Annotated in this window: 43 protein-coding genes, 1 pseudogene, 1 riboswitch and 1 other annotated feature; of the genes and pseudogenes, 16 read left to right on the top strand and 28 right to left on the bottom strand. The window is 32.4% G+C overall.

Going from position 1 to position 46,796, the window contains the following annotated elements; translation table 11 throughout:
- Positions 1–220 precede the first annotated feature (220 nt).
- From HMPREF3046_RS09450 to HMPREF3046_RS09425, 6 genes are all read right to left on the bottom strand, one after another.
- Positions 221–1,210, bottom strand: coding sequence for a LysM peptidoglycan-binding domain-containing protein (locus HMPREF3046_RS09450; protein ID WP_064207167.1), 990 nt, complete (start codon positions 1,208–1,210; stop codon positions 221–223).
- A gap of 478 nt (positions 1,211–1,688) precedes the next feature.
- Positions 1,689–2,531: a dipeptide ABC transporter glycylmethionine-binding lipoprotein gene (gmpC, locus tag HMPREF3046_RS09445; RefSeq protein ID WP_070719036.1), complete on the bottom strand. Its 843-nt coding sequence runs from the start codon at positions 2,529–2,531 to the stop codon at positions 1,689–1,691.
- 41 nt (positions 2,532–2,572) lie between these two features.
- Positions 2,573–3,232 carry a methionine ABC transporter permease gene (locus HMPREF3046_RS09440; protein ID WP_070719033.1) on the bottom strand — a complete coding sequence of 220 codons (660 nt, stop codon included), beginning with the start codon at positions 3,230–3,232 and terminating at the stop codon, positions 2,573–2,575.
- Positions 3,233–4,255, bottom strand: coding sequence for a methionine ABC transporter ATP-binding protein (locus HMPREF3046_RS09435; RefSeq protein ID WP_070719030.1), 1,023 nt, complete (start codon positions 4,253–4,255; stop codon positions 3,233–3,235).
- A 219-nt stretch (positions 4,256–4,474) separates the two neighbouring features.
- Entirely contained in the window at positions 4,475–5,623 is a 1,149-nt protein-coding gene (locus tag HMPREF3046_RS09430; protein WP_064207164.1) for a bifunctional cystathionine gamma-lyase/homocysteine desulfhydrase, read from the bottom strand.
- A 2-nt stretch (positions 5,624–5,625) separates the two neighbouring features.
- Positions 5,626–6,522, bottom strand: coding sequence for a PLP-dependent cysteine synthase family protein (locus HMPREF3046_RS09425; RefSeq protein ID WP_070719027.1), 897 nt, complete (start codon positions 6,520–6,522; stop codon positions 5,626–5,628).
- Between the two features lie 255 nt (positions 6,523–6,777).
- Here HMPREF3046_RS09425 and HMPREF3046_RS09420 point away from each other — a divergent pair, with 255 nt between their 5' ends.
- Positions 6,778–7,308, top strand: coding sequence for a pentapeptide repeat-containing protein (locus tag HMPREF3046_RS09420; RefSeq protein ID WP_002454518.1), 531 nt, complete (start codon positions 6,778–6,780; stop codon positions 7,306–7,308).
- A gap of 73 nt (positions 7,309–7,381) precedes the next feature.
- Here the strand turns inward: HMPREF3046_RS09420 and HMPREF3046_RS09415 are convergent, their stop codons facing one another.
- From HMPREF3046_RS09415 to HMPREF3046_RS09385, 7 genes are all read right to left on the bottom strand, one after another.
- Positions 7,382–8,710, bottom strand: a complete 1,329-nt coding sequence (locus HMPREF3046_RS09415) for a sodium-dependent transporter (RefSeq protein ID WP_070719026.1) — start codon at positions 8,708–8,710, stop codon at positions 7,382–7,384.
- 164 nt (positions 8,711–8,874) lie between these two features.
- A complete protein-coding gene (locus HMPREF3046_RS09410; protein WP_070719020.1) occupies positions 8,875–9,123 on the bottom strand; it encodes a hypothetical protein in 249 nt (82 codons plus the stop codon).
- Positions 9,124–9,135: 12 nt separating this feature from the next.
- Positions 9,136–9,867, bottom strand: a complete 732-nt coding sequence (locus tag HMPREF3046_RS09405) for an alpha/beta hydrolase (RefSeq protein ID WP_070719017.1) — start codon at positions 9,865–9,867, stop codon at positions 9,136–9,138.
- 45 nt (positions 9,868–9,912) lie between these two features.
- On the bottom strand, positions 9,913–10,584 hold the full coding sequence (locus HMPREF3046_RS09400) for a phosphatase PAP2 family protein (protein WP_070719014.1): 672 nt from the start codon (positions 10,582–10,584) through the stop codon (positions 9,913–9,915).
- 454 nt (positions 10,585–11,038) lie between these two features.
- Complete coding sequence (locus HMPREF3046_RS09395) at positions 11,039–11,401, bottom strand: Na-translocating system protein MpsC family protein (RefSeq protein ID WP_002447992.1); 363 nt, start codon at positions 11,399–11,401, stop codon at positions 11,039–11,041.
- 68 nt (positions 11,402–11,469) lie between these two features.
- Positions 11,470–14,031, bottom strand: coding sequence for a DUF2309 domain-containing protein (locus HMPREF3046_RS09390; RefSeq protein ID WP_070719011.1), 2,562 nt, complete (start codon positions 14,029–14,031; stop codon positions 11,470–11,472).
- 15 nt (positions 14,032–14,046) lie between these two features.
- A complete protein-coding gene (locus HMPREF3046_RS09385) occupies positions 14,047–15,546 on the bottom strand; it encodes an NADH dehydrogenase subunit 5 (protein ID WP_064207301.1) in 1,500 nt (499 codons plus the stop codon).
- A gap of 891 nt (positions 15,547–16,437) precedes the next feature.
- On the opposite strand from HMPREF3046_RS09385, the gene HMPREF3046_RS09380 reads away from it, so the two are divergent.
- Positions 16,438–16,989, top strand: a complete 552-nt coding sequence (locus HMPREF3046_RS09380; RefSeq protein WP_256278229.1) for a phosphatase PAP2 family protein — start codon at positions 16,438–16,440, stop codon at positions 16,987–16,989.
- Positions 16,990–17,065: 76 nt separating this feature from the next.
- Here HMPREF3046_RS09380 and guaA read toward each other — a convergent pair whose 3' ends face one another.
- The 4 genes from guaA to xpt form a co-directional block, all read right to left on the bottom strand.
- Positions 17,066–18,607: a glutamine-hydrolyzing GMP synthase gene (gene guaA / locus HMPREF3046_RS09375; RefSeq protein ID WP_002447954.1), complete on the bottom strand. Its 1,542-nt coding sequence runs from the start codon at positions 18,605–18,607 to the stop codon at positions 17,066–17,068.
- A gap of 147 nt (positions 18,608–18,754) precedes the next feature.
- A complete protein-coding gene (guaB, locus tag HMPREF3046_RS09370; protein ID WP_070719007.1) occupies positions 18,755–20,221 on the bottom strand; it encodes an IMP dehydrogenase in 1,467 nt (488 codons plus the stop codon).
- 38 nt (positions 20,222–20,259) lie between these two features.
- A complete protein-coding gene (pbuX, locus tag HMPREF3046_RS09365; protein WP_070719004.1) occupies positions 20,260–21,528 on the bottom strand; it encodes a xanthine permease PbuX in 1,269 nt (422 codons plus the stop codon).
- Complete coding sequence (gene xpt, locus HMPREF3046_RS09360; RefSeq protein ID WP_064207305.1) at positions 21,525–22,106, bottom strand: xanthine phosphoribosyltransferase; 582 nt, start codon at positions 22,104–22,106, stop codon at positions 21,525–21,527. The genes pbuX and xpt overlap by 4 nt, the downstream gene beginning before the upstream one ends.
- A 207-nt stretch (positions 22,107–22,313) precedes the next feature.
- Positions 22,314–22,416: riboswitch (purine riboswitch) on the bottom strand.
- Positions 22,417–22,628: 212 nt separating this feature from the next.
- On the opposite strand from xpt, the gene HMPREF3046_RS09355 reads away from it, so the two are divergent.
- The 4 genes and pseudogenes from HMPREF3046_RS09355 (at position 22,629) to HMPREF3046_RS09340 (ending at position 26,283) form a co-directional block, all read left to right on the top strand.
- Positions 22,629–23,036, top strand: coding sequence for a YflT domain-containing protein (locus HMPREF3046_RS09355; protein WP_064206923.1), 408 nt, complete (start codon positions 22,629–22,631; stop codon positions 23,034–23,036).
- 215 nt (positions 23,037–23,251) lie between these two features.
- A complete protein-coding gene (locus HMPREF3046_RS09350; RefSeq protein ID WP_070719000.1) occupies positions 23,252–23,914 on the top strand; it encodes a hypothetical protein in 663 nt (220 codons plus the stop codon).
- Positions 23,915–24,036: 122 nt separating this feature from the next.
- Positions 24,037–24,535: pseudogene (locus HMPREF3046_RS09345) on the top strand (DNA-binding protein); the annotation flags it as partial.
- Between the two features lie 356 nt (positions 24,536–24,891).
- Complete coding sequence (locus HMPREF3046_RS09340; RefSeq protein ID WP_064206920.1) at positions 24,892–26,283, top strand: L-cystine transporter; 1,392 nt, start codon at positions 24,892–24,894, stop codon at positions 26,281–26,283.
- A gap of 57 nt (positions 26,284–26,340) precedes the next feature.
- On the opposite strand, the gene HMPREF3046_RS09335 is transcribed toward HMPREF3046_RS09340, so the two are convergent.
- Entirely contained in the window at positions 26,341–27,096 is a 756-nt protein-coding gene (locus HMPREF3046_RS09335) for an NADPH-dependent oxidoreductase (RefSeq protein WP_070718998.1), read from the bottom strand.
- Between the two features lie 155 nt (positions 27,097–27,251).
- Between HMPREF3046_RS09335 and HMPREF3046_RS09330 the strand changes: the two genes are divergently transcribed.
- The 4 genes from HMPREF3046_RS09330 (at position 27,252) to HMPREF3046_RS09315 (ending at position 31,418) form a co-directional block, all read left to right on the top strand.
- Complete coding sequence (locus HMPREF3046_RS09330; RefSeq protein WP_064206918.1) at positions 27,252–28,031, top strand: 2-keto-4-pentenoate hydratase; 780 nt, start codon at positions 27,252–27,254, stop codon at positions 28,029–28,031.
- 401 nt (positions 28,032–28,432) lie between these two features.
- Complete coding sequence (gene ahpC / locus HMPREF3046_RS09325) at positions 28,433–29,002, top strand: alkyl hydroperoxide reductase subunit C (protein ID WP_064206917.1); 570 nt, start codon at positions 28,433–28,435, stop codon at positions 29,000–29,002.
- 14 nt (positions 29,003–29,016) lie between these two features.
- Positions 29,017–30,540, top strand: a complete 1,524-nt coding sequence (gene ahpF / locus HMPREF3046_RS09320; protein ID WP_070718995.1) for an alkyl hydroperoxide reductase subunit F — start codon at positions 29,017–29,019, stop codon at positions 30,538–30,540.
- A 248-nt stretch (positions 30,541–30,788) separates the two neighbouring features.
- Positions 30,789–31,418 carry an NDxxF motif lipoprotein gene (locus tag HMPREF3046_RS09315; protein WP_064206915.1) on the top strand — a complete coding sequence of 210 codons (630 nt, stop codon included), beginning with the start codon at positions 30,789–30,791 and terminating at the stop codon, positions 31,416–31,418.
- A 97-nt stretch (positions 31,419–31,515) separates the two neighbouring features.
- Here the strand turns inward: HMPREF3046_RS09315 and HMPREF3046_RS09310 are convergent, their stop codons facing one another.
- From HMPREF3046_RS09310 to rpsF, 6 genes are all read right to left on the bottom strand, one after another.
- Positions 31,516–32,094 (bottom strand): histidine phosphatase family protein, encoded by a 579-nt coding sequence (locus HMPREF3046_RS09310; RefSeq protein WP_070718992.1) that lies wholly within the window; start codon positions 32,092–32,094, stop codon positions 31,516–31,518.
- 277 nt (positions 32,095–32,371) lie between these two features.
- Positions 32,372–32,620 (bottom strand): GlsB/YeaQ/YmgE family stress response membrane protein, encoded by a 249-nt coding sequence (locus tag HMPREF3046_RS09305; protein ID WP_002447983.1) that lies wholly within the window; start codon positions 32,618–32,620, stop codon positions 32,372–32,374.
- Positions 32,621–32,902: 282 nt separating this feature from the next.
- Positions 32,903–33,850: a hypothetical protein gene (locus HMPREF3046_RS09300; protein ID WP_070718989.1), complete on the bottom strand. Its 948-nt coding sequence runs from the start codon at positions 33,848–33,850 to the stop codon at positions 32,903–32,905.
- Positions 33,851–34,033: 183 nt separating this feature from the next.
- A complete protein-coding gene (gene rpsR / locus HMPREF3046_RS09295; protein WP_002447994.1) occupies positions 34,034–34,276 on the bottom strand; it encodes a 30S ribosomal protein S18 in 243 nt (80 codons plus the stop codon).
- A gap of 42 nt (positions 34,277–34,318) precedes the next feature.
- Positions 34,319–34,831, bottom strand: a complete 513-nt coding sequence (ssb, locus tag HMPREF3046_RS09290; protein ID WP_064206912.1) for a single-stranded DNA-binding protein — start codon at positions 34,829–34,831, stop codon at positions 34,319–34,321.
- Positions 34,832–34,852: 21 nt separating this feature from the next.
- Positions 34,853–35,149, bottom strand: coding sequence for a 30S ribosomal protein S6 (gene rpsF / locus HMPREF3046_RS09285; RefSeq protein WP_002447961.1), 297 nt, complete (start codon positions 35,147–35,149; stop codon positions 34,853–34,855).
- A 248-nt stretch (positions 35,150–35,397) separates the two neighbouring features.
- Between rpsF and HMPREF3046_RS09280 the strand changes: the two genes are divergently transcribed.
- Complete coding sequence (locus tag HMPREF3046_RS09280; protein WP_002447995.1) at positions 35,398–35,589, top strand: hypothetical protein; 192 nt, start codon at positions 35,398–35,400, stop codon at positions 35,587–35,589.
- Between the two features lie 68 nt (positions 35,590–35,657).
- Here HMPREF3046_RS09280 and ychF read toward each other — a convergent pair whose 3' ends face one another.
- The 4 genes from ychF to HMPREF3046_RS09260 form a co-directional block, all read right to left on the bottom strand.
- A complete protein-coding gene (gene ychF, locus HMPREF3046_RS09275) occupies positions 35,658–36,755 on the bottom strand; it encodes a redox-regulated ATPase YchF (protein ID WP_002447976.1) in 1,098 nt (365 codons plus the stop codon).
- 11 nt (positions 36,756–36,766) lie between these two features.
- Positions 36,767–36,970, bottom strand: a complete 204-nt coding sequence (locus tag HMPREF3046_RS09270; protein WP_002448008.1) for a DUF951 domain-containing protein — start codon at positions 36,968–36,970, stop codon at positions 36,767–36,769.
- Between the two features lie 20 nt (positions 36,971–36,990).
- Complete coding sequence (locus tag HMPREF3046_RS09265) at positions 36,991–37,869, bottom strand: mechanosensitive ion channel family protein (protein ID WP_049432912.1); 879 nt, start codon at positions 37,867–37,869, stop codon at positions 36,991–36,993.
- Positions 37,870–37,998: 129 nt separating this feature from the next.
- Positions 37,999–38,823, bottom strand: coding sequence for a ParB/RepB/Spo0J family partition protein (locus HMPREF3046_RS09260; protein WP_064206910.1), 825 nt, complete (start codon positions 38,821–38,823; stop codon positions 37,999–38,001).
- Positions 38,824–39,049: 226 nt separating this feature from the next.
- Positions 39,050–39,439, top strand: a binding site (T-box leader).
- 67 nt (positions 39,440–39,506) lie between these two features.
- On the opposite strand from HMPREF3046_RS09260, the gene HMPREF3046_RS09255 reads away from it, so the two are divergent.
- The 5 genes from HMPREF3046_RS09255 (at position 39,507) to HMPREF3046_RS09235 (ending at position 46,641) form a co-directional block, all read left to right on the top strand.
- Positions 39,507–40,610, top strand: a complete 1,104-nt coding sequence (locus HMPREF3046_RS09255) for a PLP-dependent transferase (RefSeq protein ID WP_070718982.1) — start codon at positions 39,507–39,509, stop codon at positions 40,608–40,610.
- Positions 40,607–41,782: a cystathionine beta-lyase MetC gene (gene metC, locus HMPREF3046_RS09250; RefSeq protein ID WP_070718979.1), complete on the top strand. Its 1,176-nt coding sequence runs from the start codon at positions 40,607–40,609 to the stop codon at positions 41,780–41,782. The genes HMPREF3046_RS09255 and metC overlap by 4 nt, the downstream gene beginning before the upstream one ends.
- A complete protein-coding gene (locus HMPREF3046_RS09245; RefSeq protein WP_070718975.1) occupies positions 41,736–43,574 on the top strand; it encodes a bifunctional homocysteine S-methyltransferase/methylenetetrahydrofolate reductase in 1,839 nt (612 codons plus the stop codon). The genes metC and HMPREF3046_RS09245 overlap by 47 nt, the downstream gene beginning before the upstream one ends.
- Positions 43,571–45,817 (top strand): 5-methyltetrahydropteroyltriglutamate--homocysteine S-methyltransferase, encoded by a 2,247-nt coding sequence (gene metE / locus HMPREF3046_RS09240; protein WP_070718972.1) that lies wholly within the window; start codon positions 43,571–43,573, stop codon positions 45,815–45,817. The genes HMPREF3046_RS09245 and metE overlap by 4 nt, the downstream gene beginning before the upstream one ends.
- A 77-nt stretch (positions 45,818–45,894) precedes the next feature.
- On the top strand, positions 45,895–46,641 hold the full coding sequence (locus tag HMPREF3046_RS09235; RefSeq protein ID WP_064206905.1) for a cyclase family protein: 747 nt from the start codon (positions 45,895–45,897) through the stop codon (positions 46,639–46,641).
- The last annotated feature ends 155 nt before the right edge of the window (positions 46,642–46,796 follow it).

The following is a 46,796-nucleotide window of genomic DNA, read 5'->3' as shown; positions in this document are numbered from 1 at the left end:
AATTTGTTAGAAATTATGTCCCAGCCTCATTTTTAATATATTGATAGTCGATGACTGAAGTGAAAATACACTTGTATCAAGCTTTTTCAATTTTAGTCACGGACCCACACCATAAAAACTTTCAATAAGAAAGTCGATGTCCAACGCAAATTGGGTATGCGTTGCCAAGGTAGGACGATGGATTCAAAATGAATTCTGTCCGACTTCTTTCATTTTTTTACTAATGAATAAATTTATATTGTCTAACTTGATAAGCTGGAATTGTACGATATGTTAAAATCCCTGGACCTGCACTAAAGTTCATTTCAGATACTAAAATACTCCCATTACTATTTACGCGTTCTACAAATGCAACATGACCATAGTAGCCAGCATCTGATTGAGCAATTGATCCGACAGTAGGATTATAATCAATTCTATAGCCATCTCTTGCAGATGCATTGTCCCAGTTATTTGCATTCCACCAATATGTACTAATACCTTTGCCGATTTGAGCACGACGATTAAAGACATGCCATGTACACTGACCCCAATCATATAAATTTCTATGATTAAAAATCGGTGTATGATAATAATAATTTGATGAGGAACTTGTACGATTTGTATTACTACTTGATGATGCTGTGCCACTTACGCGTAATTTTTGACCTGGATAAATAAAGAAATTATTTAATCCATTTAAACGCATAATATTTTGATATGTCGTATTATATTTCCAAGCAATGCCCGATAATGAATCACCGTAACGAACAGTATAGTAGCTTGAAGAACTAGATGAATTTGAGCTACTTTGTGTGTGGCTACTTGAACGTGCTGTTCCTGAAACTTTTAATGTTTGACCTGGAAAAATTAAGAAACTATGAAGTCCATTTAAATCCATAATGTGGCGGTACGTTGTACCATATCGACTAGCAATTGATGATAAACTGTCTCCACTTTTTACTGTATATGTACTGCTTGAGTTATTACTATAAGAATGAGATGAACTAGAGCCTGAAACTGTTAATACTTGATTTGGAAAAATAAGATTTGATGTCAAACCATTTAATGATTTTAATTTAGCTATTGTCATACCATAGCGATTTGAAATAGACCATAATGATTCTCCACTTTTTACTGTGTGAGTTGTTGCTGCTTCTGCTTGATGTGCAAATATTGTACTAAATGCCCCAGTTCCAATAATTGCTGTTGCAAGAACTTTTTTATTCATAAATAAGCGCCTCCTTAATCTTATGCTTATCTTTGGTATGTCCCCATGACAATTGTTGTACTAACGCTTAGTTTTATTACGTTAATTCTAGTGCTTTAACTTTAATTTTTTCTACTCAAGTAGTCTACTTATATAAATTAATATATTTCATTATAATATTCCATTTCAATTTGATTACATAATGATGAAATTTTAGTACGATACTTATAAAATTAAAACTTTATAAAAATCGATTTCTTTAGTCTAATTATTGCATAGCGCAAATAAGAATTTTTTTTAATGTGATTATATTTAATCAAAAATTTATTATACTATTGAAAATGATATAAAAAAAGAGCGGGACAGAATTCATTTTTGAATTAGCTGTCCTACTCCAAGAGTCGAAAAAAGCTTGATATATGTGTAATTTTAATTTATTAATCTACGATACATGCTAAACGACTAAACTACGATTGAAATTCTACAATTTTTTAACTTACTATTTTAAGCTATCTTCAATGTCTTTAATTTCTTTTCGAGATAAATCAACTGCTTTTTCACCATCTTTAGTGTCTTTTTTCAATGCCTCTTGTGCTTCTTTACTATGATATAGATCTACAATTTTTTTGTATGTTTTATTATCTTTATCTTTTGAGTTAACGGCAATTAAATTAATGTATGGTTTAACTGCCTCTGAAGTAGAACTTTCTAAATAAATAGGATCTTTCTTAGCATCTAAACCTGCTTTCGTTGCTACACCATTGTTGATAACTGAAATATCAACATCATCTAATGCACGTGCAGTTTGTTGAGCATCTACTTCTTTAATTTTTAAATGTTTAGGGTTATCTTTAATATCTTTTGTTGTACCACTTAAGTCAAAGTTATCTTTTAACTTAATAAGTCCTGCTGATTCTAATAATTTTAAAGCACGCGCTTGGTTAGAAACGTCATTTGGAATCATCACTTGTGCGCCATCTTTAACGTTTTTAATATCTTTTACTTTTTTAGAATAGATGCCTAAAGGCGCTAATACTGTTGTACTCATTGCTTCAATTTTTGCATCTTTATGTGCTTTTTTATATTCATTTAAGAAAGCAAAGTGTTGGAATGCATTCATATCAATATCTCCATCACTTAATGCTTTATTAGGTACATTATAATCTGAAAAGTGCTTAATTTCTAAATCAATATCATCTTTTTTTGCTAATTCTTTCACTTTTTCCCAAGCAGCAGTATCATTTGATGCTACACCAACTGTTACTTTCTTACTACTTCCTCCGCCTGAACATGCCGAAAGGACAATAATAGATGCTAATAATAAACCGATTATTCTCTTCATTAAAAACTGCCTCCCAATATTAAAATAATTTATTTAAATAACTAATTTCTACGAATTATTCTAGAAATAAAGTTACCTAATGACTGAATAATTTGTACGATAATAACTAGAACTACAACTGTAATAATAATGACCAATGTATCAAAGCGTTGGTAACCATACACAAGCGCTAAATCTCCAATACCGCCGCCACCTACAGCGCCGGCCATAGCTGTACTACCAATTAAACCAATAATCGCTGTAGTAATAGCTAGTACAAGTGAACCTAATGCTTCAGGTAATAAAAAGTGACGAATAATTTGAAGTGGTGAGGCTCCCATAGCTTTTGCTGCTTCAGTAATGCCATCATCTACTTCTAAGAGTGAGTTTTCTACTAAACGTGCAATATATGGTGCTACATATACTGTAAGTGGAACAATTGCAGCTGTTGTACCGATTGACGTACCTGCAACTAATTTAGTAAAAGGAACTATTGCAATTAATAAAATGATGAATGGAATAGATCTTAAAATATTAATAATTGGATTAAGCATTTGATGAATAACGACATTAGGCCAGATTCCATGTTTTCGAGTGACTACAAGCAAAATACCTAATGGGATACCAATCAATGCACCAATAATTAATGATACTATTACCATATAAAGTGTTTCATACAATGCTTGCATTAATTGAGATGAATCTATGGTTGAACCAAACATTTAACGCACCTCCTCATATTGAATATGTCGCTCATTAAAATATGATTCTACCGTGTCACGACTAAATTGTGCATCGTGTTCAAAGCGTAACCATAAATAACAAATCGTTTCGTCTTGAATATCTGACATAGACGAGAATAGAATATTTACATTAAAACCATATTGGTTTATTAACTCGTTCATTAATGGATAATCAATTTGCGTTTTATCTAAGAAAAGTCTGTAATCTGTATAATGATTATCTGCTCTTTCAAATGAGGCACGTAATGCTTTAGAAGGCTCTGTACTAATAACTGTTGATACAAAATTTTGTGCTGTTTTCGTTTGTGGATGACTAAACACATCTTTTACTGTACCAATTTCTACAACTTCCCCGTGTTCCATTACAGCTACACGATTACAGATTTTTTGAATCACGCTCATTTCATGAGTAATCATCATAATCGTAACCCCAAATGTTTCATTCACATTTTTAAGTAATTGAAGAATAGAACTTGTTGTCGCAGGGTCTAATGCACTTGTCGCTTCATCGCACAATAATATTTTAGGATTTGTTACAAGTGCTCTTGCAATTGCAACACGCTGTTTTTGTCCTCCGGAAAGCTCATCTGGAAATTGATTTTTCTTATCCGCAAGTCCCACAAACTCTAGCATTTCTTCAACTTTCTCTTTAATCTCAGAATTACTTTTGTGACTGAGTATCAATGGCATTGCTACATTTTTAAAAACTGTTTTAGAATTTAAAAGATTAAAGTGTTGGAAAATCATTCCTATATCTTTTTTTACGTTGCGAAGTTCTTTTTCACTATATGTATTAATATCATGTCCATCTACAATAACATGGCCCTCTGTAGCTTGTTCTAATTGGTTAACTAAACGTACTAGTGTACTTTTACCAGCACCACTATAACCAATCACGCCAAATACATCACGCGTATCAATTTTAAAAGAAACATCTTTTAAGGCATGGATAGTTTCTCGTTTCTTTCGAAATACTTTATTTACACCCTGAAATTCAATCACTATGTTCACCCTTATCTAATTCTGATTAAATTCGTATGATATGAAGTATAGGCAAAAGTTGAGGATGCGTCAATATAGTTTTTTTAAAAATTGGAAATTTCAGATATTTTTTAGTATTGAATTACTCTTTTAGCTCCAATATCACAATAAAAATACAAGAGTACAATAAATATCGTTTCAAATTTTATTGCACTCTTGCATTAATACTTTCACTATATTCTATTTATTTAGCGTATCTATCGCTTGTTTTAAATCTTGTACTAAATCTTCAGTATCTTCAATACCAATCGATAAGCGAACTAAACCATCTGTAATTCCTTCTTTAGCACGAACATCTGCTGGAATAGATGCATGTGTCATCAAAGCAGGTACAGAAATCAAGCTTTCTACCGCACCTAAGCTTTCAGCAAGTGTGAAATATTGTGTTTCACGAATTAATTGTTTAGCTGCTTCTGTATCTTTGACTTCAAATGCAACAACGCCAGTATGACCACTTGCTTGAGCGATATGAATATCATGATTGAGATGACTTTCAATACTAGGATGGAACACTTGTTGTACTGATGGATGCTCTTGTAACATCTTCACAATACCTTCTACGTTACGATTAATTTGTTCCATACGTAACCCTAGTGTTTTAATTCCTCGAATTAATAAATAACTATCTTGTGGTCCTAGTACACCACCTGTAGAGTTAGAAATAAATGCTAAGCGTTCGGCTAATTCATCATTAGATGTAGCGACTAAACCTGCAACAACATCACTGTGTCCACCAATATATTTTGTTGCTGAATGTAATACAATATCGATTCCAAAATCTAACGGGTTTTGATAGTACGGTGTCATAAATGTGTTATCGACTACAGAAATGAGATGATTTTCTTTCGCAATTTCTGCTGCACGTCGAATATCTGTCACACGTAATAAAGGATTAGACGGCGTTTCGATATATAACATTTTTGTTTCTGGTTTAATATAATCTTTTACGTTTTCAATATTTGTAGTATCAACGAAATCAACCTCAATACCAAATCGTGTAAAGACTTTTGTTAAAGCACGATAAGTTCCACCATACACATCAGAATTTAAAATTAAATGATCACCTTTATCTAATAACATTATAATAGCGCTAATCGCAGCCATACCTGAACCAAATGCAAATCCATGTTTACCATTTTCTAAATTCGCAATGACGCTTTCAATAGAAGTACGTGTTGGGTTTGCAGTACGTGAATATTCATAACCCTGTCTTAAATCACCAATCTCATCTTGCAAATAAGTACTTGTTTGATAAATTGGTGTTGTTACTGCTCCAGTAAAGTCATCCGTCGTATGTCCACCATGAATCATTTGTGTTTTTTTCTTCATTATTATTCTCCTTTGTATTCAAATATTTTTTTTGACATATAACGATCACTGCCATCTGGAAAAATTGTTACAATAATACCTTTATCAATGCGATTTTTAATATCTAAAGCACCTTGTAATGCTGCACCAGATGAGCTACCAACAAGTAGTCCTTCTTGTTTAGCTAATCGTTTTACATTTTCAAATCCTTGAGTATCACTGACTGTAATAATATCATCAACGATAGATTTTTCTAAAAATACTGGCCATTTTTCAGAGCCAATACCTTCAATATCATGAGCATGTGCTTGGCCACCATTCAAGACTGAGCCTTCCGGTTCAACAATAATATTTTTAACATTAAATTGTTGTAAATGTTTAGCTACACCGGTAAACGTTCCTCCGGATCCAGCACCAGCTACAAAATAATCAATGTGTGGTAATGCCTCTGTAATTTCTTTTCCAAGCGTATGAGTATAGGCTTCTGGATTATGTTCAGTTTCAAACTGGTTCATATATACTGCATCATATTTGTCAGCATAATGACGCGCTTCTTTTTGTGCACCCATCATCCCCTTGTTTTTAGGTGTTCGTTTTATTTCAGCGCCTAATACTCGCATAATTGAAATTTTTTCTTCTGAAAATCCTTCTGGAGCAAAAATCACACACTTTAAATGATAACGATTAGCGGCCATTGCTAATCCAATTCCTGTATTACCAGCTGTAGCTTCAACGATTGTATCTCCTTTTACAATACGTTTTTCCTTTAACGCAGTTTCTACAAGATATTTCCCTAGTCGATCTTTAATACTTCCACCAGGATTAAATTGTTCTAACTTCGCATAGATTTGCACATGTTCATCGCTAAAACTTTCTAATAATACTAGTGGCGTTTGTCCTATTAAATCATAAGTAATCATATCTTTCGTTCAATACACTCATGTAATGTCTGAACATACCTACTTTCTATAATCATATTCATTTCCAATATTAAATTTTAATTCTTACCCAACCGCTATGAATTATACGCTAACTTATATCTTATTGCAAAAAGCTAGATTCTTTATGTAAAATGTAATTAGTTATTGCTTTTAAGTACTCATATTATGATAAAAGTGAACGACTGGAAATGAATTAAATTTTACGATGAATCAACGTACAAAGGAGACTCGATGATGACATCTAAAGCAGACTTATCTTTATCCGTCTTTACTAAGGATGACTATAAAAATTTAAATTATAAAAATAGTACATTTAGAAACTCAATGTACGACGAAATTGAAGTAAATAAAAGTCACTTTAAACACTGTGATTTTAGTGAAGGTATTTTTAAGAATGTAAGCACTATTTCAAATTCAAAAATTATCAATTGTAATTTTGATAAAAGTATCTTTGAAAATGTAAATTTTTTCAAAACACTTATTAGTAAATCAAATTTAACTGTTACCTCATTTGATGAAAATCATTTTAATACATTAACGATTGAACATTCTATTTTTAAAAATAGCAATATACGTAATGTAAAATTTGATAACGTCACGTTTAAAAAAGTGATTTTTGAAAATGTCACTATGGATTTGTGTCATTTTGAAAATGTAAAAATAAAAGATTGTATATTTAAACATGTCACTATTAATAATTCTTCAATTCCTGAAAAATTATTAAAAGAATTACATAAACAAGATGTTACGTTTGAGAATATGTAATTCAATTATCATTATGCTAAACAGAGTCTAGAACAACAATTTGTATCCTAGACTCTGTTTATTCTTGTTAATGTTAAAATAATTGAACAATAAACACTAATATAATAATAACTGGCATAATATATTTAATTAAAACATACCATGGAACAAAAAGTTTAAATTTATCTTTCCCAAAACTCTCTTTTAATGCTTGTTTATCTAGTAATTGACCTACAACTAATGTCGTTCCTAATGCTCCTAATGGCATCAAGATATTCGATACGATAAAATCCATATTATCAAAAATTGTACCCGCTCCAAACTTAATTCCACTTAAACTGCTAAATGATAGTGTTGCTGGGATACTAATAACAAATACTAATATACTTGCAATAACTGATATAGCTTTTCGTTTAGTATTATCATTTTTAGTGAAATTTGAGACATTTAATTCCAATAAAGAAATAGAAGACGTTAATGCCGCAAATAAAAATAGAATTAAGAAAATTAAATAAAATACAATACCAAAGCCCATTTGATTAAATACTAACGGTAACACTTTAAATAAGAGTCCTGGTCCTTCTTGAGGTGCATAACCAAATGTTTTTAAGGCTGGAAATATTGCAAGTCCTGCTAATACAGAAACTAAAATATTCATAATAACAATTGAAATAGCAGAAGATTTAATTGTCATTTCCTTAGGCGCATAACTCGCATACGTAATCATACCTGTTGTTCCTAATGATAGTGTAAAGAACGATTGACCTAACGCAAATAAGACACCTTTAACTGAAATATCTTCTATTCTCGGTTGTAGTATATAGCGAACGCCCTCTAATGCTCCGTCTAACGTCAATGATTTAGCAACAACAATAATTAGAAATACAAATAATAAAGGCATCATCATTTTAGAAGCTTTCTCTAAACCTTTTTCTACGCCTAGCATAACGATGACCATGGTTAAAAGAATAAAAATGCCCTGTCCCAACACAGTTAACCACGGGTTACTAATTATTTTTTCAAATTTAATTTGAGTTAATGACGTATGTTCAACAGATAATAATTGTAAAAATACATTCCCAATATATATCACAATCCAGCCACCGATAACACTATAAAAGCCGAATAAAATAAAAACAGCTAAATTTCCATTCCATCCAATAACATTTAACCATTTTTTTCCTGTTAATTTACTATAGATTCGAGTCGTATAAGTGCGCCCCATTGTTCCTACCGTAAATTCCATAATCAGTAACGGTAATCCTACAAAAATAGTAAAGATTAAAAATAAAAATAAAAATGCGCCGCCACCATAAATGCCAGCCATATATGGAAACTTCCACATTGCGCCTAATCCTATAGCAGAACCAGCACTTGCTAGAATAAATCCAGTTGAGGTTTTCCATTGTGATTGATTACTCATTTTCTATCTCCCTTTAACGCGTTAAAGCGTGTGTGCGATTAAGTTCTACTCTAACACGTCTGACCAAATAGTGCAATATACATATAAATGAGTATTAAAAAAGATAAGAATAGATGTAAATGACATATCTCAACTATTCTTATCGTTTAAACTTACTGTTATATTTATTTTTCAAAATCATATATTATGGATTGACCTTCATTTACTTCTTGAATATTTAAACTTTCGATATGATCAACATTAATGTAATGAACTTGTGAGTCATCTTTTAAAAATAAATAGGCCAATTCATCAAACTCATCAATCATACGCTGTACGCATGTGTCATAGTCTGGACCATCTTGGAACGTTTTAAATTCTTTATAAGTAGTTCCAGAAACCGTTGTATATATAAGTAAGAATGTACGTTTCATCTTATTACTCCTTTATTCAGATTTAAAAAAAGTTACGACTTGAGTGATAACGTCTTCATGTCCATCTCCATAAGTCATTAAATGACGACTTAACGGATGACATGTTAAATTTTTGTTATGACTATCAATATGATTAAAAATATAGTGTGCACTATTTTGATAAAAGGCATCATCTTTACCTCCATACAAAATACGAGCGGGAACTTGTATACGTTCTAATTCATTAGAAATTATCTCAATAAATGCTTTAAATTCTGCGATATGTGGTTGATAATCTTGAATTGTCCTAAGTTGTTGTTTTGAAGTAGTTTCATCAAATTTCAATAATTGATTCATGCGCTGACCATAACGTTCCATACGCCACGCAATACTTTTTTCTTCTTTTTCACTTGGTGCAGACATCACTGCTATTTTAGAAACATCAAATAACTCAGCCAACTTTAATGTAAATAGTCCTCCTAGTGAGATACCCGTTACAAAAATAGTGTCAAACCCTTTATTTTTTAAAAATTGATACCCTTCTAATACATCATTCCACCAATCCTGAATCGTAAATTGAGTGAATTGGTCTAAAGGTAAGCCATGTCCCTGATAATTTGGTGCAAAACATGTGAAGTTTTCTTCATTAAGCGCTTTAGCTAATGGTTTTACATCACGAACAGTTCCTGTAAATGAGTGAAGTAATAATATCGCTTCTTTTCTTGAACCTTCTAAATAAATTGGATGTGGTGATTTGATTTTCATAGTATTCTCCCCTTCTTAAAATACTTATGTTATGAAACTTAAGCTTTACTTCTTTTTTAATTTAATATTAAAGAGTGGTAACGTCATTGAAAATAAAGCAATCCAAATCATTCCTAACGAAAAACCACCAATGACATCAGTTAGATAGTGAGCGTGGAAATATAACCGACAACTTAATACACCTATCCAAAATATAACAACAACTATAGCAATACTATATCGTATCGCTTTCTTTTTAATAAGTGGAATAACAACTAAGAGTATAGCTAAAGCAAATAATGTACTGGCATTTGAATGACCACTTGGAAATGAATATCCATGGTCTACTAAAAGATGGTTATACGGACGAGGACGCGCTATTATTTGTTTAATTAAAAAGTTAACATAAGTTCCTGTGTAAATCGTAACTAATAACCACAATGAAAGTTTATAATTTTTAAAGATTAAGATAAATGCTAAAAATAACGTTATGTAGAGGATGGATTTTACTTCTCCAAAATTAGCACAAAACGTCATCATTTTATGCCACATTGTACCGTCATAGTGTCTTCTAGGTTTACCAAAATAATTGGTCAACTTTTGTAACGAATTTAAATCTAATTTTTGCACTAGTGTGGTATGATAAATGACATTCATTGCCGTTATTATAAAAATAATTAATCCAACAACAAACATAGAAATAGTTTTAGTTGGCGATACTTCTAATTTATTTTTCATACTTGTTTTTCCTTTACTACATTTGATCCTAATATTTTATAAAAAAGCTTTCAAATGATGTATCTCTTCTTCATAGTTATTAAATTTTGAAGAGGATAACCACTGATTAACCCTTTCTTTATTATCAATAAGCTGTTTCACATACGTCATAAAGATACGTCCAGTTAGCCTCTGAAGATATATCACACCATTCATTATATCAATTATCCATATGTTGACTACTTAACTCACTGATTGTATTACCCTTTTATACCTCTAGAATCAGGATTGTCGGGCAAATGATAATGAGTAATAGATGCTCCAATTAGCTGATTGAATTGATCGCATCTCTACCCCTCTTTTAATGTTAGTTAGATTTTACAATAAATGATGAAAATTTGCTTGTAAAAAAAGAGATTAGGAAGTATTTTATATAACGTTTCCTAATCTCTTCTCGTATTTATAACATGTTATTTTAAAGTGATTTTTCAAGGTTCTTATCTAACTTAAAAACAATAATACGTTCACCAGTAATTGTACTTAAATCACTATGAAAGCTTTTAACTTCAGTACCTGTGATTTTGAAAACAAGTTGCATTAAATCATCTTGTCCTGATTCCACCAGTTCTGACCGTGTACGTTTAATGTTAAGTAATCCTTCTTGTGTTTCACATACGCGATACTCCGCAGGCGTCAAAATACCTTGTAAGTTGACGATAATCATATCTCGTAAAATATCTGTCTTTACTGACAACGAACCACGTCCAAGAAAATCTTTTTCCCATTGCGTAATTGCTTTACTAATTTCTGCTTCATACATGCCTTTCGATTTCGTCATTGCTATAACAAATCTCCTAATGTTTAATTAACACTAGTGTATCATTTTTTAAATTAAAATCGAATATCTTACCAATCTTTAAAACTACCGTTTTCATCAATACTTGCAAGACGTACCCATTGATGATCGACTTTTTGTTTAAACTTAATATTATCATTAAGTAAACGTTGTATATAACGATCTGGTGCTTGAATCACGACTAATAACCGAATTGGAACGTGATACATTTTATTGTCTCCTGCCATTACAGACTGCCATGGCAATCCAGCTAATAAATCACTTGAGTTCCCTTGCATCACGCCAACACCAGAAGTGACAGATTGTGTTGTTTTATTACCACTACCATAAAAATGCGGTGCCACTGTAGAGGCATAATACTGTAGGTTAATCCACTGTGCAACGAGTGCTGGACCAGAAATAATTGTATTTAGTAATTGACCATCAGGATCTTTCGCATAATCATAATTATGTAAAAATGCACGTCCTTCTAAATTACTCCCTTCTGTAATACTTCGTTGGCCAATAATAAATTCTGCATTACGTGCTAAACCCCATTCTGGACGAATTTCGCTCCAATCATTTGCAAAGCGATGTGCTTCCGCAATTGGATGTTTCAATTCCCTATCGCTTAAACGAGGTAATTGAGCAAGACGTTCTAAATTTGCATGATAACTTACACGTGGCATGGCTTCTTCTAAAATATCAAATGCTTTCTTTGCTTCTGATGTTAATGAGGGAACGTAGATCCATTCTAATTCATCAGTTGATGTTTTATGTTCTGCAGCAACAAATACTGTCTCATCCGGAATACGAATGCCTTCAGTGGCTAACCCTTGACGTACTAAAGGTAAATTGCACATCATGGCAAGTAATTTCGCATTAAATCCACTTGAAGCCCCTCCACAAGCACCACATTCTAATGACGCATGGTAGGGGTTGTTGTTTGTTTCACTTCCATGTCCCCCAAGTACTACTAATGGCGCAAAATTTGTAGTTAAATCCATTAATTGTAATGCTTGTTTCGTAAAAGTAATTTGTTCTTCTTCAGTAAATCCAACAGGCAAATCACTATGTACATGATAATCTCTATCAATCGTTAGCTTAGCATTCGGTTTTTTTAACCAATTTTTAGTAAATTTACGAATAAATACACCTGTTTTCTTTGGCATTAATGTACTTGCAAGCGTATTTAAACTTAAAAATGGTCCACTTAATTCTGGTAATAATAAACTAGGTAGCACATTATTCTTCATTAATTTAAACGTATAAAACATGGATGTAATAGAATGTTGCTGTTGATTATACGTATTTAATGCATGTCGCTCAGCATATTCTTTAATAGTATATGCAGGGGGCACCATCACTGGTAAAGAATCATGACTAAACTGTTCATCTAATGCTTTTTTTCGTATAGGTAAACCAAAGAAACCTGCAATTCCTATAGTTTCAAATGGCCCTTGATTTTCTAAATGACGACGAAATGGTTCAGAACGTACATCGATGCAAAATGCAAGCTGCACTTTTGTAGGTTGTTTGTCACGCTTGACCGATTTATCGTAAATCATCTCAACGAGTTTGCGTTCATGAGTTTCTTCCCAAGCCTCTAACCATAATTTCTTGAAGTATAATGGATTAAAATCATGAGCAAACTTCAAGTGTTCAATTTGATTCTCAATGGACATCTCAGCCCATTCATCAATAGTCATTTCACCATAATATAACCATTTACTTACAAGTTCTTTTATTCTTTTTTCAACATTTAAGACTGCCGGACGGCTCATTTTTTCAGTATCTAATAGAATACATTCCATTGTAAGTCGTATTGCAAGATATTGAGTTAATAAGTCTTTTTCATGTTCATGTTTTTCAGCACGATAATACATCATGCCTGCCCAACCTGGTAACGATAAAAGATGTCCAGTTAAATAAAATTCATATTCATCTTCAGCAATATCTAGATGATTAAGTGCCATGATTAATGCGTCTTCATAGTTGTGTGGTAACATTTTAATCATTTTACGTTGCGTTTTAGTCAACATTGGATCATATTTCGCTAAATGTAACCAAGCTACGTAGAATCCTTCTTCGCGTCTAGGCATTGTCCAACTGGATTGGAAAGTATCTAAATATAATTTTGACCATTTAATAATATGAGTGTTTAACTCATCCATTAAAGATTCGCCTTTAGCATTAAATGCATTTGCACTTTTTGAACGTGCATAAGCAAATGACTCATTTTCGAATACTTTTTTGAGTTTTGAGACTTCTAATTTCAGATAGGCTTCTTTAGTAATTAAATCTCTCGGAATATCTTTAATATTCATAGCATTTTTGCAGTATGTATCCACATGAGTCTTAGGAATATCCGTCTTATAAGATTGAATCGCGTGTTGTACTTCTTCTTCAACGATGTGTTTATCAATCTCACCATTTTCAAGTGCCGTCATTACAGAAGCATGGCTTGGATATAAATCAATATCACGCACATGTTTAAACCATTGAGCAACTTGATCAAAGGTTTGATACTCAAGTTCTTCCCATGGATTACGTGCTGCAAAGATTGAAATTGGTGAAAGTGGCGTAATCACACGACGTGCAGATTGAACAACGTCTTCTATATTAATAGTCATGTAAATGTTCACCTCTTATAAATATTTCTTTAAATAGTTTGGATGGCTTTCTACAGATTTAAATTTAGCTTCTCCAATTTTAACTAACCATAAGTAAACTTTAGCAAAGGCTGTAGAGGTACGATGGCGAGCGACCCAAATACTAAAAATACTACCTAACACTAAAATCGCAATACTAATGATAATACTAATTAACGGTGGATGCGCAGGAGCCATATATACATGATGAAGTATATTAATAAATACTTGATGAGTCACAATATAAACCATTGCAACAACTACAATCATTGTAATACCTATAACGCGTCCCATTACTCCTTTATTTAATGCCACAAGTTGACTCCATGATACAGAGATAGACCATGCTAAGATAAATGCACTAATCAAAATATATGGACTATGGTCACTTGTCATAAAAAACACAATTGCAATAATCAATGCTAGCGCTCTTCCAAGTATTATCCATCCATATGATGTCTTAATATTAGGTGGAGTTGGTATATTAAATCGTCTGACAACTGAGCCTGATTGTAAGAATAACGTGGCTTTAAATATACCATGCAATATTAAATGGATAATCGCAGCTGAATAAACACCCATCGCGCATTGAACGAGCATAAAGCCCATTTGACTCATCGTTGATCCAACAAGTTGTCGTTTATAATCAACATGTACTAAACTAATGCCCGAACCAATCAACACTGACATACTAGAAATTATTAATAATATGGTAAGAGCAATAGAATTATCAAATATTGGTGAAAAACGCGTTAAAATAATGCCCCCCGCATTAACTATACCGGCATGCATAATAGCTGATACAGGTGTAGGCGCAACAACTGATTCAATTAACCAACTCTGAAATGGATATTGCGCAGCTGGAATAATAACAGCAACAACAAGCAATAAATCAATAACTAATTTTAGACCATGATTTAGAGTATAGTCATAATTTTGAGAAGGATCGATTGTCCATTCTCCTGTTCCTATGTATAGCAAAATAACCGCAATTAATAACGCTAACCATCCAATAAGAAAGGAACGTGCAGAAACTTTTGCTGCCTCTGCTGGCACTTTCCAAGTTTTATTCAATCTAATTAGTTGTGTTAAACAACATAACGTTAATCCCCAGCATAAAGTCATTAAACGTAAGTCATTGCTTAACCAACCTAGTGAAGCAAAAACAGTTGTAAATGTATATAAAGGAAAATACTTACGATAATTGTGATCTCCTAATAAATAACGCGTTGAAAACTTTTGAATAATAAAACCTAACGCTAAAACAAACGCACCTACTAACCAAGCAAATTTATCTAATGCAAATATGCCAATAACTTCTCTTTCGTTTATAGTTACTAACCCTACAATACCTACAATAACTGGTAATAGAAGTAAAGCTAAGTGACATCTTATGTATTTAACTGGAACTGAGGGAATCAAAACAATCACCCCACTTAACGCTGCCATAATAAGCGTTATAAAAAATAATATAAGTAAACTACTCATACTTAACATTATCATTCCTCCACTTTTAAACTGTAACCTATATATCACTATTGCTTATAATATAATAAAACACCTACAATAGTTTAGTTTTATCCCATTAAAAAAGGACGACTATCTATTGTAGGCTTCTTTTATGCTCATTCAATATATTTATTAATGCTCTTTAAGCAACCTATAATTTAGATTTAAGTACATCAGTTTTACCCTTCAATTAAACAATAAAGTGAATGATACTTTTTGTCTCATTGCTTGATATAAACCTATGTATAAATTGATGCATATTAAATACAATATATGAAAATATCAACTAAAAGTCAAATTTCTAATATAAAAGATAACCGTTATATCATTTCAACTTTCATTTTTATATCAATTTTGTTTAAATAATACTCCAAAAAATATTATAAACTCAATCTTTAATTACTAATATATAAAAAAGAGTTTGAGACGATCAAGCATGTCCCAAACTCTCACGGATAAAATGAATTTACTTCATTACTTATAAAATAACATACTTTGGTCAATATTCATGTAACAATTCTGTGAAAACGCTTAAATTTTTTGTAAAGTTTTTTTATATTTTATTTGCTTTTTTTAAATAATGAAGGATGACTATCATATTTTTGTGATTGCCTTAGCTATTTTGTCTTTAAGTGTATTTTAATATTAAATCAGTCTTTGTACCGATAACTTTAACGCTTTAATAAGTTAAACTAGATTAAAATAAAGAAAGGTATAATACTTATGCAAAATAAACAATTTACATTAACCATTTCATTTATAATAAGTAGTCTCATTTTTTTAATAACTATTTTTTCGGTTTTTACTAAGTCGTTATGGATACATATATTAGATTTACAATCATTCTATTGGTTCTTAAATACATTTGGCGAACCAAAAATGAATTTCAAAGGTAATTGGTTCAATGATTTTATGACGTTTCTAGCATCATACGGTGATATTGCAACCTTTATTACCCTTACCCTTATCATCGCAACTATCGTTTTAATTAAGCGACGCTTCTTATTAGCAATATGGTTACCGACAACAGTAGCTTCAGCAGGTATCATAGGTATTGCGTTAAAAGACATCATTCATCGTTCAAGACCTTATGATCACTTAACAATTGATGCAGGATTTTCATTCCCAAGCGGACATGCTTTAACAAGTACGATTGTTATTTTTGCTCTTATGTTTGTACTTATCCCTAAATTAGAAAATATTTGGGTAAAATGCATAATAAATACGGTGTTAATTGTAGTATGGTTAGGTATTTTATTTTCAAGATTATACTTCCATGCTCACTATCTCACTGACATAGTTGGTGGTATCTTTTTTAGTTTTTCATGGTTATTTATGTCATTGATGGTGTATCAATATATTCTTCAAAAAGTACACTATAGAACGTCATTACAACAAAGACGACCATCATTTCAATCAAAAAGAAATTAGCATAAACGTCCAAATTATTGAATTTAATATAAAAAAAGCAAGCATTTCTCACGAAAATACTCGCTTTTTTTATGGGCTACTCCCATTCTATAGTGCTTGGTGGCTTAGAAGTAATGTCATAGACGACACGGTTTACATGGTCTACTTCATTAACTATGCGACTAGAAATTTTTTGTAACACTTCCCAATCGATACGTGCAAAATCACTTGTCATACCATCAATTGATGTTACAGCTCGAATACCTACTGTATGATCATACGTACGATAATCACCCATAACACCTACAGATTGAATACCTGGTAGTACTGTGAAGTATTGCCAAATCTCTCTTTCAAGACCTTCTTCTCGAATCACTTCACGTAAAATCGCATCAGATTCACGAACGATTTCTAATTTATCTTCAGTAATTTCACCTAACACACGAATACCTAAGCCAGGACCTGGGAATGGTTGTCTCCATACTAAATGTTCAGGGATACCTAATTCAATACCTAAAGCACGAACTTCATCTTTAAATAATGTATTAATAGGTTCAATTAATTCAAATTCCATGTCTTCAGGTAAGCCACCTACATTATGATGTGATTTAATTGTTTGCGCTGTCTTTGTACCTGATTCAATCACATCTGTGTAAAGTGTACCTTGTGCTAAGAAATCAACATCTGTTAATTTAGCCGCTTCATCATCAAACACATATACAAATTCATTACCAATGATTTTACGTTTTTTTTCTGGATCAGAGACGCCTTTTAGTTTTTCCATAAAACGTTCTTTGGCATTTACACGAATAATATTCATATCAAAGCCTTCACCGAATTGTTCCATTACCATATCGCCTTCGCCTTTACGAAGTAAACCATGGTCTACAAAAATACATGTTAATTGATCACCAATGGCCTTATGCAATAATACTGCAACAACTGATGAATCTACACCACCGCTCATTGCACATAATACTTTACGATGACCTACACGTTCACGAATTTTTTCGATTTCAATTTCAATGAAGTTTTCCATTGTCCATTCACCTGTACAATTACATACACGACGAACAAAATTTCTTAGTAAATCATTACCGTATTCTGTGTGACGTACTTCTGGATGGAATTGTACACCATAAATACGACGTTTTTTATCTTCGATAGCAGCATAATTTGTACTTGGGCTATCAGCAATAACTTCAAAACCTTCAGGAATTTCAATGACTTTATCTGAATGACTCATCCACACTGTTTGTTCTTCTGGTAAACCAAAGAATAACTCATCAGATTTTGCTTTAATAATTGCTTTACCGTATTCACGTTCATTTGCACGTTCAACTTTACCACCTAATAGTTTGGTTGTCAGTTGCATACCGTAACAAATACCTAACACTGGAATACCTAAATTATAAATCTCAGGATCAATCGTAAATGAACCTTCTTCATAAACAGAGTTTGGACCTCCTGAAAGAATAATACCTTTAGGATTCATACGTTTAATTTCATCTATAGAAATTTCATGATCGTGTAATTCACTGTAAACGCCCATTTCACGAATACGACGTGTAATTAACTGGTTATATTGACTACCGAAATCTAGGACAAGAATTAATTCTTGTTCTTTAGCCATTTCCATAATAGTAAATCTCCTTTAAATTTAATTTATGTAAACAATAGAAAGACGCTTTTCACATTTATAAAGACAATACATCGTTTCAACCTCTATAAATATTTTATAGAAAAGCGTACTTTCTTAATTTAATCGCTTCTTGCTCACCTTACATTAAAATGAATAGTTTGGTGATTCTTTAGTAATTTGTATGTTATGTGGATGACTTTCAGCTAAACCTGCAGGGCCCATACGTGTGAATTGTGCTTCTTCACGTAATACTTTTAAGTTTGGTGAACCAGTATAACCCATACCAGCTCTTACTCCACCCATAAGTTGATAAATGGTATCTTGTAATGGTCCTTTATATGCTGTGCGACCTTCAATACCTTCTGGAACAAATTTTCTAGGAGATTTATCTTCTTGGAAGTAACGATCATTTGATCCTTTTTCCATTGCTCCAAGAGAACCCATTCCACGATATACTTTATATTGTCTACCTTGGAAGACTTCAGTAGCGCCTGGGCTTTCTTCAGTACCAGCTAATAAGCTACCTAACATAACAGCATGACCACCAGCCGCTAATGCTTTAATAATATCACCAGAGAATTTAATACCACCGTCAGCAATAATCGCTTTACCATGTTTACGTGCTTCAGTAGCACAGTCATATACTGCAGTAATTTGTGGTACACCTACACCTGCAACGACACGTGTTGTACAGATTGAGCCAGGTCCAATACCTACTTTAACCACGTCTGCGCCCGCTTCAAATAAAGCACGTGTCGCTTCAGCAGTTGCAACATTTCCTGCAATAATTGTAAGTTCAGGATATTTATCTTTCATTTTTTTGACTTGCTCAATCACACCTTTAGAATGCCCATGCGCTGTATCAATAATTAACGCATCTACTCCTGCTTCTACAAGTTTTTGTGCACGAATTTCGGTATCTTTAGATGTACCGATAGCTGCTGCTGCAAGTAAACGACCATGCTCATCTTTCGCTGCATGAGGGAATTCAAGTACTTTTTCTATATCTTTAATTGTGATGAGACCTTCTAAACGACCATTTTCTACTAATGGTAATTTTTCAATTTTATGCTTTTGAAGCATTGCTTCTGCTTCATCTAATGTTGTACCAACTGGAGCTGTAATTAAATTTTCTTTAGTCATCACATCTGAAATTTTAATTGAGAAATCCTCAATAAAACGTAAGTCACGGTTTGTAATAATACCAACGAGTGTTCTAGATTCTTTATCTTTTACAATAGGCACACCTGAAATACGATATTTACCCATTAATGCTTCTGCTTCATAAACACTTTCATCTGGTGTTAAGAAGAATGGATTCGTGATAACACCATTTTCTGAACGTTTTACTTTTTGTACTTCATCAGCTTGCTCTTCAATGCCCATGTTTTTATGGATGACACCTAAACCACCTTGACGTGCCATAGCAATAGCCATTTTAGATTCAGTTACTGTATCCATACCAGCAGAGATAACTGGAATACTTAATTTAATTTTATCTGATAATTCTACGCTTAAATCAACATCACTTGGTAATACGTCTGATGCAGCTGGAATTAACAAAACATCGTCAAAAGTTAATGATTCTTTAGCAAACTTATTTTCCCACATTTATAACACAGCCTCCATTTTTTATATAGTTAGTCTTATTATTTCACATTTTCGTCGTTTTGTTTATACTTTATACCGTTAAAAAAGAAATTAAGAATAATAGCAGAGATTGCTCCTAAAACAATACCATTTTGAGTTAACCAAGCGAACTGTTCACCTAAAGCTTTAAATGCTTGAGGTACAGCACTAATTCCTGTACCAAGTCCGACTGATACAGCAATAATTAATAAATTATTTTGATTTTTGAAGTCAATATTTCCTAAAATACTTACCCCATAAGCCATTACCATACCAAACATAGCAATCATTGCACCGCCTAATACAGGTAAAGGAATAATATTAGCCAGAGCACCTAGTTTAGGTATACAACCACATATTAAAAGTAAGACTACCATTCCGTATATGATTTTATTTTTCTTGGCTCCAGAAAGTGAAACAAGTCCTACGTTTTGCGAATAAGCTGTATATGGGAAAGAATTAAAGATTGATCCTAAAATGATGGCTAGACCTTCCGCAGTGTAACCTTTACGAAAATCTTTACGTTCCAACTTACGACCAGTGATTTCACTTAATGCATGGTATACACCAGTTGATTCAATCAGACTTACAATTGCTACAATTGTAAACACTAATGTTGCACCGAAATCAAAGCCAAGTCCTGAGAAACGGAATGGTCGTGGAATACCGAGCCAATGTGCGTCACCAACTTGGCTAACATTAACTAATCCAAATATACTAGCCAATATAGTGCCTATAACTAAACCAATCAAAATCGCAATAGATTTTAAGAACCCCGTCGTAAATCGTTGTAATAGTAGGATAACAATAAGTGTCACTCCACCTAAAATTAGATTTTTAGGGTTACCATAATCTTTAGCACCTTGACCACCAGCAAGATAATTCATAGCAACGGGCATTAAGTTAATTCCGATAATTGTAACTACACTACCTGTAACAACAGGTGGAAAAAATTTAACTAAATAAGAAAAGAATGGAGCAATGATTACAACTAAGATACCTGATAGGAACAATGATCCATATAACACGTCTAAACCTTTAGTCTGTCCAATTAAAATCATAGGTGCTACAGCAGTAAATGTACATCCTAAAACAATAGGTAGTCCTGTACCAGTAATCTTATTTGCTTGTAAAAATGTAGCTACTCCACACATAAAAATATCTACTGTAATTAAATAAGCAATCTCTTCAGGTGAAAATTTTAAACTTGTTCCTACAATGATTGGTACTAAAATAGCACCTGCATACATTGCTAATAAATGTTGTACGCTTAAAATTAAATTTTTCATTCATTTTCACCTAGTAAAGTCACTTTATTCCCTGCTAAGGAAGCAACTTTACATAATGAAGAAACAGTTAAACCAGCCTCTTCCAATCTTTGTCGTCCATCTTGAAAACTTTTTTCTACAACAATTCCTATGCCTACTGTTTCTGCTTTAGCTTGTTGTGCAATGTCGTACAATCCAAGTGAAGCATCACCATTTGCTAAGAAATCATCAATAATTAATACTTTATCTTCAGGTCCTAAAAATTCTTCTGATACAATCACTGTACTTGTTTTATTTTTAGTAAATGAATGGATATCAGTACTGTAAAATCCATCTTTTAAAGTACTTGGCTTTGCTTTTTTGGCAAATAAGCATGGCACATCGAAATGTAATGCAGCCATGATTGCAGGAGCAATACCGGAAGCCTCAATAGTTAAAATTTTCGTAATCCCTCTATCCTTAAATTGTTTATAAAATGTTTGACCCACTTCATACATTAATTTGGCATCAATTTGATGATTTAAAAATCCATCAACTTTTAATATTTTTTCATCAATGACTACGCCATCTTCCTTGACTTTTTGTTCGAGTGCTTCCACTTCAAAACCTCCTAAATTTTATATAAAAAAACCCGAAACTTTTATCTAGTTTCAGGAGCTATAAGTGAACAAGTACGATACACATTCATTTGTAACTTAGAAGTAAATAATTTAGATTTATAGATGATAAACAATACTTTACATTATACAAATGATAATATAGTACAAGACATCTTAACCAATCCTCAAACTTCTCATTAACTTCCTTACCTGTGTACTTGAACTCATAGTCGCGTTGTTTATGGCAACACGGTAGAAACTTCTAAAGCCATATTCTTCAGATTATATGAGCAATATAAATTATTTAATGATAATAGCAAATTTTAAGCTTATTTTCAATAATTGATGGAGAGTTTATCCTTGTAATCATGCTACTTATAAATGTAAGCGTTTAATATCATATAAAAAACTGTATTTGTAAATCACATATTTTTAATTATATAATTACATCGAAACGTTTTATATCTATTCATTAGGGTATAAATATTTAAAAGTAGCATGAAATGATGGAGGACGATGAATATGCCAGATATTACAGTTCTAGATAATGAAAATCAAATTTACAATGTGATTGAAAAGAAAAAAACAGAAGGATATTCAGAAAACGAGATATTTGTTATCAGTAAATCTAAATTACATTTAGACGATTTACATAATTCTCAAGTGACGCTTATAGCAACAAGTGGTTCATTCAGCGATCGCATGTCACGTTTATTAACCGGTGAAGATGGTGAAGAAACTGTATTGAATAATTTCAAACTATCTGATAACCAAGCAGAACAATATAAAAAAGATGTGCTTGATGGCAAATTTTTAGTAATCGCTAGAAAAGACGCTTCTTCACATAATGAAGTTGAAAAAAACAACGCAGCTTATGAAGAAGTTGATATCACTCATTATGCTAATGAGTCTGAGGGTCCAAAATCTTAAAAATAAGTTTAACCATTCATTGTATTTAATCATGTCGATGGTTAAATAAATATAATGTTTTACAAAGTAACAGTCAAAAATTAATATATGCTTCTTTCAAAGTAAAGTGTGAATCATTTATAACTTTGAAAGAAGTTTTTTAATATATTTTGTATTATGATGTGCTACTTTACAAATGTGCTATACTTAAAGAAATATGATGCGGGGAGATCGCTATGAAATTTCACACTATTTATTCTTTAGAAGACGCTTATTATCAAAAAGCCGTCGAATTTTATAATAAACAATTAGATGTTGATTTTTTTGAAGATAGCACTATCACCAAACAATCCTTACAGAATAATAAAACAGAAAATGATTATGTTTTGATTGTTGGTATTGAGAAAGAAAATATAATCAGTTTGGCCACAGCACACTACGAAGCAACAACAAATTCAGCCTTCCTAGTCCACTTATTAGCTGTAGTTGAGTCAAATTATAATGAAATCATATCTCAAACTTTAAATGAAGTTGAAACACACCTAAATATATTATCTAATAAAGTACATTCTAGAGATATTAACTTTTTAATGATTGAAGTCCCTAAACATGATAACAGCATATTAGATAATCAATTAATTAAACGACGTCATCATGTCTTATTAGAAAATGACTTTGAACAACAATATGAAATTGACTATTTGCATCCTAATTATACGTTTGAAGAAACTCCTATACATACTGACTTATTTATTAAATCTAACATTGAACTTACAAAAGACATCTATCCTGCTAGTGTGAAATCTAATTATATTCTCAAATATGTATTTGTAAATGGAATTTCTAGAGAGATTATATATCCCCTTTTAGAAAAGATGAATTTACGTTCATCCTTATAGAATACTTGAAAAGAGCGATATAAAAGGTTAAACTAATATGCGAGGTTAGACTGACGTTTCACTAACCGAAGACAAACGTCAGTGTAAATGAATATATTATTTAGATACGAAAGGACTTCATTATGTTAACTAAAGAATTTGCTCAACGTGTCGAGCTAAGTGAAAAACAAGTCCGTAAAATCGTCCAACATTTAGAAGAACGAGGATATCAACTTAGCAAGACTGAATATCGTGGTCGTGAGGCTACAGATTTTAAAGAAGAAGATATTGAACTTTTCCAAGATATTGCAGAAAAGGTAAAACAAACAAATAGCTATGATTTAGCTTTCGAAGAATTAGAAAAAGAAAAAGATTTTTTACAAGTTATCGTTAAAGAAGACCAACAACAGTTACCTGCTGATCAAGGCGTTACACAATTAGTAGAAGACTTACGTACCGAAATACAAAAAATGCGTGAAGAACGTCAAATGTTAGGTCAGATGATTACTCAAGTTCATCAACAACAAAATGAACTTAAGGAATTACAAAGTCAAATTACTGAAAAATTGGAGGCAAATAATGAGTCATTAGTTGCCATTCAAACATCACAACAGGCCATTCAAACAGCTCAAAAAGAACAATCTGATTATACTAAAAATAATTTGGTTAAAGAAATTAATGATAACAATCAACAAGCGATTGATACTTTAAAAGAGCATCAAACTTATGTTTCATCTTCAAATGAAAAAAAAGGATTCTTAGCTAGACTATTTAATCTTTAATGTAACAACTGTATATAGTGCTATTTACTAAAACAGGATTGAAATTAAAAAAATTTCGATCCTGCTTTTTTGTTTTAATACTCATTTAGTATCTATTTATCATTAGTTTGTAAAAATATGTAATAATTTATATTATTTAAAGTATTGAATTATTATATATTTAATACTATTCTTATTAAATGTGTCGGATTTAACTAATAAAAGGAGAATCATTATATGGGAACATTATTTTCAATTATTAACATTGTCATCATGTTGATTTTCATTATCGGCTTATTCATTATGGCTAAAAAACATGTATCATTCCCAAAACGAGTCTTTACCGCTCTAGGATTAGGAATTGTATATGGTATTATTTTACACCTTATTTATGGTGTTAATTCTAAAGTGCTCGAAACCACAACTGATTGGTTTAGCATCGTTGGAGATGGCTATGTAACATTATTACAAATGATTGTTATGCCTCTTATTTTTATTTCTATTGTTTCAGCATTTAGTAAGATACAAATTGGCGATAAATTTGCTAAGATAGGTTCTTATATTTTTATGTTTTTAATTGGTACTGTCGCTATTGCAGCTGTTGTAGGTATTTTTTATGCCGTTGTATTTGGCCTTGATGCTTCAAGTATCGATTTAGGTAGTGCAGAGCATGCACGAGGAAATGAAATTAGTAGTGAAGCGAAGCAGCTTACAGCGAATACACTACCACAACAAATTCTTGAATTATTACCAAGCAATCCTTTCTTAGATTTTACTGGTCAGAGAACAACTTCAACTATTGCAGTAGTAATATTTGCTATTTTTGTAGGATTTGCATACTTACGTGTTGCACGTAAACAACCTGATAATGGTAGCTTATTAAAACGTGGTATTGATGCTGTTTATGCTCTCATCATGTCAATTGTTACCTTTGTTTTAAGATTAACTCCTTATGGAATTATCGCAATTATGGCTTCTACAATTGCTACAAGTGATTTTTCAGCAATTTGGACATTAGGTAAATTCATGATTGCATCTTATGCAGCTTTACTTACAATGTATGTTATTCATTTAATTATTTTAGCGATTATGGGAATCAATCCTATTCGTTATGTCAAAAAAACACTTGAAGTACTGATTTTTTCATTTACATCACGTTCAAGTGCAGGAGCGCTTCCTTTAAATGTGCAAACTCAAACGCAACGTTTAGGAGTACCTGAAGGTATTGCAAACTTCTCAGCTTCATTCGGTTTGTCTATTGGTCAAAATGGATGTGCTGGTATTTATCCAGCAATGCTTGCTATTATGGTTGCTCCTGTTGCTCATGTTGACATCGATATACCATTCATTCTTACACTAATTGGCGTTGTAGTTATTAGTTCATTTGGTGTAGCTGGCGTTGGTGGCGGTGCAACTTTCGCTTCAATTCTTGTATTATCAACTTTAAATTTACCAGTTGCATTAGCTGGTGTATTAATTTCTATCGAACCAATTATTGATATGGGTCGTACCGCTCTAAATGTCAATGATTCTATGTTAGCAGGTACTGGTACAGCACGTTTAACAGGTAACTTAGATAAAGAAAAATTTAATTCTAACCATTATGGAGAATTATCCACAGAATCATAAAATAACAAGAGAGACAGAATTTGTTCAAAATTCTGTCTCTCTTTTTTCGGTTTTATTTTATCTTTTCATTAGTCCAGCTTTATTTAATTGCTCTAACATATCTAATCGTGCTTTCCCACTTAAAAATCCAGCAACTTGTTGAGACCAGGTTTCATTTCTTACACCATTTGTACGGTCTTGATAATATTTACTAACCATTTGATCATAAGCATTTAATGTTTCTTTTTGTTGTGCTTTATTGCTATTATAGACATTTTTATGGAAGATATGTTCAAAAGGTAAACGTGGCTTTGGTGATCCATTTTCATCCTCAGCTGGCTCCCCTACAGCCATACCAAATAAAGGGAAGGCATATTCAGGTAAGTCTAAAATCTCACGTACACGTCCAACATCATTGCGAAGCGAACCTAAGTATACAATGCCATAACCCATATCTTCAGCTGCTAAAGCAATATTTTCTGATACTAATGCAACATCAATGGCACCAACCAATAAGCCCTCAGCTGACTCAAATGACGTCTCCATGTGTGGTTCTACACCTTCATTAATAAGACTATGACGATAATAATCTAAAACAAATACAAATAAATAGCCATTGTCTACCACATAATGTTGCCCTGATACTTCTTTGAGTTGTGCTTTAATTTCTGGATCCTCTACTCCAATAATAGAATACGTTTGTAAATAACTAGATGTTGAAGCACTTTGCCCAGCTTCAACTAACTTTCTAACAACGTCTTCACTTAAAGGTTGATCTTTAAATTTTCGAACTGAATGATGTTTTTTAGCTAATTCGTAAACATAATCTGACATTAAGTCCACTCCTTTTTTAATTACTGAATATATGTTAACAATTTATATTTTATTTTTCTTCAAAATTGCCCTTTATTTTAAATTAAAATTTGCATGCTAAACTAATTAAAGTTATCATAATAATGACAATTTTCAGATATCAAAGGAGAGATACTATGACTCATGCTAACAAAGAAGTTTCAACAGCCTTATATCAAGCTTTTATATCAAAAAAACCGATTGATTTTATCAGTTCCTCTTTTGAACTAAATGAGTTGGAAGCCTATCACACACAAGATGATCTCATTACTCAATTAAAAAATAAGCAAAAATCAGAAATTAAAGGTTACAAAGTAAGTATGACAAGTGCCGCCACTCAAGCCATTGCCAATACAAATGAGCCTGCGTACGGTACTATTTTATCTACTCAAGTCGTCGAGGGTGATAACTCTATCTCATTATCAACATTATTTGATCCATTACTTGAACCTGAGCTTATTTTTGAATTAACTGCAGACTTACCAGAGCATGCAGATGTTCAAACCATCTTAGAAAGTGTAAAAGTAGCTCCAGGTATTGAAATTCCTGACGCACGTTATAAAGATTGGTTCCCTAACTTTGCTTTATCAGATTTAATTTCAGATAATACTGCAACAGGTTTAATTGTGGTTGGAAAAAGAATAACACCTCTTGATTACAAATCATTTGCTGATATTAACTTAAAGTTATTTAAAAATGATCAAGAAATTGAAACAGGACACTCTAGTGACGTACTCGGAAATCCTATTGAATCTATAAAATGGTTAAATAAAAAATTACATTCACATGGAAAACGTTTAGAAAAAGGTCAATTTATTTCTTCAGGTACGTTTATTTCACCACTACATTTAGAAAAAGGCAGTTATATTGCTGAATACGATAAAGTAGGAAGCGTAAAAGTAGAAGTCAACGACTGATTTTAATAAAATAATATTGAAAATACTTGATACTCTCTTCAGATTTATAGGTTTCATAGCGTAACTTGAAGAGAGTTTTAATCTATTATTTTTGATTTCCATTATCAAATACTTTTATTTAGTTGAGAATAGATTTAAGCGAAAAGATGTATGTTTATTTACAATTTACATTTTTTATTAGAAAAAATAAACCTCACAATATCTTAAAAAAGTTAATACATTTTATATAAACCTTGTTATATCAGTGCTTCATATTGTTTTTCTTACTTTCAAGTGTATTATGTTGACGAAATAAAATCTACATGTAATAATATGAAACAAGAGATTAGAATTATTATAAATAAGCAATGATTATTATGTAATTCTAATTAATATTCGATAAATCAGGAGGAATTTAAGTTATGTCTTTAATCAATAAAGAAATCTTACCTTTCACAGCTCAAGCATATGATCCTAAAAATGATGAATTCAAAGAAGTAAACCAAGATGATTTAAAAGGTTCTTGGAGCGTTGTTTGCTTCTATCCAGCTGACTTCTCTTTCGTATGTCCAACTGAATTAGAAGATTTACAAAACCAATATAGCCAATTACAAGATTTAGGTGTTAACGTATTTTCAGTTTCAACTGATACTCACTTCGTACACAAAGCTTGGCACGATCATTCAGACGCAATCAGCAAAATCCAATACACTATGATTGGTGACCCTTCTCAAATCATCACTCGTAACTTCGATGTATTAGATGAAGAAGCAGGTTTGGCACAACGTGGTACATTTATCGTTGACCCTGATGGTGTAGTTCAAGCAGCAGAAATTAATGCAGATGGTATTGGCCGTGATGCAAGTACATTAGTAAATAAAATTAAAGCCGCACAATACGTACGTCAACATCCAGGTGAAGTTTGCCCAGCAAAATGGGAAGAAGGTTCTGAATCATTACAACCAGGATTAGACTTAGTAGGTAAAATTTAAGGAGGCATTTAAGTATGCTTAATGCTGATTTAAAACAACAATTACAACAATTATTACAACTTATGGAAGGCGATGTAGAATTTAGAGCAAGTATTGGCTCTGATGATAAATCTAAAGAATTAAAAGATTTATTAGATGAAATCGCTGAGATGACAGATCATATTACAATCGTTGAAAAAGAATTAAAACGCACACCAAGTTTCCAAGTAAGTAAACCCGAAGAAGATACTGGTATCACATTTGCTGGTATTCCCTTAGGTCATGAGTTTAATTCACTTGTGCTTGCTATTTTACAAGTAAGTGGTCGTGCGCCTAAAGAAAAACAAGCAATTATTGATCAAATTAAAGGTCTTGAAGGTAACTACAATTTTGAGACTTATGTAAGTTTAACTTGTCAAAAATGTCCAGATGTAGTTCAAGCATTAAACTTAATGAGTGTAATTAATCCAAATATCACTCATACAATGATTGATGGTGCTGTATTCCGTGAAGAGTCTAAGGATATCATGGCAGTCCCTGCTGTATTTTTAGATGGTGAAGAATTCGGTAATGGTCGTATGACAATTTCTGATATTTTATCTAAACTTGGCAGTACACAAGATGCTTCAGAATATGAAAATAAAGATCCATACGATGTATTAATCATCGGTGGTGGGCCAGCAAGTGGTAGTGCTGCAATTTATACTGCGCGTAAAAGTTTACGCACTGGTATTGTTGCAGATAGAATCGGTGGTCAAGTTAACGATACAGCTGGTATTGAAAACTTTATTACTGTTAAACAAACCACTGGATCAGAATTCTCTTCTAATTTAGCTGCACATATCGAAGAATATGATATTGATGCTATGACTGGTATTCGTGCAACTAAAATTGAAAAAACTGATAAAGCTATCCGAGTAACTTTAGAAAATGATGCAGTTCTTGAAAGTAAAACTGCTATTATTTCAACTGGGGCAAGCTGGCGTAAATTAAATATTCCTGGTGAAGATCGCTTAATCAATAAAGGTGTGGCTTTCTGTCCTCACTGTGACGGACCTTTATTTGAAAATAAAAACGTTGCAGTTATCGGCGGTGGTAACTCTGGTGTTGAAGCAGCTATCGATTTAGCAGGAATAGTTAAACATGTGACACTATTTGAATTCGCTCCAGAACTAAAAGCGGATACAGTGTTACAAGAACGTTTACGTTCTTTCCCTAATGTTGATATTCACACAAATGCTAGAACTGCTGAAGTTCTAGGTGAAGATCACGTTACTGGTTTAAGCTATGAAGATATGTCATCTGGTGAAATGAGAGAATTAAGCTTAGATGGTATCTTTGTACAAATTGGCCTTGTGCCAAATACAAAATGGATTGGTGACGCAGTAGAATTAAATAACCGTGGAGAAGTCGTTGTGGATCGTGAAAATAACACAAACGTTCCTGGTATTTTTGCTGCTGGTGACGTTACCGACCAAAAATATAAACAAATCATTATATCAATGGGTTCAGGTGCTAACGCAGCATTGAGTGCGTTTGATTATATTATTAGAAATTAATTTACAGTTTAACTTTCTATATGAAAGTAAGACTTAGAACTTAACCTATCAAATATCTTCATTTTAAGCAGAGTCATTTTATTAACGACTCTGCTTTTTTAATTTACTTTTTTAATGATATTGCCACAATTTGTTCATAGATTTATATTAATTTTAAGTCTTAAACATTCAATTCTATTTCTATAAATGATACTCTATTATTATGTTTAAATAGAAGCGTTCACTAATAAAGGAGATTATTGAAATCTATGAAAAAGAGTATGATTATTAGTAGTTTTTTAGCATTGTTATTAATGTTAAGTGCTTGTGCACCTAATAATGATAAGAATGAAGACAATCATAATCAAAGTAACGGCGTTAATGCACCGAAACATGCTAAAAACTTAACTGAAAATGATATTTTTACATCGAATACATCACATCAAAAGCTTACTGAAGATGACATGAACAAAGCAATCAAAAAATATCTAGATGTTAATAGTGATATTTTAGATAATAAATATATAATGCAAAGTCAAATCGATCGTCAAAGTTCAGGACAAACAAAAATCACTGATAAACAAGCTAAAAAACTTAGTCATTTATCTAATATTGCTGTTAAAAATGACTTACACTTTAAAAAATATGTTGAAAATAACACATTGCCAGACGGCTATAAAGATAATGTAAATCGTATTATTAAATACTTTCATGCTTTGAATAGTACAATTGCAAATGTTGATGAAAGTATCGAACAACTAAATTACCAACCTCAAAATACAATTAACGTTGTAGATGTTCCTACTCATTATGCTGGAGATGTAAATGGAAACCAACAAAATAAAATCAAATCTTTCTTAAATAAGAAAGATATCAAAACAGACGTTTTTGATAAATAGAATAGGTAATAGACGTTTGAACATGTTTTTCCAGTCCATTAATGGTGATGTTCAATATATATAAAATCTGAGACGGTGAATAATGTCTCAGATTTTTTTATAACTCAATAAGATATGGCTTACAATTTTCAATTACTTTAGTTAATGCTGCTTCTTTATTTATATAGCCAAAGTAAACCATAATACAACGTATCACAACTTGATGTGCAATAACGACTATCGTGTGATCGTCTTGAATATGAATCGTTTCGAAAAATTGTTTCACTCTATGATAAACATCATTATAACTTTCCCCCTCAGGTGCTTTTTGAATAAAGCTATGTCGAAAATCTTTATAATTTGGATCATGAAAATAACGATGATACGTATTGTTTTTCATAAGTTTATCCTTAAATTGACCTTCAAATAAACCCAATGAACGTTCACGTAATAGTGATGTAACTGTAGTTGGGATATCGTAAGGGAAGATATATTGATATGTTTCTTTCGTTCTTGTTAAATCAGATACATACACATCATTAATTTTTATATTATAAAAATACGTCTTTAAGTTTTTTGCGCTTTCAATGCCCTTTTCAGTTAAAGGAACGTCTAACTGACCACAATAATATGATCGATTGTACTTATTATCGTAGTTAGACTGTGATTCACCATGTCGAATAAGATATAAATTCATGTTTTACCTCCTATTCAATCTATTATATTAAATAATAAATGAATGAAGTCTACTAATCATACAAATGATATATTTTTAAATAATATACGTTTTTATGATTGTTATTATTTATATTGCATGATACTATTAATATGTAGTTATTTAATAACTACAAGTCTTTTATATTCATGAACATAATACTCCTGGATGACGCCTTAACCCGACGTCATCCTCTTTTTTTTAGTTTAATAAATAAAAAAGAGCACTACATAACGTAGTCCTCTTTAAAATACTATACCTATTTTTTGATTGCTTTTAAAATTAAAGAAACAATAAAAATAAGAATAATTGCACCGATTAGTGCTGGGAAGATTGGTACTCCGCCCCAAACAGGACCCCAAGTACCTAACAATTTACTTCCGATGAATGAACCGATTAAACCAGCAATGATATTACCTAAGATACCACCAGGGATATCTTTACCCATAATCATGCCAGCAATCCAACCGATTAATCCACCAACTATTATCATAATAATAAAGCCCATAGTTAGATTACTCCTTAATAGTTTTATTTTGTTTACTCCTTATTCATACCACCTATTTAAATTTTATAAACATAATTATTAAAATAATTTATTTTTTATAACAAAAACAACTAAATAATACCACCTATATATTTTATTAGTATTTATTCAATTAATGATTAAAAATATAAGACTACTAAAAAATAGCAACTATTTTTATATAAAATACTTGCTAAACATTATAAATAACTTTAAAGGAACAAAACATATTCAAGTTGAATATAATATCTTGTTCCCTTGTTTTTATTCTTCGATATTTGTGCTTTGATTATGTAGTTGTGCTTGTTCATTACGATCCGTTTGAGAAGTTGTGGGTTCTGCTTTAGTTTGTGTAGAAGGGTCTGTTGAAGTTGAATCATTGTTCTCGGATTGATCCGATGTCTGGACATCATTTTGAGTTTCAGATTGCGCACTATTTTGATTTTCTTCATTAGACGATGTATGTTGTGTTTCATTATCATTCTTTGTTTCATTATTTTGTACATCATTGTTTCGTTGTCGGTTACTTTGTTCTAATTTACTTTCATTCATTTGTTTTCTTTTAGCTTTTTCTTCATCTGTCATATTATTATAATTATCAACAATACTACCTGTATGTTTATCTACAATGGCTACATAAGGTGTTCCAGTACCATATGCGTCACTTGCTGCATAATCTATATAATACATCTCGTCAGTACTTTTACTAGGATTGTAATTAAATTCATTTCTTAAACGATGGCCAAATCCTTGATTTTTATACCAATCATAGACAACATCCTCTGCTTGTTTCGGTGTAAGTTCTTTATTCGAAGAATCGTTTGATTGATTGTCACTAGTTGAATGACTTTCATTCGTAGTCGTTTCATTATTTCCATTGATTCCATTTTCAGATTGATTTTGAGTATTCTGTTCGGATGACTGAATACTCTTATTATCATTGGGTTGAATATCTTCAGTTTGATTATAATTAGTATTTTCATCATTATTATTTTGCTGTGTGTCTGATGAATCTATATTTTTATTATTATTATTAGTATCATTATTTTTATTTGAATTATTAGACGTTTTATTTTTATTATCATTCTTCTCAGTTTTTTGCTTATCCTCTGAACTATCATTATTTCCGCCTGGTAAATGAATATTTAAATCACACGCACCCAAAAATAAAGTAGATGCAACAATACCTGCTAATAAATATTTTCTTCTCATTATCATCATAACTCCTTATGTACGTTTCTTTTAATGATAACATTTTATATTGCATACATTAAAGATATTACGCAATATATTTTAAAATCAACTTAATGTGTATAATCTATCCCTTTTTTATTACTACGACATAAAAATAACCCCGCAAGACTTGAGCTTACGGGGTTTAACACTAATTATATATTAGTTTTCATCTTTAACATATGGTAATAAAGCCATATGACGAGCACGTTTAATAGCTGTAGTCAACATACGTTGATATTTAGCTGAAGTACCAGTTACACGACGTGGTAAAATTTTACCGCGTTCTGAGATAAAACGTTTTAATAATTCAGTGTCTTTATAGTCAATATGTGTAATACCATTTGCTGTGAAATAGCATACTTTTTTACGACGACGTCCGCCTCTTCTTGGTCCACCTGCCATGGTTAATTACCTCCTTTTATATTTTTTCATCTCATTCTTTCGTTAGAATGGTAAGTCATCATCACTAATATCAATTGGACCATTCGCATTTGCAAATGGGTTATCTGATTGATTATTATTTGATGCACGATTGTTATTATTATAAGATGTATTTTGTCCTGATTGCGAACCACCAAATCCTTGGCCGTAATCTTGGAAATCATTATTTCCTTGATTACGTTGTCCACCTTGTGCATTTTTAGGTTCAAGGAATTGAACACTATCCGCTACAACTTCAGTGACAAATATACGACGACCTTCTTGATTTTCATAACTGCGTGATTGTATGCGACCATCAACGCCAGCTAAACTACCTTTTGAAAGATAGTTATTTACGTTTTCTGCTTGTCTTCTAAATACAACAACGTTAATAAAGTCAGCTTCGCGTTCCCCTTGAGCATTCGTGAAAGTACGGTTAACTGCTAGAGTAAATGTCGCTACACTTACGCCTGAGGGAGTACTTCTGTATTCTGGATCCTTAGTTAAACGACCTACTAATACAACTCGATTTATCATTTCAACGCCCCCATTTAATTATTACTTATCTTGGTCTTCACGGATAACGATATAACGGATAATATCGTCATTGATTTTAGCTAAACGTTGGAATTCGTCTGTAGCTCTGTTATTATCAGTTTTAATGCGTACGATGAAGTAGAAGCCTTCTTTGAAATCTTCAATTTCATAAGCAAGACGGCGTTTACCCCAGTCTTTTTCTTCTAAAACTTCTGATCCTTCTGAAGCTAAGATACCGTTAAAGCGTTCAACAACTGCTTTTTTAGCATCTTCTTCAATGTTAGGACGTACGACATACATAATTTCATATGTTCTCATTTTATAATTGCACCTCCTTGTGGTCTATGCGGCCTATCGAATCCTATCTATAGGCAAGGAATAATTTTCATTACTCACAATGAAGAATTATAGCATAGATGATTACTTTTTACAATAAATATTATTTGAAATATTTTGCCTGAAAGTGGATAAAATCTATCGTATTTGCCCTATAAATTTATATTCAAAATTTAAACATACCTTTTCAAAAGAGAACTGACAGTCTATAATGTCTTTGAGGTGTAACTATGCAATTAGATTTAGATTGGAATAAAGATTTTCAAGAGTTTCAAGAAATCTTAAATTGCGGTATCAATCCAGAGTGGCTATACTGTGCAAAAGCTAATATGATTCTTGAGCCAGCATATACTGGAGAAGGTAAACAATTTTTTAGCACCAAAGATATTATTAAAGCAAGTAAAGTTATACCGTTTTTTTAAGATATAACCATAATGATATAACTAAAGCGCGACGTCTATAATAAACAGATGTCGCGCTTTTTATATTCCTATACATTAAATCGGAAGTGAACAATATCTCCATCTTTCATAATATAATCTTTACCTTCTAAACGTTGTTTACCTGCTTCTTTCGCACCTTGCTCGCCACCATGCTCAACATAGTCGTCATAACTTGTTACTTCGGCACGAATGAAACCACGTTCGAAGTCTGTATGAATGATACCTGCACATTGTGGTGCCGTCATTCCTTGTCTAAATGTCCAAGCACGTACTTCTTGAACACCTGCTGTAAAGTAAGTAGATAATCCTAACAAATCATATGTTGTTCTGATAAGACGATCGAGGCCTGGTTCTTCAATACCTAAGTCTTCTAAAAACATTTCCTTATCTTCATCATCAAGTGTTGCAATTTCTTCCTCAATTTTTGCACTAATGACGATAACTTCAGAATCTTCTTTAGCGGCGTATTCACGAATAGTTTTTACTTTATCATTTTCATCGTCACCAATTTCATCTTCACCAACATTTGCAATATATAACATTTTTTTAGATGTTAATAATTGAGCTTGATTTACATATTTTTGATCTTCTTCATTAAAATCTAAACTACGAACTGGATTTCCTTCCTCTAACGCTTCTTTTATTCTAGATAAAATGCGGAACTCCATTTCGGCTGTTTTATCTTTTTGACGTGCCATTTTTTCAATTCGAGGCAAACGTTTCTCTACTGATTCTAAATCAGCTAAAACAAGTTCCATATTAATGACTTCAATATCATCTAATGGATTTACACGACCAGCGACGTGTGTCACATTTTCATCATCAAAAGCACGTACTACCTGACAAATAGCGTCTACTTCACGAATATGTGATAAGAATTTGTTTCCTAAACCTTCACCTTTTGAGGCACCTTTAACAATACCTGCAATATCTGTGAATTCGAAAGTGGTAGGAATCGTTTTCTTAGGTTCTACCATTTCTGTTAATTTATTTAAACGTGTATCTGGTACTTCTACAATCCCGACATTCGGATCAATCGTAGCGAAAGGATAATTCGCAGCGAGCGCACCTGCTTTTGTAATTGCATTAAATAGAGTAGATTTACCAACATTAGGCAAACCTACGATACCTGCTGTTAAAGCCATGAATCATTCTCCTAACTTTCAGTATCTTGATGAGATACTAATATTTTTTTTATTTTTTTATCAAACACTTGTCGTGGAATCATAATACTTCTTTGACAATTTTCACATTTAATTCGTATATCTGCACCCATGCGAATAATTTTAAATCGATTTGTTCCACAAGCATGTTGTTTTTTCATTTCTACTATATCATTTATACCATATTTTGGTGTCACAACATTACCCCCAACATTTATTAAGCATCTTGTTTATCGGTATTTCTTACGTACATGGGTTGTGGCAATTTAATCCCTTCTTGTACAAACATTTTTTGAATTTCTTTTCGTAAAATTCTAGAACCTGAAGCCCCTTCTCCAGGAATGGTTTCTGCTGATATTCTTATGATAACTTTTGTTTCATCTAACCCATCAATCCCTAAAACAACTGGATCAGTAACGAATAAGTAGTATTTACTGCGCATTGCTGTAAATAATTTATTTAATTTCTTTTCAACTTTATCTAAATTTTCATCAACTGAGACTGGAATTTCTACAATTGACGTACCATTAGTAATAGAATAGTTAGTAATCTCACCCATACTACCATTTGGTAAAATAGTTAACTCTCCAGTGATGGTATTAATACGTGTTGATCTCAATCCTATAGATTTTACTGTTCCTTCAGCAACTGTAGTACCACCGCTATTAATTTTAACATAATCACCTACATCAAACTGATTTTCAAAAATAATGAAAAATCCAGTAATAATATCTTTGACTATAGTCTGAGCTCCAAAACCAACAGCGATACCTACAACCCCGGCACTGGCGATAATCCCATTTACGCTAATTCCGAATTTACTTAATACCGTTGTGAGTACGATAAACCACACAATGTATCTGACAACATTTTTGATAAGAGACACGAGCGTTTTAGAGCGTTTTTTATTTCCTCTATTACTTTTATTTTGAAATTTAAATGCTTCTTCTATCGCTTTATTAATAATTCCAATTACAATTAAGCCTACTAAAATATAAATAACAACCATTGCTAATTTAGTTGCTAAATTTGTATATACTTCGGGTTCTGTTAATGGTTTAAATAGCGATGTTAACACGTTCTTCAACTGATTCATATAGCCCCCTCCTTTTCTATTTAGTCCATCTTAAATTGATACTCCAATTTATTTATTATACAAAATTTCTTCTAAAATTGTATCCGTCTTTTGATTTATCATTTTCTTTTTTATTTTATTAATAGGATACTATTCATTAAGTTTATCTATAATACGTCTAAACTCAGCCTCAGATTTAAACTCAAACACAATTTTCCCAACATTTTTAGATACAGATATATCTATATGAGTTCCAAATTTTTCCTTAAGCGCACGTTCTTGTTTCTGTATGAATTTGGGTTTACTTGGAGTATTTAATTTTTCTTTTTTAGACTGCCCACCGTCTTGGATTTCAGAAACAACTTTCTCTAAATAACGTACACTCCACCCCTCTTTGATTGCTTGTTTACCTATACGTTTCATCGTATTTACATCTTTTAATGCAAGTAAAGTACGTCCATGGGCACCTGACATGCGATTCTCTCTTACAAGCTTAGCAATATCAGAGGGTAAATTTAGTAATCTTAGCATATTAGCAATGTAAGGCCGTGATTTTCCTAACCTTTCAGCAACTTTTCGTTGTGTCAGACCAAAATCATTCATTAATCGTTGATAACTTTCAGCTTCTTCAATTGCATTTAAATCTTCTCTTTGTAAATTTTCTATAATAGCTAATTCCATCATGTCGGAATCAGAAAGAGATTTTACAATTGCAGGAACTTCCTCTAACCCAGCTAATTTAGAAGCTCGAAAACGTCGTTCTCCTACAACGATATAATATCCATGGATCGTTTTTCTTAAAACAATAGGTTGAAGTATACCATGAGTTGTTATAGACTCTGCTAAATCTTGAAGTTTCTCCTCATCAAATGTTTTTCTAGGTTGATAGGGATTAGCTTTAATACTTGAAATTTTAATATGTTGTACGTGTTCATCATTATTTAATTGAATACGTTGATCTTCAATGTTATCCACTCATAGTCCTCCCTTATCTTTAAAGTCATTACTTAATTTTAAAAAAAGCGTGTTATATCTACAAGTCTTATAAACTTTTTTAAGAAAAAATTTTACTAGGTAGAAAGTATATATATCAATCATTCAAACGATTTCTGAATTTATTGTTTAATCATAATTTTCAGAAAAGTTGTTGACAAATGTAATTTATGCCTGTAAGCTATGAATTAACTTAAAAAAACACAAATTACACACGGTAATAAGGAAAGTAAAACTTACACTGCAGATACAGAGAGTCTCGTAAGCTGAGAAGAGACATTGAAAGAAAGTTTGAAAATGGCCTTTGAGTGTTGATGCCAATATGAGGTATCAACGGGTTCGCCCGTTATAGCGATACAGTATTAACATTTATTGTTTAATGGCGTACTGGAATCACCGACGTCACTAAATTATCGTTAATACTCATTTATCTTCAAAAGTTAAATGAGTTTTTTATTACAAATATATCTGATCATTTACGATAATGTGTGTCACTTTTTCAAGTACTCCTAAAACATATTGGCGTACTGTTTGAGGTTACTTTAGCAATAAAGTAGCAAACAAAGGTGGTACCACGAAACAAGCTTTCGTCCTTTACATCCGATACATATCGGGTTTAAAGGACGAAAGCTTTTTTTATTTAGAAAATGATAGGAGGATTTGAAATGAAAGATACTCAGTTAGCACAAATTTCATTAACAAAGGATTTGACTGGTGCAATTGCTAATCCCATTTACTTATCGACGGCATATCAACATCCTCATCTAGGTCAGTCTACAGGATATGATTACACACGAACGAAAAATCCAACCCGCTCTTCATTTGAAGAAGCATTTGCCAAATTAGAAGGGGGTACCGCTTCATTTGCAACTTCAAGTGGTATGGCAGCAGTTCAACTTATTTGTAACTTATTTAAACCTGGTGATGAAATTTTAGTAGCTTTTGATTTATATGGAGGAACATTTAGATTATTTGATTATTATGAACAACAATACGGCATTCATTTTAAATACGTTGATTTTTTAAATTATGAAGAAGTCGAAAACAGTATAAATAAACATACAAAAGCACTCTTTATCGAACCCATTTCGAATCCTCAAATGATTCAAATTGATGTAGAACCATATTATGTTCTAAGTAAACAACATCATCTATTAATTATTATTGATAACACGTTTTTAACTCCATACTTATCGACACCTTTGGAACAAGGTGCTGACATTGTTTTACACTCAGCTACAAAATATATAGGTGGTCATAATGACGTACTTGCAGGCGTAGTGACAGTTAAAGATGACACACTTGCTGAACAATTAGGTCAATTTCACAATATGATTGGCGCCACATTGTCTCCACTTGATTGTTACTTACTCCAAAGAGGTTTGAAAACACTACATCTCAGAATAGAACGATCTCAAGATAATGCGCGTCGTCTCGCAAAACGTTGTGAAACATCCGCTTCGATTGATGAAGTACTCTATAGTGGAAAAACAGGTATGCTAAGTTTACGTCTTAATAAGGCTTATAGCGTGGCTAAATTTTTAGAAAATTTAGAAATTTGTATTTTTGCAGAAAGTTTAGGAGGAACTGAAACCTTTATTACTTTCCCATATACACAAACGCACGTCGACATGCCAGATGATGAAAAAGACAAACGCGGTATTGATGAACATTTAATTCGCTTATCCATTGGTATTGAAGATTATAAGGATATTGAAGCAGATATTATTCAAGCATTAGAAAATTCTAAAGTAGGAGTGATTTCATGAGCTTATCTAAAGAAACAGAAGTAATATTTGATGAACATAGAGGTGTAGATTACGATTCAGCAAACCCACCATTATATGATTCTTCAACTTTCCATCAAAAAGTACTTGGTGGTAACACAAAATTTGATTATGCCAGAAGTGGTAATCCTAATCGTCAATTATTAGAAGAAAAGTTAGCTAAACTTGAAGGCGGTCAATATGGATTTGCTTTTGCTTCAGGTATTGCAGCAATATCAGCCGTATTACTCACATTGCAAGCTGAAGATCATGTCATTTTACCAGATGATGTGTATGGTGGAACATTTAGACTAACTGAACGTATTTTAAATCGTTTTAATATTAAATTTACAACGGTAAATGCGACTCATCCTGAAGAAATTGAACAGGCCATTCAACCTAATACAAAATTAATTTATATAGAAACACCATCGAATCCATGCTTTAAAATCACTGATATTAAAGCAGTTGCTCATATCGCCAAAAAACATGATTTACTTTTAGCAGTAGATAATACATTTATGACTCCGTTAGGTCAATCTCCACTTACACTTGGTGCTGATATAGTGGTTCATTCTGCAACAAAATTCTTAGGTGGACATAGTGATATTATTGCTGGCGCTGCTATTACAAATCGCAAAGACGTCGCTGAAGCACTTTATCTACTCCAAAACGGAACAGGAACTGCTCTATCTGCACATGATAGTTGGACTTTAGCCAAACATTTAAAAACATTACCTGTTCGATTTAGACAATCTACATCGAATGCTGAAAAGCTTGTAGACTTTTTAAGTCAAAGAGATAAAGTTGCTGAAGTGTATTATCCGGGAAATAGTGACTTACATTTATCACAAGCTAAAAGTGGCGGTGCAGTCATTGGCTTTCGTCTAAAAGATGAAACAAAAGCTCAATCATTTGTAGATGCGCTAACTTTACCACTTGTATCTGTAAGTTTAGGCGGAGTAGAAACGATACTCTCACATCCAGCCACAATGTCTCATGCCGCTGTTCCAGAAAAAGTGAGAAACGAACGTGGCATTACATTTGGTCTATTCCGTCTAAGCGTAGGTCTTGAACAACCTGAAGAACTCATAGCTGATATTGACTACGCATTGAAGGAGGCCTTTAATGAGTCGATTATTGAACCATTTGAAGAACAACGTTTTAGTAGCTGATGGCGCAATAGGAACAATCCTCTATTCCGAGGGCCTAGATACTTGCCCTGAAGCATATAATCTTACACATCCCAATAAAGTTGAACGTATTCATCGTTCATATATAGAAGCAGGAGCTGATGTCATTCAGACAAATACGTATGGCGCTAACTTTGAAAAATTAAAAGTATTTGGCTTAGAGCATAAAGTAAAAGAAATTCATAAAGCCGCTGTACAAATTGCAAAACGCGCAGCCAATAAAGAGACATTTATTTTAGGAACGGTTGGTGGCTTCAGGGGAATAAAACAAGAAGATTTATCGCTTTCTACTATTCAATATCATACAGACAATCAAATTGATACTTTAATTGAAGAAGGTGTAGATGGTTTACTATTTGAAACCTACTACGATTTAGATGAATTAACGAGTGTGATAACAGCGACACGTCAAAAATACGATATTCCAATTATCGCACAACTGACCGCTTCCAATACAAATTATCTCGTTGACGGTACAGAAATTAACGAGGCGTTAAAACATCTCATTGAATGTGGCGCAAATGTGGTGGGCTTAAATTGTCACCATGGCCCACATCACATGCAACGCTCATTTTCACATATCGAACTACCAGAACATGCCTATCTCTCATGTTATCCTAATGCGAGCCTACTCGATATTGAAAATAGTGAATTTAAATATAGCGACAATGCTAAATATTTTGGTGATGTTGCACAAGAATTAATTAACGAAGGCGTTCGTTTAATTGGTGGTTGTTGTGGTACTACACCGGAACATATCTCTTACATTAAAGAATCTGTAAAAAATTTAAAACCGATTAAAAATAAAAAAGTTATTCCAATTCATCGAACAATTAATACAAATGCAAAACGTACATTAAAACAAAATTTAACATCAAAAGTAAAACAGAGACCTACTGTGATTGTTGAATTAGACACTCCAAAACATCTCGATACAGAATTGTTCTTTGAGAATATAGGTAAGCTAGATGAAGCACATATTGATGCAGTAACACTCGCAGATAACTCTCTCGCTACTGTAAGAGTCAGCAACATCGCTGCTGCAAGTTTAATCAAACAACAATATGATATTGAACCTCTTGTTCATATCACATGTCGAGATCGGAATCTAATTGGTTTACAATCTCATCTACTTGGCCTTTCACTCATCGGTGTTAGTGAAATTTTAGCCATTACAGGAGACCCTTCAAAAGTAGGTCATCTACCAGGCGCAACAAATGTTTATGACGTTAACTCAAAAGGTCTAACAGAACTTGCACTACGATTTAATCAAGGTATTAATGTTGATGGTGATGCGCTGAAGAAACATACCAACTTTAACATCGCCGGGGCGTTCGATCCAAACGTTCGTAAATTAGACGGAGCAGTTAAACGCCTTGAGAAAAAAGTAGCGGCAGGCATGAGTTACTTTATTACCCAACCTGTATATAGTAAAGAAAAAATCAAAGAAGTATATGAAGCAACTAAACATCTTGATATCCCACTTTTTATCGGTATCATGCCTATTGCAAGCTACAATAACGCACTTTTCTTACATAACGAAGTGCCTGGAATTAAAATGTCTGAAGATGTATTAAATCAATTTAAAGCAGTAAAAGATGATAAAGAAAAAACAAAAGAATTAAGTTTGAGACTGTCTAAAGAATTAATCGATACGGTACATGAATACTTTAATGGTTTATATCTCATTACACCTTTCCAACGTATTGATTATTCATTAGAGCTCGCAGCATATTCTAAAGCAATTACCCAAAACAAGGAGGCAATATCATGACAACAATTAAAACTTCAAACTTAGGATTCCCAAGATTAGGTAGAAAAAGAGAATGGAAAAAAGCAATCGAAAGCTATTGGGCTAAAAAAATCGATAAAACTGAATTAGATCAAACATTAACAGACTTACATAAAGAAAATTTATTACTTCAAAAGAATTATAATTTAGACAGTGTACCTGTTGGTGATTTCTCATTATATGACCATATTCTTGATACATCATTACTTTTCAACATTATTCCTGAACGTTTCCAAGGACGTACAGTAGATGATGATTTATTGTTTGATATTGCACGTGGTAATAAAGAACATGTTGCAAGTGCATTAATTAAATGGTTTAACACAAACTATCACTATATTGTTCCTGAATGGGATAATGTTGAACCTAAGGTGAATCGCAATATATTATTAGACCGTTTTAACTATGCTAAATCAATTAATGTAAATGCACATCCTGTCATTGTTGGCCCAATCACTTTTGTGAAACTTTCTAAAGGCGGTAGTCAGTCTTTTGAAGAGAAAGTTCAAACATTACTTCCATTATATAAAGAAGTATTACAATCTTTAGTAGATGCAGGTGCTGAATACATTCAAGTCGATGAACCTGTTCTCGTCACAGATGAAAGTGAAAATTATGAAAATATTACTAAAGAGGCTTATGACTACTTTGCTGATGCTGGTCTAGGAGAAAAATTAGTCATACAAACCTATTTTGAACGCGTGAATGTCAAATTCTTAAGCCGTTTACCAGTGGCTGGTCTTGGTTTAGATTTTGTTCATGATCATGGTTATAACTTAGAACAAATTAAAGCAGGAGATTTCGATAAATCTAAAACATTATATGCTGGTATTATTGACGGTCGTAATGTTTGGGCTGCAGATATTGAAGCGAAAAAAGAATTAATCGAAACTTTACAACCTTATGCTAAAGCAATTGTAATTCAACCATCATCTTCATTATTACACGTTCCGGTATCATTAGATGATGAAACATTAGATACATCAATTGAAGAAGGCTTAAGCTTTGCTACTGAAAAATTAGATGAGTTAGATGCATTACGTCGATTATTTAATAATAATGATAGTAAAAAATATGATGAGTTAAAAGCACGCTATGAACGATTCCAAAGTCAATCATTCAAAAACCTTGAATATGATTTTGATAGCGTACCAACCAGTCGTAAATCTGCTTTTAAAGACCGTAAAAAAGCACAAGACGCTCGTTTACATTTACCAGATTTACCAACAACAACGATCGGCTCATTCCCTCAAACAAGAGAAGTACGTAAATACCGTGCAGACTGGAAAAATAATCGAATTTCAGACGAAGAATATAACAACTTCTTAGAAAATGAAATCGCACGTTGGATTAAAATCCAAGAAGAGATTGGCTTAGATGTACTTGTACACGGTGAATTCGAACGTAATGACATGGTTGAATTCTTCGGTGAAAAACTTCAAGGTTTCTTAGTCACAAAATTTGGATGGGTTCAATCTTATGGTTCACGTGCTGTAAAACCACCAGTTATTTATGGAGATGTAAAATGGACTGCACCTTTAACAGTTAAAGAAACTGTTTATGCACAAAGCTTAACTGATAAACCTGTGAAAGGTATGTTAACTGGTCCAGTCACTATCTTAAACTGGTCATTCGAACGTGTAGACGTTCCTCGTAAAGTCGTTCAAGATCAAATTGCCTTAGCTATTGACGAAGAAGTATTAGCACTTGAAGAAGCAGGTATTAGAGTCATTCAAGTAGATGAACCCGCATTACGTGAAGGCTTACCATTACGTTCTGAATACCATGAACAATACCTTGCTGATGCAGTAAATTCATTTAAACTTGCAACATCTTCAGTCCAAGATGAAACACAAATTCATACACATATGTGTTATTCTCAATTTGGTCAAATCATCCATGCAATTCATGATTTAGATGCAGATGTGATTTCAATTGAAACCTCACGTAGCCATGGTGATTTAATCAAAGACTTTGAAGATATTAACTATGATTTAGGTATTGGATTAGGTGTATATGATATTCATAGTCCACGCATCCCTACTGAAGAAGAAATTGCAACAGCAATTGATCGTTCTTTACAACAAATCGACCGTTCTTTATTCTGGGTTAACCCTGACTGTGGTCTAAAAACACGTAAAGAAGACGAAGTGAAAGATGCCTTAACAGTACTTGTAAATACTGTTCGTAAAAAACGTGAAGAAAAAAGTAAACCTGTCGCATAAGATACAGGTAAGCATGTGAGGGAGAAATTGAGTTTTCCCCTCTTTTATTCTTATATTAGACTTTCGAGGTGAAATACATGACAAATTATCCATTATGGGATCAATTACAGCAACTAAAGACAGCAGAGTGGGTAGATTTAACCCATACTTTTGATCCAGACATTCCACGATTTAGTGAATTTGAAAAAGGTCAAGTCTCCACATTATTTACAGTCAAAGAACATGGCTTTTATGTACAACGTTGGAATATTGTTACACAATACGGTACACACATTGACGCACCGATACATTTTGTAGAGAATAAACGTTATCTTGAGGATCTTGATTTAAAAGAATTAGTCTTACCACTTATCGTGTTAGATTATTCAAAAGAAGTAAAAGATAATGATGATTTTATCGTGACACGCCAACATTTAGAACAGTGGGAAGCGGAGAATGGACGCATTGAAGAAGGTACCTTTGTCGCTTTACGTACAGATTGGTCAAAACGTTGGCCAGATTTTGAACAATTCGAAAACAGAGATGCTGATGGTAACCAACATTTACCAGGTTGGGGACTGGATGCTTTAAAATTTTTAATTGAAGAACGCGGTGTAAAATCGATTGGTCATGAAACATTCGATACAGATGCGTCAGTAGATACAGCAAAAAACGGCGATATTGTTGGAGAACGTTATATACTTGGACAAGATACTTTCCAACTTGAACTCTTAACAAACCTAGACCAATTGCCTACGCGCGGCGCAGTCATTTATGCGATTAGTCCCAAACCGAAAGATGCACCAGGTTTCCCCGTCCGTGCATTTGCTATCAAACCATCTTAAATATAAGTGATATATTGATAATGAGCGATCAAATTGATCACTTTCCTATATAATATATAACATCCTGATACTAAAGTACTTGAGCGAGACGAAGTATCAGGATGTGTTGTTATTTATATTCATTTTCATATTCTTTTCTCAACAAGCTATACACA

The organism is Staphylococcus sp. HMSC070D05 (assembly GCF_001815595.1).
In the GTDB taxonomy this organism is placed as follows: Bacteria; Bacillota; Bacilli; order Staphylococcales; family Staphylococcaceae; genus Staphylococcus; species Staphylococcus hominis.
The sequence above is the reverse complement of the archived record's forward strand: the minus strand, read 5'-3'. Positions and strand labels throughout refer to the sequence as shown.

Coding starts and splice junctions, on each gene's coding strand:
- ahpF (WP_070718995.1), top strand. CDS start 29,017: ATGCTTAATGCTGATTTAAAACAACAATTACAACAATTATTACAACTT.
- HMPREF3046_RS09415 (WP_070719026.1), bottom strand. CDS start 8,710: ATGAGTAATCAATCACAATGGAAAACCTCAACTGGATTTATTCTAGCA.
- ssb (WP_064206912.1), bottom strand. CDS start 34,831: ATGATAAATCGAGTTGTATTAGTAGGTCGTTTAACTAAGGATCCAGAA.
- rpsF (WP_002447961.1), bottom strand. CDS start 35,149: ATGAGAACATATGAAATTATGTATGTCGTACGTCCTAACATTGAAGAA.
- HMPREF3046_RS09245 (WP_070718975.1), top strand. CDS start 41,736: ATGAGTCGATTATTGAACCATTTGAAGAACAACGTTTTAGTAGCTGAT.
- HMPREF3046_RS09430 (WP_064207164.1), bottom strand. CDS start 5,623: ATGAAGAAAAAAACACAAATGATTCATGGTGGACATACGACGGATGAC.
- ychF (WP_002447976.1), bottom strand. CDS start 36,755: ATGGCTTTAACAGCAGGTATCGTAGGTTTGCCTAATGTTGGTAAATCT.
- HMPREF3046_RS09420 (WP_002454518.1), top strand. CDS start 6,778: ATGACATCTAAAGCAGACTTATCTTTATCCGTCTTTACTAAGGATGAC.
- HMPREF3046_RS09405 (WP_070719017.1), bottom strand. CDS start 9,867: ATGAAAATCAAATCACCACATCCAATTTATTTAGAAGGTTCAAGAAAA.
- HMPREF3046_RS09330 (WP_064206918.1), top strand. CDS start 27,252: ATGACTCATGCTAACAAAGAAGTTTCAACAGCCTTATATCAAGCTTTT.
- HMPREF3046_RS09335 (WP_070718998.1), bottom strand. CDS start 27,096: ATGTCAGATTATGTTTACGAATTAGCTAAAAAACATCATTCAGTTCGA.
- HMPREF3046_RS09355 (WP_064206923.1), top strand. CDS start 22,629: ATGCCAGATATTACAGTTCTAGATAATGAAAATCAAATTTACAATGTG.
- guaB (WP_070719007.1), bottom strand. CDS start 20,221: ATGTGGGAAAATAAGTTTGCTAAAGAATCATTAACTTTTGACGATGTT.
- metE (WP_070718972.1), top strand. CDS start 43,571: ATGACAACAATTAAAACTTCAAACTTAGGATTCCCAAGATTAGGTAGA.
- gmpC (WP_070719036.1), bottom strand. CDS start 2,531: ATGAAGAGAATAATCGGTTTATTATTAGCATCTATTATTGTCCTTTCG.
- HMPREF3046_RS09305 (WP_002447983.1), bottom strand. CDS start 32,620: ATGGGCTTTATTATTATGATAATAGTTGGTGGATTAATCGGTTGGATT.
- HMPREF3046_RS09300 (WP_070718989.1), bottom strand. CDS start 33,850: ATGAGAAGAAAATATTTATTAGCAGGTATTGTTGCATCTACTTTATTT.
- ahpC (WP_064206917.1), top strand. CDS start 28,433: ATGTCTTTAATCAATAAAGAAATCTTACCTTTCACAGCTCAAGCATAT.
- metC (WP_070718979.1), top strand. CDS start 40,607: ATGAGCTTATCTAAAGAAACAGAAGTAATATTTGATGAACATAGAGGT.
- rpsR (WP_002447994.1), bottom strand. CDS start 34,276: ATGGCAGGTGGACCAAGAAGAGGCGGACGTCGTCGTAAAAAAGTATGC.
- HMPREF3046_RS09440 (WP_070719033.1), bottom strand. CDS start 3,232: ATGTTTGGTTCAACCATAGATTCATCTCAATTAATGCAAGCATTGTAT.
- HMPREF3046_RS09400 (WP_070719014.1), bottom strand. CDS start 10,584: ATGAAAAATAAATTAGAAGTATCGCCAACTAAAACTATTTCTATGTTT.
- HMPREF3046_RS09450 (WP_064207167.1), bottom strand. CDS start 1,210: ATGAATAAAAAAGTTCTTGCAACAGCAATTATTGGAACTGGGGCATTT.
- HMPREF3046_RS09340 (WP_064206920.1), top strand. CDS start 24,892: ATGGGAACATTATTTTCAATTATTAACATTGTCATCATGTTGATTTTC.
- HMPREF3046_RS09425 (WP_070719027.1), bottom strand. CDS start 6,522: ATGATTACTTATGATTTAATAGGACAAACGCCACTAGTATTATTAGAA.
- HMPREF3046_RS09265 (WP_049432912.1), bottom strand. CDS start 37,869: ATGAATCAGTTGAAGAACGTGTTAACATCGCTATTTAAACCATTAACA.
- HMPREF3046_RS09380 (WP_256278229.1), top strand. CDS start 16,438: ATGAATTTCAAAGGTAATTGGTTCAATGATTTTATGACGTTTCTAGCA.
- pbuX (WP_070719004.1), bottom strand. CDS start 21,528: ATGAAAAATTTAATTTTAAGCGTACAACATTTATTAGCAATGTATGCA.
- HMPREF3046_RS09315 (WP_064206915.1), top strand. CDS start 30,789: ATGAAAAAGAGTATGATTATTAGTAGTTTTTTAGCATTGTTATTAATG.
- HMPREF3046_RS09310 (WP_070718992.1), bottom strand. CDS start 32,094: ATGAATTTATATCTTATTCGACATGGTGAATCACAGTCTAACTACGAT.
- HMPREF3046_RS09395 (WP_002447992.1), bottom strand. CDS start 11,401: ATGACGAAATCGAAAGGCATGTATGAAGCAGAAATTAGTAAAGCAATT.
- HMPREF3046_RS09255 (WP_070718982.1), top strand. CDS start 39,507: ATGAAAGATACTCAGTTAGCACAAATTTCATTAACAAAGGATTTGACT.
- HMPREF3046_RS09390 (WP_070719011.1), bottom strand. CDS start 14,031: ATGACTATTAATATAGAAGACGTTGTTCAATCTGCACGTCGTGTGATT.
- guaA (WP_002447954.1), bottom strand. CDS start 18,607: ATGGAAATGGCTAAAGAACAAGAATTAATTCTTGTCCTAGATTTCGGT.
- HMPREF3046_RS09280 (WP_002447995.1), top strand. CDS start 35,398: ATGCAATTAGATTTAGATTGGAATAAAGATTTTCAAGAGTTTCAAGAA.
- HMPREF3046_RS09235 (WP_064206905.1), top strand. CDS start 45,895: ATGACAAATTATCCATTATGGGATCAATTACAGCAACTAAAGACAGCA.
- HMPREF3046_RS09410 (WP_070719020.1), bottom strand. CDS start 9,123: ATGAAACGTACATTCTTACTTATATATACAACGGTTTCTGGAACTACT.
- HMPREF3046_RS09350 (WP_070719000.1), top strand. CDS start 23,252: ATGAAATTTCACACTATTTATTCTTTAGAAGACGCTTATTATCAAAAA.
- HMPREF3046_RS09385 (WP_064207301.1), bottom strand. CDS start 15,546: ATGTTAAGTATGAGTAGTTTACTTATATTATTTTTTATAACGCTTATT.